This window comes from Streptacidiphilus carbonis (assembly GCF_000787775.1).
Taxonomy (GTDB): domain Bacteria; phylum Actinomycetota; class Actinomycetes; order Streptomycetales; family Streptomycetaceae; genus Streptacidiphilus; species Streptacidiphilus carbonis.
The window spans coordinates 1-57,671 of sequence record NZ_BBPM01000010.1; the positions used below are offsets into that span (position 1 = coordinate 1).

A 57,671-nucleotide genomic window follows, 5' to 3' on the forward strand; every position below is an offset into this window, starting at 1 on the left:
ACCGGACCAGCAGCAGCCGCGCCACCGGAAATCACCCCCGCCGACGGCTCGCCGGCGACCAGCGCCGACAGACCCGCCGCCATCTCGTCCCGAGACTCGCCGAGCACCACCGCCCGGTGCTCGAATGCCGAGCGGGTGGTGGCCAGCGACCAGCCCACATCCACCGGGTCCAAGGGCTTTCCGGCTGAGGTGAACGCGCGCAGCCGCCCGGCCTGGGCGGTCAGTCCGGCGGCGCTGCGGGCCGAGAGCAACCAGGCCGTAGTCGGACCGGTCAGTATGCTCGCCGCGTCGCCCGGGGCGGTTGCCGCGGTCGGCTCGTCGACGTCCGTCTCAGCGGCGGGGGCTTCCTCAAGGATGACGTGCGCGTTGGTGCCGCTGACCCCGAAGGCCGACACCGCTGCCCGCCGGGGCCGTCCGTCGGCCGGCCATGGCACCGCCTCGGTCAGCAGCCGCACCTGCCCGGCCGACCAGTCGATGTGCTCCGACGGCTCATCGGCGTGCAGAGTCGGCGGCATGAGGCCGTTCTGGAGCGCGAGGACCATCTTCATCACCCCAGCCGCCCCTGCGGCAGCCTGGGTGTGACCGATGTTGGACTTCACCGACCCCAGCCACACCGGCCGGTCCTCGGGCCGATCCTGACCGTACGTCGCCAGCAGCGCCTGCGCCTCGATCGGGTCACCCAGCACCGTCCCGGTCCCGTGGGCCTCCACCACATCCACATCGGCCGCCGACAGCCGCGCGCTCGCCAGCGCCGCCCGGATCACCCGCTGCTGCGACGGACCGTTCGGCGCCGTCAACCCGTTCGACGCACCGTCCTGATTCACCGCACTGCCACGCACCACAGCCAGCACCGCATGACCGTGCCGACGCGCCTCCGACAGCCGTTCCAGTACCAGGACCGCGGCCCCCTCCGCCCAGCCGGTTCCGTCCGCGGCCGCCGAGAACGCCTTGCAGCGGCCGTCCTCGGCCAGGCCTTCCTGGCGTGAGGTCTCCGAGAACGCCGCCGGGACGGCCATCACCGTCACCCCGCCGGCCAGGGCCAGCGTGCACTCCCCCGAGCGCAGCGCTTGCGCGGCCAGATGCAGGGCCACCAGCGACGACGAGCACGCCGTGTCCACCGTCACCGCCGGGCCCTCCAGGCCCAGCGAGTACGAGACCCGGCCCGAGATGACGCTCGGCGCCGCCCCGGTCAGCTGGTAGATCCCGGATCCGGTGGCCGCGCTCACCGGGTACCCGGAGAAGGACGCTCCGGTGAACACTCCCGTCGACGATCCCTGCAGCGACTTGGGGTCGATACCGGTGCGTTCCAGCGCTTCCCAGGAGGTCTCCAGCATCAGCCGTTGCTGCGGGTCCATCGCCAGGGCCTCGCGCGGGCTGATCCCGAAGAAGTCGGAGTCGAAGTCGGCCGCGCCGTGGACGAAGCCGCCCCGGCACATGGACGAGTCCGGGTCGAGTTCCATCCCGCTCTCCCAGCCCCGGTCGGCCGGGAACCCGGAGATCGCGTCCGTGCCCGCGGCGAGCAGCTCCCACAGGCTCTCCGGGCTGTCGACGCCGCCCGGGAGCCGGCAGCTCATGCCGACGATCGCAAGGGGCTCCAGTTCGCCGGTCTCGAATTTGCGCAGCCGGTCCCGGGTTTCGTACAACTCGGCCGACACCCTCTTCAGGTAGGCCAGAAGTTTTTCATTCTCCACCATCAGAGCCCTCCCTCAATTCCAGTGCCGACAGCTTCGGTGAGTTCGGTGAGCATCGGATCTACAACACCCCGAGCTCGTTCTCGATGAAATCGATGACCTCGTCGGCGGTTGCGGCCTCGAGTTTTCCTGCCGCCTCGTTATCCTGCGGGGTGTCGTCGGCCCTGATCCACTTCGAAAGGACAGTCTGCAAGCGGACTGTGACGTCCGCGCGAATATCACTGTCCGCCGGGATGGCAGAAAGGATGGATTCCAGTGCGTCGAGGTCGGTGAACACCGGAGGTGCGGATTCCTCGTCCCGGTAGATCCCGGCCCTGAGATGAGCGGCCAGCACCGCAGACGTCGGGTAGTCGAAGATGACGGTGGCGGGGAGTCGTTGGCCGGTGGCCCCGTTCAACCGGTTCCGCAGCTCGACCGCGGTCAGGGAGTCGAACCCGAGGTCCTTGAAGGCCCGGTCGGCGCCGACCGACTCCAACGAGGCATAGCCCAGTACGGCCGCAGCCTCGGTCCGGACCAGGTTCACCAGGATCCGGTCCTGCTCGGCCCTCGGCCGGCCCGCCAACTGCTCGGCCAGGGCGGTGGTTCCCGTACCCGGGTCGGAACCGTCCGGCTCCGTGGAGTTCGCACGGGCCTCGCGGACGTCGGGCAGGTCGGCGATGAGCGGGCTGGGCCGCCGCAGGGTGAACAGCTCGGCGAATCGGGCCCAGTCGACGTCAGCGACCGTCACCACCCCGCCGCCGCCGTCCACGATCGAGGCCAGAGCGCCAATGGCCCGGTCGGCGTCGAGGAACCGCAGTCCTCGGGACTGCAGCGCAGCGGCCGCGCCGTCGCTGTCGGCCATGCCGCCGCCGGCCCACGGCCCCCAGGCCACCGAGGTCCCGGCCAGGCCCCTGGCCCGCCGGTCCTCGATCAGTGCGTCCAGGAAGGCGTTTCCGGCCGCATAGCCCGGCTGATGGCCGCTGCCCCAGGTCGAGGAGATCGACGAGAACACCACGAACGCGGTGAGATCCAGATCCGCCGTCAGTTCGTCCAGCCAGACCGCCCCACCGACCTTGGCCGCCATCACCGCAGCCACCCCGGCCAAGTCCGCCTCCTCGACCGGGACGGCCTCCGGCATCCCGGCGGCATGGATCACCCCGCGGAGCTCGGGCCCGCTGGCCGCGATCCAGTCGAGCAACCGCGCGACATCGTCGCGGGCACCGATGTCACCGGCCAGTACCTCCACCGCAGTTCCACCTGCGGCCACTTCTGCCGCCAATGCCGCCACTCCCGCCGCGTTCGCGCCCGAACGGCTGGTCAGCACAATTCGATCGGCGCCGCGGCCGGCTGCCCAGCGCGCCGCGTGGCCGCCGAGCGCGCCACTGCCCCCGGTGACCAGAACCGTTCCGTCAGGTGTCCATCGTTCGCCGCGGTGCCGGACGGGCACGGCCCGGACCAGCCGACGGCCCAGGATCCCGGCTCCCCGGATCGCCACCTGGTCCTCGCCGCCCGGTCCGGTGTCGGCCAGGACCGAGCACATGCGCTCGGCCGTACGCGCGTCCAGGACCTCCGGCAGGTCGATCAGACCGCCCCACCGGTCGGGGTGCTCCAGGCCGATCACCCGTCCCAGTCCCCAGATCTGAGCCTGCATCAGTGCGGTGGGTGCCTCACCGGCGCCGGCCGCGACCGCGCCCCGGGTCAGCACCCACAGCGGCCCCGCGATGTCCAGATCGCCCAGCGCCTGGACCAGCCCGAGGGTTCGGGCCAGGCCGGCGGCCACCAGGGACGACGGCTCCGAGGCCAGGGCCGGCAGCGAGACCACCCCAGCGACGGCCGGCACGCCGTCGACAGCCTGGCCGACCCGGGCCGCGATCGAGTCCCGATCCAGCTCGTCGGCGGCCAGTTCCACCAGGACCGTCTCGGCGCCGTGGGCGTTCAGCGCCCGCAGATACTCATCGGCCTGCCCGGCCTCGCGGTCGGCGAGCACCAGCCAGACCCCGGACATGACGGCCGGTGCCGGATCGGCCACCGGCGTCCAGGACACCGCGTATCGCCAGCCGGCCGAGACCCACTGCTCCCGCTCCCTGCGCCGCCAGGAGGTCAGCATCGGCATGACGTCATCAAGCCGTTCCCGGTCCGCCACGGACATGGTCTCAGCCAGAGCCCGGACGTCGCCGCCCTCCACGGCCGCCCAGAAGCGCTGCTCCTCGGCACTCTCCGAACCACGATCGGCGGTCCCCAGCGAGCCGTCCGGCTGATCTCCGCGCACCCAGAACCGTTCCTGCTCGAATGCATAGGTCGGCAGTTCGACCCGCTGCCCGGCCGGGAGGACGGCGGCCCAGTCGACGTCGACGCCCTGCGCATGAGCGCGGCCCAGGGCGGCCAGCACGGTGTTCCGCGCAGGTGCGTCCGCACGCTGGAGGGGGATGAACACCGGTTCGTCGCCACCGTCGAGAGCGGCCGGACCCATCGCCGACAACGTCCCGTCCGGGCCTATCTCGATGAGAACCGAAACGCCCTGACCTGCAAGCGTGTTGACGGCATCGGCGAACCGGACCGCCTGGCGCGCCTGCTGCACCCAGTAGTCCGCGTCCGGCTCGGTGACCACTTCACCGGTGAGCGCGCCCACCCAGGTCACCGCTGGCGCCGCATGCTCGAACTCGGCTGCTACCGAACGGAGTTCGTCAAGCATCGGATCCATTTGGCCCGAGTGGAACGCATGGCTGACCCGCAGTCGGCGCACCCGCCGTCCCTGCTCCCGCCAGCTCTCCAGCATCGCTTCGACGGCGGTCTCGTCGCCCGATACCACCACCGACGACGGTCCGTTCACCGCCGCCACCGACACCCGGGACGCCTGGTCCAGGGTTGCGAGCAGCTCTGCCTCTTCGGCCTCGATCGCCGCCATCGCCCCGCCCTCGGGAAGGGCCTCCATCAACCGGCCCCGCACAGCGACCAGTCGGCAGGCGTCGGCCAGGGTCAGCACGCCGGCCGCGTGGGCGGCGGCGATCTCCCCGACCGAGTGGCCGGCGACCGCGTCGGGCACGATCCCGGCCGCCGCCAGCATCGCCACCAGGCCCACCTCGACGGCGAACAGCCCGGTCTGAGCGAACACCGTCCGATCGGCCCGTGCATCGCTCTCGTCACCACCGAGGACGACATCCCTGATCGGCAGGCCCAACTCGGCCTCCAGCAACCCGCAGGCCTCGTCGAACGCGGCGGCGAACACCGGGGATGCCGCATACAGGCCACGGCCCATCCCGGCCCGCTGTGCTCCCTGCCCCGCGAACAGGAAGCCCAGTCGCGGCCGCCCGGCCGATGCCGTGCCGCTGACGATTCCGGCCGCCGACTCGCCGGAAGTCACCGCCGTCAGGCCCGACATCAGCTCGCCCCGGTCGGCTCCGGAGATGACAGCGCGGTGCTCGAACGCCGACCGGCCCGTCGCCAGCGACCAGCCCACGTCAACCGGGTCCAGCTCCTGATGCAGGCTCAGGTGGCTTTCCAGCCGCCGGGCCTGCGCGGCCAGCGCGGCTGCGGTGCGCCCGGACAGCAGCCACACCGGCTCCGCGTCGGCCAGCACCGCCGGCCCCACCGGCAGACCCGCGGCATCGCGATCCGCGGCCGCTTCGGGGGCCTCCTCAAGGATGGTGTGGACATTGGTTCCGCTCATCCCGAACGCCGACACCCCGGCCCGGCGCGCACGCCCGTTCACCGGCCACGGCCGGGCCTCGGCCAGCAACCGCACCTCACCCGACGCCCAGTCGATGTGCGGCGAGGGCTCCTCGACGTGCAGGGTCCGCGGCAGTTCCTGGTGCTGCAGGGCGAGCACCATCTTGATGACGGCCGCCATTCCGGCCGCGGCCTGGGTGTGGCCGATGTTGGACTTCACCGACCCCAGCCACAACGGCCGGTCCTGTACCCGGTCCTGACCGTAGGTCGCCAGCAGCGCCTGCGCCTCGATCGGGTCACCCAGCACCGTCCCGGTCCCGTGCGCCTCCACCGCATCGACGTCGGACGCCGAGAGCCCCGCGCTGACCAGCGCCGCCCGGATCACCCGCTGCTGCGAGGGCCCGTTGGGCGCAGTCAGTCCGTTCGACGCACCGTCCTGATTCACCGCGCTGCCACGCACAACGGCCAGCACCGGGTGGCCGTTTCGCTCCGCGTCGGAGAGCCGTTCCAGCACCAGGACGCCGGCTCCCTCGGCCATTCCCATGCCGTCCGCGCCTGCCCCGAAGGCCTTGCAACGGCCGTCCTTCGCCAGTCCCAGCTGAGAGTTGAAGCCGGTGAACATCACCGGTGTCGCCGCCACGAACGCGCCACCGGCCAGCGCCAGGGTGCATTCCCCCGAGCGCAGCGCCTGGCCGGCCAGGTGCAGCGCGACCAGGGACGACGAGCAGGCCGTGTCCACCGACACCGCCGGGCCCTCCAGGCCCAGCACGTACGACATCCGCCCGGAGAGCACACTGCTCGACGTGCCGGTCAGCAGGTGCCCCTTGTCCCCGCCCGCATCCTGCTGCCGGTCGAGTCCGTATCCGGACCAGGAGGCCCCGACGAACACTCCGGTCGCCGACCCGCGCAACAGTCCCGGGTCGATTCCGGCCCGCTCCAGTGCTTCCCACGAGGTCTGCAGCAGCAGCCGCTGCTGGGGGTCCATGGTGAGCGCCTCACGCGGGCTGATGCCGAAGAACCCGGGATCGAAGTCGCCCGCGTCGTAGACGAATCCGCCGCGCGGAACCTGTCCCGGCTCGCCCGCGGCCGCGTCATGGATGGCCGACATGTCCCAGCCGCGGTCGGTCGGCAGCTCGGAGACGACGTCGGCGCCGGCGGCCAGCAACTGCCAGTAGTCCTGGGGACTGCGGACTCCGCCGGGAAAGCGGCAGCCGATGCCGACGATCGCGATCGGCTCGTCGGTGGCAGTCGCGGTGACGACCACGGCGTCGTCCCGGTCGCCCAGCAGCTCCGAGCGCAGGAAACCGGCCAGAACGGCCGAGGTCGGGTAGTCGAAGACCAGGGTGGCCGGCAGGGCCATCCCGGTGGCGGTGTTCAGCCGGTTGCGCAAATCCACGGCGGTGAGCGAGTCGAAACCGAGATCCTTGAACGCCCGACCGGCCGCCAGCGCCTCCGGGGACGAGTGTCCGAGGACTACGGCCGCCTCGGTCCGCACCAGGTCGGTGAGCACCCGGGTCTGCTCGGCCCGGTTCAGGCCGTTCAGACGGGCCGTCAGTGCGGAACCCGCAGTCCGCTCCTGACCCGCGCCGGACAGCACCGGATCGGCCGGCGCCTGCCGGGCCTCGGCCAGGTCGCCGAGCAACGGGCTGGGCCGGTGCACGGTGAAGACGGGCGCGAACCTGGCCCAGTCGATGTCCGCGACCGTGATCGGACCCTCGCCCTGGTCAAGTGCCTGCGCCAGCGCGCCGATCGCGAGATCCGGGTCCAACTCACGCAGGCCCATGCGCTGCAGATGCGCCCCGGACTCGCCCTCGGCCATTCCGCCGCCGCCCCACAGACCCCAGGCCACCGACGTGCCGGGCAGTCCGCGCCCGCGCCGGTCCTCGACCAGCGCGTCCAGGAAGGCATTGGCGGCCGCGTAGCCGCCGAGGTGGGCGCTGCCCCAGGTGGCCGCCCCGGAGGAGAAGGTGACGAACGCGTCCAGGTCCGCCGTCAGCGCGTCCAGGTGGGCCGCGCCGCCGGCCTTGGCCGCCATCGAGGCGTCCAGACCGGCAACGTCCAGCTCCGCCAGCGGACCGCCGCCGCCCACACCGGCCGCGTGGAACACCGAGCTCAGCCCGGGTCCGCTCGCACCGATCCACTCGACCAGGGCCGCCACCTCCGCCCGGGCGCCGACATCACCGGCCAGCACTGCCACCGATGTACCCGCCATCGCCAATTCCGCCGCCAGCGCGCCGATCCCGGCCGCGGCCGGACCCGAGCGGCTGGACAGCACCACCCGCACCGCACCCCGGGCCGCAGCCCAGCGGGCCAGCCGTCCACCGATCGCCCCGGTGCCACCGGTCACCAGTACGGTCCCGCGCGGCGCCCACGGGCCCCGGTTCCGCGACTGCCGCTTCGCCTTCGGCTGCGGAGCCCGCACCAGACGCCGGGCCAGTACGCCCGTGCCCCGGATCGCCACCTGGTCCTCACCGCCCGCCGCCGCTGCCAGCACGGCGCACAGCCGGTCCGCCGCCGCGCCGTCCAGCACCACTGGCACGTCGATCAGGCCGCCCCAGCGGTCCGGATGCTCCAGCGCGGCGACCCGCCCCAGCCCCCACACCTGGGCCTGCGCCAGGCCGGCCGACACCTGGTCAGGTCCGACCGCACCGGACGTCAGCACCCACAGCGGAGCAGCGAGTTCCAGCTCCCCGAGCGCCTGGACCAGCCCGACCGTGGCGGCCAGGCCGGTCGGGACCACCGGGGTGTCCGCCAACGGCGTGCCGTCCAGCGCCAGCAGCGACAGCACGCCGGACAGGGTCCGAGTTCCGGCAGCCTCCCGCAGCCGGTCCGTGAGAGCCTCCCGATCCGCCGACGAGGCCTCGACGAGCAGCACGTCCGCTCCACGTCCCGCCAGGGCCCGGACGCAGCCGTCGGCCGAATCGGCGCCCGCCGCTCCGGTGACGACCAGCCAGCTCCCGGCCAGCACAGCCGGGCCGGGGTCGGCGACCGGCACCCAGGAGACCCGGTAGCGCCAGTCCGCCGTCAGCGACCGGCTCCGCTCCCGGCGGCGCCAGGACGCCAGGGCGGGCAGCACCTGCTCCAGACCCTGGCCCTCCAGCGCCAGTGTCTCGGCCAGGCCCGCCACATCGCCCTCGTCGACGGCCGCCCAGAACCGGTCCTCCGCCGGGTCGCCGACCCGCTTCCCGGCAGGGGCCGCGAGCATGCCCTCGACCCAGTACCGCTCCCGCGCGAACGCATACGTCGGCAGATCCACCGGCTGACCCGGCGTGAGCACGGTCGGCCAGTCCACCGCCACACCCTGGACGTGTACCTCGGCGAAGGACTGCAGCACCCGCACGGGACCGCCGTCGTCACGCCGCAGGGTCCCGACCACCACCGGCGTACTCTCGGCGGAGTCCGCCGATTGCGGCCGCCGGTCGAGCGTGGCGCTGATCGCCGCAGTCAGCACCGGGTGCGGTGACACCTCGACGAACACTCTGTGCCCGTCGTCGTGCAGCGCCTCCACAGCCCGGGAGAAGTCCACCGATCCGCGCAGGCTGGCGTACCAGTAGTCCGGCCCGGCGTCCGTCCCGGGCAGTACCTCGCCGGTCAGGGACGACATCATCGGAACTGAGCCCGGCTGCGGGGCGATCCCGTCCAGAACGGTCAGGATCTCCTCCCGCAACTGCTCCACCTGCGGTCCGTGCGAGGCGTAGTCGACCGGCAGCGGCCGGGTCCGCACCCCGGCGCGTTCGCACGCGTCGGCGATCCGGGCCAGTGCGGCGACGTCCCCGGAGACGACGGTCGCCTCGGGACCGTTGACCGCTGCCACCGACACCAGGCCGTCCCAGGCCCCGATCCGTTCGGTGATGACCTGGACCGGCTCGCCGATCGACAGCATCCCGCCCCGGCCCGAGAGCGCGGTCAGCGCCTGACTGCGCAGCGCCACCACCTTGGCGCCGTCCTCCAGGGACAGGATCCCGGCCACGACCGCCGCCGCGATCTCGCCCTGCGAATGTCCCACCACCGCGCCCGGGTTCACCCCGGCGGCCCGCCAGACCGCTGCCAGCGACACCATCACCGCCCACAGCGCGGGCTGCACCACGTCGACCCGCTCCAGGCTCGGCGCCCCCTCGGCACCCGACAGCACCTCGTCCAACGACCACTCCACATACGGCGCCAGCGCCTGCGAGCACTCGGCCAGCCGGGCCGCGAACACCGGCGACGACGACGCCAGCTCGCGTCCCATCGCGACCCACTGCGAACCCTGGCCGGGGAACACGAACACCACCGGGCCCACTGCACCGGCCACTCCGCTCACCACACCGGCAGAGGACTCCCCCGCCGCCAACGCGCCCAGCTGGGCCGCCAGTTCGTCCTGATCCGCACCGAAAACGACCGCCCGGTGCTCGAAGGTGGACCGTGTGGTCGCCAGCGCCCAGCCCATGTCGAGCGGATCCGGCGCCACAGCGGTGTCCAGATGCGCGGCCAACCGGCCCGCCTGGGCCCGCAGTGCCTCCCGGGTCCGCCCCGAGACCAGCCAGGCCGGAGTGCCCGGCAGCACGGGCAGTGCACGGTCCGGGGACGTGTCCTCCAGCGGGACCGGCTCGGCTTCGGGGACCTCTTCGAGGATGAGGTGGGCATTGGTGCCGCTCATCCCGAACGAGGACACCCCGGCGCGCCGCGCACGGTCTCCGGCCACCCAGGGGACCGCCTCGGTCAGCAATCGGACCTGTCCGGTCGACCAGTCGATGTGCTCGGACGGCTCATCGGCGTGCAGCGTGGGCGGCAGCAGACCGTTCTGCAGTGCCAGGACCATCTTCATGACCCCGGCCACGCCGGCCGCCGACTGGGTGTGCCCGATGTTGGACTTCACCGACCCCAGCCACAACGGCCGTTCCTCCGAACGGTCCTGACCGTACGTCGCCAGCAGCGCCTGCGCCTCGATCGGGTCACCCAGCACCGTCCCGGTCCCGTGCGCCTCCACCACGTCGACATCCGACGCCGACAACTGCGCGCTCGCCAGCGCCGCCCGGATCACCCGCTGCTGCGACGGACCGTTCGGCGCCGTCAACCCGTTCGACGCACCGTCCTGATTCACTGCACTGCCACGCACCACAGCCAGCACCCGATGCCCATTGCGACGGGCGTCCGACAGCCGTTCCAGGAGCAGCATCCCGGCGCCCTCGGCCCAGCCGGTCCCGTCCGCGCCGGCCCCGAACGCCTTGCACCGGCCGTCCGAGGCCAGGCCCTGCTGGCGGGAGAACTCGGAGAACCCGGTCGGCACCGCCATCACCGTCACGCCGCCGGCCAGGGCCAACGAGCACTCGCCCGATCGCAGCGCCTGTGCGGCCAGATGCAGGGCCACCAGCGACGACGAACACGCCGTGTCCACCGTCACCGCCGGGCCCTCCAGGCCCAGCGAGTACGAGATTCGGCCCGAAATGACGCTCGCGGCCATCCCGGTCAGCTGATAGCCCTCCAACCCGCTGTCGTCGGCGCCGACGCCGTAGCCGGAGAATCCCGCTCCGGCGAACACCCCGGTGTCGCTGCCCCGGAGCGAGCGCGGTTCCAGACCGGCCCGTTCCAGCGCCTCCCAGGAGGTCTCCAGCAGGATGCGCTGCTGCGGGTCCATCGCCAGGGCCTCGCGCGGATTGATCCCGAAGAACCCGGGATCGAACTCGCCCGCGTCATGGATGAAACCGCCGGCGCGCGTGTGCGAGGTACCGGCCCGCCCCGGATCCGAGTCGAACAGGCTGTCAAGATCCCAGCCACGGTCGACCGGGAAGCCGGAAACCGCGTCCCTACGGGTGGCCAGCAGGTCCCAGAACTGCTCGGGGCTGCGCACCCCGCCGGGGAAGCGGCAGGCCATGGCGACTATGGCGATCGGGTCGCCGTCCACCGCGGCCGGACCTCGGAAGCGGTCGAACGCATCGACGTCGCCGAGCAGTTCACCGCGCAGGTGATCCGCCAGGGCCCGTGGTGTCGGGTAGTCGAACACCAGCGTCGCCGGCAGGCTCAGACCGCTGCCGACGGTAAGCCGGTTACGCAGTTCCACCGCGGTCAGCGAGTCGAACCCGATGTCGCCGAACGCCCGGTCGGCGTCGACCGCGGTGGCGGACTGGTGGCCGAGCACCGCCGCCGCCTCGGTCCGGACCAGATCGATCAGCGTCTGCTCCTGGGCCGCCCGGCCCAGGCCGGCCAGCTGTCGGGCGAGATCCGTGCCACCCGGGCTCGCACCGGGGGCGTCGACGGACGCAGCGGACAGAAGGGCGCGGATCTCCGGCAGGTCGCGGACCAAGGGGAGCCGGTGCAGAGCGCCCATCCTGGACACCGCCTGGGCCCAGTCGAGGTCCATGACGGTCAGCACGCCGTTGGAGCCGTCGTCGGCCAGTGCTTGGCCGAGCACCCGCAGCGCCAGGTCCGGCTCCATGGCGCGCAGCAGGCCCCGGTCGAGCCGCTGCCGGGCCGCCTCGCCGGCCTGCGCCATCCCCCCGCCGGCCCAGGGACCCCAGGCCAGCGATGTGCCGGCCAGCCCCCGGCCGCGCCGGTTCTGCGCCAGGGCGTCCAGGAACGCGTTGGCCGCCGCGTAGTTGCCCTGCCCGCCGCCGCCGAAGGTGCCGGCCGAGGACGAGAACAGCACGAAAGCGTCCAGCTCCAGACCCGCCGTCAGCTCGTCCAGGGCAGCCGCCCCGCCCGCCTTCGCCGCCAGCACCGTGGCCAGTCGCGAGGCGTCCAGCCGGTCCAGCACTCCGTCGTCCACGACTCCGGCGGTGTGCACCACCGTCCGCAGTGGGGGGCCGTCAGCCGCGCTCGCGGCCAGCAGTCGGGCGACATCGGCCCGCTCGGCGACATTCGCCGCCAGCACAAGGGTCTCGGTTCCGGCCTCGGCCAAGTCGGCCGCCAGCCGCGCGACGCCCTGCGCACCGGCACCGGAACGGCTGGACAGGACGACGCGCTCGGCTCCCCGCCCGGCCAGCCAGCGGGCCACCCGGGCGCCGATCGCACCGGTACCCCCGGTGACCAACGCCGTCCCCCGCGACACCCAGCGGGAGCCGCCGCCGGCCGGGGCAGGGGCGGCCCGGAGCAGCCGACGTCCCAGCACACCGGCGTCCCGGATCGCCACCTGGTCCTCGCCGCAGCCGGCCAGCACCGCCGCCAGCCGCGCGCCGACCCGTTCGTCCCAGACCGGAGACAGATCGATCAGCCCGCCCCAGCGGTCCGGATGCTCCAGCGCGGCCACCTGCCCCAGCCCCCAGATCTGGGCTTGGACCGGGGCTGCCAACACCTCGGCCGGCGCCGCGGCCACAGCCCCCCGGGTCAGGAGCCACAGCGGCGCCGTCAGCCCGGCGTCACCCAGTGCCTGAACCAGCGTCAGCGTGCCCGCGACCCCGGCCGGTACGGGTTCGTGCCCCGGCAGCACCTCCTCCCGCAGCGCCAGCAACGAAACAGCTCCGCTGACACCCTCGGCCGAGTCCGCCAGCGCCTCGCCGATCCTGGCGGCGACCGACCCGCGTTCCATGGCCCCGGCGCCCAGCTCGACGAGCACCGTCCGAGCGCCTCGGGACGTCAGCGCCTGGGCACACTGCTGGGCGAGTTCGTCGTCCACCGACTCGCTGACGACCAGCCAGGTCCCCGACAGCCGGGCCGAGGGCAGGCCGTTCACCGGTGCCCAGGACGTCCGGTAGCGCCAGTGGGCGGTCGCGGATTCGTCCCGCTCCTGACGCCGCCACGAGGTCAGGGCGGGAAGCACCGCACCGAGCCCGGCCGCGTCGTCCAGATCCAGCGCGTTGGTCAGAACAGCCAGATCGCCCTCCTCGACCGCGGCCCAGAACCGGGCCTCGGCCGCCGAGCCGCCGCCGACGCCGCCAGAGACCGGGCTCGCGACCTGGCGCATCGACTGGCGCATCGACTGGGGGCCGCCGGGCCAGAAGTACTGGTGCTGGAAGGCATACGTCGGCAGCTCGACCCGCTGCCCGGCCGGCAGTACGGCGGCCCAGTCGACGTCGACGCCCCGGACATGGGCCCGGGCCAGCGCGCCCAGCAGGGACTCCGGAGCCGCTGTCCCGCCCCGCAGCAGCGGAAGGAAGGCGGCGCCGGCCCGCTCAGCGGCGGAGAGGACGGCCAGTCCCATTCCCGACAGCGTCGCGTCCGGGCCGATCTCGATGAACACCGTTATGCCCTGGTCGGCCAGAGTGGTCACGGCGTCGGCGAACCGCACCGGCCGCCGTGCCTGCTGAACCCAGTAGTCCGCCTCCGGGACCGCGATCACGCCACCGGTCAGCGCCCCTACCCAGGTCAGGGTGGGCGCCATCTGCTCCAGTCCGGCCGCCACCCGGCCCAGTTCGTCCAGCACCGGATCGATCAGGGCCGAATGGAACGCGTGGCTCACCCGCAGCCGGCGCACCCTCCGCCCCTGTTCCCGCCAGCCTGCAACGACTTCGTCGACGGCGGCCTCGTCACCCGAGATCACCACCGAGGACGGGCCGTTCACCGCTGCCACCGAGACGCCGGGTCGGTGCTCCAGCACCGCCAGCATCTCGGCCTCGGTCGCCGCGACCGCCGCCATCGCACCGCCCTCGGGGAGGGCCTGCATCACCCGGGCCCGCGTCCCGACCAAACGGCAGGCGTCCTCAAGGGTCAGCACACCGGCCGCGTACGCCGCTGCGATCTCCCCGACCGAATGGCCTGCCACCGCCTCCGGGACCACCCCGGCCGCCGCCAGCACCGCGACCAGCGCCACCTCCACCGCGAACAACCCGGCCTGCGCATACCCGGTCTGATCCGCGCGGGCATCGCCGTCTTCGCCGTTGCCCAGGACCACGTCCCGGACCGGCAGCCCGACCTCCGGCTCCAGCAGAGCGCACACCCGGTCGAAGGCCGCCGCAAAGACCTCCGACGCGGCATACAACTCGCGTCCCATTCCAGCCCGTTGGGCGCCCTGACCGGCGAAGACGAAGCCGATCCGCGGCGCCCCGGCCGGGGCCACCCCACTGACGACGCTGTTGCTGGGCGTACCGGCCGCAAGTGCGGTCAAGCCCGTCAGCAGTCCGTCGCGATCGGCCCCGGTGACAACGGCCCGGTGCTCGAACACCGACCGGCCCGTCGCCAGCGACCAGCCCACGTCCACCGGTGCCGACTCCGGGCGGGCACTCACCACGGCCGCCAGCCGCTCCGCCTGGGCGGCCAGTCCGTCGGCGGTCCTGGCGGACACCAGCCACGCGGGAGCGGTCGTCAGCACCGCAGGCCCGGTCTCGCCCCCGATCGGCGCCTCGTGCTCGGGGAGTTCGGGTGCCTCCTCGACGATGACATGGGCGTTGGTGCCGCTGATCCCGAACGCCGAGACCCCGGCCCGGCGCGGACGCCCGTCCCCCGCCGGCCACGGCACCGGTTCGCTCAGCAGCCGCAAGCCTGAGCCTGACCAGTCCACGTGGGGGGACGGTTCGAGCGCGTGCAGGGTCCTTGGCAACTGCTGGTGCTGCAGGGCCAGCACCATCTTCATCACCCCGGCCACCCCGGCCGCGGCCTGGGTGTGGCCGATGTTGGACTTCACCGAACCCAGCCACAACGGCCGTTCGGCGTCCCGGTCCTGCCCGTAGGCGGCCGCCAGGGCCTGGGCCTCGATCGGGTCGCCCAGCACCGTGCCGGTCCCGTGCGCCTCCACCGCGTCCACATCGGCGGGCCGCAGTCCGCCGTCGGCCAGGGCCGCCCGGATCACCCGCTGCTGCGAGGGGCCGTTGGGGGCTGTCAGTCCGTTGGAGGCGCCGTCCTGGTTGACTGCGGTGCCCCGGACCACGGCCAGGACGGGGTGACCGTTGGCCCGGGCGTCGGAGAGCCGTTCCAGCACGATCATGCCTGCGCCCTCGGCCATGCCCATACCGTCGGCATCGGCCGAGAACGACTTGCAGCGCCCGTTCCCGGCCAGGCCGCGCTGCTTGGAGAACCCGACCAGTTCGGCCGGGGTCGCCATCACCGTCACCCCGCCCGCCAGCGCCAGTCGGCACTCGCCCGAATGCAGCGCCTGGGCGGCCAGATGCAGCGCTACCAACGAGGACGAGCAGGCGGTGTCGACGGTCAGGGACGGTCCCTCAAGTCCGAGGGTGTAGGAGATCCGGCCGGAGATGACGCTGCCGGCGTTGCCGGTCACCATGTGGCCCTCGAGTCCGGCCGTGCCCTCCGGAGCCAGCTGCAGCCCGGTCGCGTAGCCGGAGCCGTAACCGCCGGCGAAGACCCCGGTGGCGGAGCCGCGCAGCGAGCGCGGGTCGATTCCGGCCCGTTCCAGCGCCTCCCACGAGGTCTCCAGCAGCAGCCTCTGTTGCGGGTCCATCGCCAGCGCCTCACGCGGGCTGATCCCGAAGAAGCCGGGGTCGAACTCGCCGGCCTCGTGCAGGAATCCACCGGCCTGCACATACGCCGTCCCGGGGTGATCGGGATCGGGGTCGAACAGATTGTCCAGGTCCCAGCCCCGGTTGAGCGGGATGCCGGAGATCCCGTCGCCGCCGGACGCCAGCAGATCCCAGAGGCTCTCGGGGCCGGTGACGCCGCCGGGGTAGCGTCCGGCCATCCCGACGATGGCGATCGGCTCGTGGTCCACCGACGGCGCGGCCGCTGCGGCCGGGACCGCCGACAGCTCGCCCAGCAGTTCGGTGCGCAGATGCCCGGCCAGCACCAGCGGGGTCGGGTAGTCGAACAGCAGCGTGGCCGGGAGTCGCATTCCGGTGGCCATGCTGAGCTGGTTGCGCAGTTCCACGGCCGTGAGCGAATCGAAGCCCAGGTCGCTGAAGGCCCGGGCTGCATCGACCGCAGCAGGCGAGGCGTAGTTGAGGACGGCGGCGGCCTCGGCCCGGATCAGGTCGGTCAGCAGCCGGTCCTGCTCGGCCCGCGAGAGTCCGGAGAGCCGTTGTGCCAACTCGGCCTCGGCCTGGTCGACTTCACCCACCGGCCCGGCGTCGGCCGCTCGGGTGCGGGCCAGTCGACGGATCTGCGGCAGGTCGCGGACGAAGGGGATGGTGTGCAGTTCGGCCATGCCGGGGACGCCGGCCATCTGCGACCAGTCCACGTCCATCACGGTCAGCGCGGTGTCGTCGCCGTCGATCGCCTCGGCCAGGGCCTGGACCGCGAGTTGAGGATCCATCAGGACCTCCCAGCGGTTCCGGCTCAGCCGGGCGACAGTGGCCTCGCTGGCCTGGGCGACGCCGCCGCCGGCCCACGGGCCCCACGCCACCGACAGCGCCGTGCGGCCGCGCCCGCGACGGTTCTGGGCCAGGGCATCCAGAAAGGCGTTGGCGGCCGCGTAGTTGCCCTGCCCGCCGCCGCCGAAGGTCGCGGCGGCCGAGGAGAACAGCACGAAGGTGTCCAGGTCATGATCCGCCGTCAGTTCGTCCAGCAGGAGGGCGCTGGTGGCCTTCGCGGCCAGCACCGAGGCCAGCCGGGCCGGGTCCAGCCGGTCCAGGACGCCGTTGTCGACGACGCCGGCGGTATGCATCACGCTCGACAGCGGCGATCCGGAGGCCGCGATCCAGCGCAGCAGCCCGGTGACGTCCTCACGGCGGCTGACATCTCCCGCCACCACGCTCACGGTCGTTCCGGCGGCGGCCACCTCGGCGGCCAGCGCGACCGCCCCGGCCGCGCGGACGCCGGAGCGGCTGGTGAGCACGGCCCGGTCGGTGCCACGTCCGGCCAGCCAGCGGGCCACACGGCTGCCGATCGCCCCGGTGCCGCCGGTGATCAGCACGGTGCCGCCGGGACGCCAGCGCGCACCTCCGTCCCGAGGCAGCGCGGCAGGGACCAATCGACGTCCGAGAATTCCGCCGGAGCGGACGGCGGTCTGGTCCTCGCCCAGGTCTCCGGCCAGCACCGCGCACAGCCGGCCCGCCGCCCTCTGGTCCAAGACCTCGGGCAGATCGACCAGGCCGCCCCAGCGGTCCCGGTGCTCCAGGCCTGCGACCCGGCCCAGAGCCCAGACCTGGGCCTGCACCGGCGCGGTCAACCCGTCCGCAGGGGCGGCCGCGACGGCGCCCCGGCTCAGCACCCAGAGCGGGGCGCCGATCCCCGCGTCACCCAGCGCCTGGACCAACGCCAGTGTCCCGGCGACGCCGACGGCGACGTCGGGGAACTGCGGGTGCGGGGCCTCGTCCAGGGCCAGCAGCGAGACCACCCCGACGACAGACGGGTCGGACAGGTCGCGCAGGGCCGCAGCGACGCACTGCCGGTCGGTCCCGTCCAAGGTGACCGGGACGACCTGGGCCCCGTGCCCGGCGAGGATCTCCCGGAACCGCTCGTTGAGCTCCTGGTCGGGACCGCTGACGAGGAGCCAGGCCCCGGAAAGCCGCCCAGGCGCCGGGTCGGCGATCGGCGCCCAGGAGACCCGGTAGCGCCAGGACTCGGTGGCGAAGCGTTCACGCTCGCGCCTGCGCCAGGAGGTCAGCGCGGGCAGCACCTCGTCCAGCGGCTGCTGTTCGACGGCCAGCAGGCCGGAGAGGCCGTCCAGATCGGAGTTTTCGACGGCGGCCCAGAACCTGGCCTCGGTCTCGCTCTGCGCCTCGCCCGGCAGCGGGGTGGAGCCGGGGGCGGCCGGGGACAACCAGTACTGCTGGCGGGCGAAGGCGTAGGTGGGCAGTTCCACGACCGGCGCGGCCGGCAGCACCGCCGTCCAGGCGACGGACAGGCCGCGCACATGCGCCAGGGCCAGGGCAGTCAGGAAGCGCCGTGCTCCGGCGTCCTCACGGTCCAGCGTCCCGGTGACCAGCGGAGCATCGGCGATTCCGGCGTCGTCGAGGGTCTCCTCGATCGCCGCGGTGAGGACCGGATGCGGGGAGACCTCCAGGAAGCTGCGGTACCCGGCCCCGGCCAGGGCCAGCACGGCGTCCTGGAACCGGACCCGCTCCCGGACGTTGGCGTACCAGTACTCGGCGCCCAGTTCCGGGCCGTCCAGGCGTTCGCCGGTCACGGTCGAGAACAGCGGGATCCGGCCCTGCTGCGGGCGGATGTCGCCCAGCTCCCGGACCAGTCCCTCCCGCAGCTCCTCCACCCGGACCGAGTGGGCCACGAAATCCATCTGCGGGATTCGCCACCGCAGCACCCGACGGGCCGACAGCAGCCGCTCGAACTCATCCAGCGCGTCCAGGTCCCCGGAGACCACGGTCGTGGCCGGGCCATTCACGGCGGCCACCGACAGCCGGTCCGACCACTCCTCGTTCGACGCCAGCAGGTCCTCGACCAGGCCGGCCGGCATCACCACCGAGAGCATCCCGGCCGACGCGGCCAGCGAAGAGAGCGCCCGGCTGCGGACCGCGACCACCCGAGCAGCGTTCTCCAACGTCAGGATCCCGGCCACGCAAGCGGCCGCGATCTCGCCCTGTGAATGCCCGACCACCGCATCCGGACGGACCCCGGCCGCCTCCCACATCGCCGCCAGCGACACCATCACCGCCCACAGCACCGGCTGCACCACATCGGCCCGCTCCAGGCCGGGCGCGCCCGGCCGACCGAGCAGGACGTCCTCCAAGGCCCAGTCCACATGCGGTTCGAGCGCCTGCGCGCACTCCGCCAGCCGAGCCGCGAACACCGGGGACACCGTCAGCATCTCCCGGCCCATCCCGACCCACTGAGTGCCCTGACCGGGAAAGACGAACACCTTCTTCCCGAACCGCGACGCCACACCCGAGACCGCACCCGGGTTCCGTTCGCCCGCGATCAGCGCCTCCAGACCCGCAGCCAGCCCACCCCGGTCCGCCCCCAGCACCGCGGCCCGGTACTCGAACGCCGACCGGGTGGTCGCCAGCGACCAGGCGACCTCCGTCGTGTCCAGCTCCGGCCGGCTCCCGGCAAAGTCGGCCAACCTCCCTGCCTGAGCTGCCAGTCCGGCCTCCGAGCGGCTCGACACCAGCCAGACCGAGGGGCCGTCGGAGAGCAGGGCCGGCGCAATCTCCACCGGCTCGGCGGCCTCGTCCGGCGCCGCGTCGTCAGCGCCCGGCTCGGCCGCCACCTCGGCGGCCACTTCAGCAGCCGGATCCTCGGAGAGAATGACGTGCACATTGGTCCCGCTCATACCGAACCCGGACACCCCGGCCCGCCGCAGCCGCTCCCCCGGTTCCCAGGGCGCGGCCTCGGTCAGCAGCCGGACCTGGCCGCTGGACCAGTCGATGTGCGGCGAGGGCCGATCGGCGTGCAGGGTGCGCGGCAGCAGCCCGTGCTGCAGGGCCAGCACCATCTTGATCACCCCGGCCATCCCGGCCGCCTGCTGGGGGTGGCCGAGGTTGGCCTTGATCGAGCCCAGCAGCAGCGGTCGGCCCTCGGGCCGCTCCTGTCCGTAGGTGGCCAGCAGGGCCTGGGCCTCGATCGGGTCGCCCAGCGCCGTTCCGGTGCCATGGGCCTCGACGGCGTCGATGTCGGCCGGCGACAGCCGGGCGTCGGCCAGCGCGGCCCGGATCACCCGCTGCTGGGCAGGCCCGTTGGGGGCCGTCAGACCGTTGGAGGCGCCGTCCTGGTTCATCGCGCTGCCACGCACCACAGCCAGCACCCGGTGCCCGTTCCGCCGGGCGTCGGAGAGGCGCTCCACCACGACGATCCCGGAGCCCTCGGCCACACCCATGCCGTCCGCCCCGTCACCGAACGCCTTGCAGCGGCCGTCCGGGGCCAGCCCCAGCTGGGCGCTGAAGTCGGTGAACATCACCGGGGTCGACGCCACGAAGACGCCTCCGACCAGGGCCAGCGAGCACTCCTGAGCCCGCAGCGCCCGGGCCGCGAGGTGCAGCGAGACCAGCGCCGACGAGCAGGCCGTGTCGACGGTGACCGCCGGGCCCTCCAGCCCGAGGGTGTAGGCGATCCGGCCGGACAGCACGCTGCTCGCGGTCCCGGTGACCAGATGGCCCTCCAACTCGGTCTGCGAACCCAGACCCCAGCCGTATCCCGACGACGACGCCCCGGCGAAGACGCCGGTGGACGAACCGCGCAGCGACAGCGGATCGATGCCGGCCCGCTCCAGCGCCTCCCAGGCGACCTCCAGCAGCATCCGCTGCTGCGGGTCCATCGCCACCGCCTCGCGCGGGCTGATCCCGAAGAACCCGGGGTCGAACTCCCCCGCGCCGTCGACGAATCCGCCGGCGCGCACCTGCGAGGTGCCCGCGGAGCCGGGCCCGGTTCCGAGCAGCTCCTCCAGGTCCCAGCCACGGTCCTGCGGGAATCCGGAGATCGCGTCGACACCGCCGGCCAGCAGTTCCCACAGGTCCTGCGGGCTGCGGACGCCGCCGGGGAAGCGGCAGCCCATGCCGACGATCGCGATCGGCTCGTCGGCGGCGGCCTCGATCTCACTGAGCCGTTGACGGGTCTCGTGAAGGTTGGCCGTCACCCGCCGGAGGAAATAGCGGAGCTTGTCGTCGTCGCTCACCTGCGGAACCTCGATTTCCCGGAGCTGTCAGCGGTTTCGGCCATGTCAGTGAATCCCCAGCTCTTTTCCGATGAAGTCGAAGACTTCCTGGTCGGAGGAGGAATCGAGATCCTCGGCGACGGATGCCGCCCGGCTGCCGGCGGCGATCTCCTTCCAGCGGGCCACGACGGCGTCCAGCCGGGCGGTGATCCTGGCCGCGTCGCCGTCCTCGCCGGCGGCGGCCGAGAGCAGGCCGTCGAGCCTGTCGAGTTCGGCCAGCACCGGCCCGGACGGCGACACCGCCTCCGGGACCAGCACGGTCCGCAGATGGCCGGCCACCGCGCTGGGCGTGGTGTAGTCGAACAGCAGGGTCGCCGACAGCCGCAGACCGGTGACGGCGCCGAGCCGGTCGCGCAGTTCGACGGCGGTCAGCGAGTCGGCGCCCAGCTCGCTGAAGGCCCGGTCGGCCGCGACGTCGTCGGCCGAGGGATAGCTCAGTACCCCGGCCGCCTCGGTCCGGACCAGCTCCACCAGCCGTTGGTCCTGCTCCGCCCGGTCCAGTAGCAGCAGTTCCTCTGCCAGGGCGCTGCCGGTGGTGGTCCCGCCCGGGTCGACCGCCCCCGTTTCCCCGCCGGTGAGTGCCTGCGCGACCTCGGGCAGGCTCTCGATCAGCGGGCTGGGTCGGCGCAGGGTGAAGGGCGGGGCGAACGCGGCCCAGTCCACGCCGGCCACCGTGAGCAGGGCCTCCCCGGCGTCGAGCGCCTGGCCCAGGGCCCGGATCCCGAGTTCGGGGTCCAGGAGCCGCAGTCCGCGCCGGACCATCTGGGCCTTGCCCTCACGGTCGCTCATGCCGCCGCCGTCCCACGGTCCCCAGGCCACCGACGTCGCGGCCAGTCCACGTGAGCGACGGTTCTCGGCCAGGGCGTCGAGGAACGCGTTGACCGCGGCGTAGCCCGGCTGCAGGCCGCTGCCCCAGGTCGCGGAGATCGAGGAGAAGAGCACGAAGGCCTCCAGGTCCAGGCCCTGGGTCAGCTCGTCCAGGTGCATCGTCCCCGCGGTCTTGACCGCCGCCATCTCGGCCAGTTCGGCCACGGTGGTGTCCTGCAGGGCGGTGGCCTGTCCGGCTCCGGCGGCGTGCATGACCGCCGTCAGCGGCGGCGGGCCGCCGGCGGCGATCCGGTCGAGCAGACCGGCCACGTCGGCGCGGCAGCCGACGTCGGCGGACACGATGCCGACCTCGGTTCCGGCAGTGGCCAGCTCAACGGCCAGTCCGACGGCACCAGGTGCAACCGCACCCGACCGGCTGGTCAGCAGCACCCGCGGGGCGCCGAGACCGGCCAGCCAACGGGCGGTGTGCCCGCCGATCGACCCGGTGCCCCCGGTGATCAGCACGGTTCCGGTCGGTGTCCAGGTCCCGTCCGGCTCCGGTTGCGGGGCCCGGACCAGGCGTCGGCCACGCATTCCCGCGCCGCGCAGGGCCACCTGGTCCTCACCGCAACCCGCCAGCACCGCGCACAGCCGGTCGGCGGCCCGGTCGTCCAGAACAGTCGGCAGGTCGACCAGTCCGCCCCAGCGTTCAGGGTGTTCCAGCCCCACCACCCTGCCCAGCCCCCAGGCCTGCGCCTGCAGCGGCCGGGTGAGCGGCTCGCCCGGATCGGCCGCCACGGCCCCGGAGGTGAGCACCCACAGCGGTGCCTGGACCTGTGCGTCGCCCAGCGCCTGAATCAGGGTGAGGGTGGCGGCCAGTCCCTCGGTCACCATCGGCCGGTCCGGCAGTGACGTCTCGTCAAGGACCAGCAGCGAGAGGACTCCGCCCAGCCCTGAGGTGTCGACGCGGCCGAGTTCGGCAGCCAGCGCCTCCCGGGTCGTCCCGTCCGCGGTGATCCTGGTGACGACGGCCTCGGCGCCGTGACCGGTGAGTGCCTGGACGCAGCGCTCGGCGGACTCGCCGCCGTCCGGGCCGGTGACGACCAGCCAGGTCCCGGACAGCGCGACCGGCTCGGGGTCCGGGACCGGCGCCCAGGAGACCCGGTAGCGCCAGCCGTCGGTGGCCGACCGGTCCCGTTCGCGCCGGCGCCAGGAAGCGAGCGCCGGGAGCAGACCGTCCAGTTGCCGCCCGTCGACGGCGAGCGTGTCGGACAGGGCCGACCGGTCGCCGGACTCGACCGCGGCCCAGAACCGGGCCTCGGCCGCACCGCCGACGTCCTCGCCGCCCGATCCGGTGGCAGGACCGAGCCGGAGCTTGTGCGGACCCAGCGGCCAGAACCGCTGCTCAGCGAAGGCATAGGTGGGCAGCTCCACCCGGTTCCCGGCCGGCAGTACCGCGCTCCAGTCGACACCGATGCCCCGCACATGGGCACGGGCCAGCGCGGTCAGCACGGAGTCGGCGGCAGCGGTCCGGGCCCGGAGCAGCGGCACGAACACTGGCTCTGCGGCGTCCGGCAGGGCGTTCGGCCCCATCGCCGAGAGCGTCCCGTCCGGGCCGATCTCGATGAAGACGGTCACGCGCTGATCGGCCAGCGCGGCCACGGCGTCGGCGAACCGGACCGGCTGTCGGGCCTGGGCCGGCCAGTAGTCGGGCCCCGGAGTGGCCAGGATGGTGCCGTCACAGGCTCCGGCCCAGGTCACGGTCGGCACACGGTGCTCCAGCTCTGCTGCCACGGCGGCGAGTCCGGTCAGCACCGGATCCATCCGGGCCGAGTGGAACGCATGGCTGACCCGCAGGCGGCGCACCCGCCGGCCACGCTCCCGCCAGGTCTCCAGCACCTGGTCGACGGCCTCGGAGTCACCCGACACCACCACTGCCGACGGCCCGTTCACCGCCGCGATCCCGACCCCGGCCACGCCGTCCAGGCTCTCGGAAACCTCGGCCTCGCCCGCCTCGACGGCGCCCATCGCGCCACCGGCGGGCAGTTCCTGCATCAGCCGGGCGCGGGCCGCGACCAGCCGGCTCGCGTCCGCCAGGGTGAGCACGCCCGCCGCGTGGGCGGCCGCGATCTCGCCCACCGAATGGCCGGCCACCGCGTCCGGCACGACCCCGGCCGCGGCCAGCAGGGCGACCAGGCCCACCTCCACCGCGAACAGCCCGGTCTGCGCGTAGACGGTCCGATCCGCCCGCTCGTCCTCCATGTCCTGGTCCGCGAGCACGACCTGACGGATCGGCAGCTGCAGTTCGGCCTCCAGCAGCTCGCAGACCTCGTCGAAGGCGGCGGCGAACACCGGTGACGCCGCATACAGCTCGCGCCCCATCCCGGCCCGCTGGGCTCCCTGGCCCGCGAACAGGAATCCGACCCTGGGACGGGCCGCCGGTACCGCGCCGCTCACCACCGAGGACGCCGACCCACCGGCCGCCAGCGCGGCCAGGCCCGTGCTCAGCGTCCAGCGGTCAGCCCCCAGAACCACGGCCCGGTGCTCGAACGCCGACCGGGACGTCGCCAGCGACCAGCCGATGTCGCCGAGGTCGGCCGGATCCGCCTCCGCGCGCGCCGAGACGAACTCGGCCAGCCGCCCGGCCTGCGCCTGCAACCCGGCCGCCGTACGCCCGGACACCAGCCAGGCCCGGGGAGCGCCGTCCAGCACAGCGGGCCGGCTCGGCCCGACCGCTGGGTACGGCTCAACGGGAACACCGGGCGCCTCCTCGATGATGGTGTGCGCATTGGTGCCACTGATCCCGAAGGCCGAGACCCCGGCCCGGCGCGGTCGCCCGTTCGTCGGCCAGTCCACCGTCTCGCTCAGCAGCCGCACCGCTCCAGCCGACCAGTCCACCTGCGGTGACGGCGCGTCGGAGTGCAGGCTGCGCGGGAGCTTGCGGTGCCGCAGGGCCAGCACCATCTTCATCACTCCCGCCACCCCGGCCGCGGCCTGGGTGTGGCCGATGTTCGACTTCACCGACCCGAGCCACAGCGGCCGCCCGTCCGGGCGGTCCTGCCCGTACGTGGCCAGCAGCGCCTGGGCCTCGATCGGGTCGCCGAGGGGCGTTCCGGTGCCGTGCGCCTCGACTGCGTCGACCTCGGCCGGCGACAGCCGGGCGTTGGCGAGCGCGGCCCGGATCACCCGTTGCTGCGAGGGTCCGTTGGGCGCCGTCAGACCGTTGGAGGCACCGTCCTGGTTGGTCGCGCTGCCACGGATCAGGGCCAGCACCTCATGGCCGTGGCGCCGGGCGTCGGAGAGCCGTTCGAGGACGAGCATGCCCACGCCCTCGGCCATGCCCATGCCGTCCGCGTCCGCACCGAAGGCCTTGGACCGCCCGTCCGGGGCCAGCCCGCGCTGCCGGGAGAACACCACCAGATCCCAGGGCGTGGCCATGATGGTGACGCCGCCGGCCAGTGCCAGCGTGCACTCGCCCGAGCGCAGCGCCTGGGCGGCCAGATGCAGCGCGACCAGGGACGACGAGCAGGCGGTGTCCATGGTGACGGCGGGTCCTTCCAGACCCAGGGTGTAGGCCACCCGGCCGGAGATCACGCTGGTCGCGTTCCCGGCCATCAGATGGCCCTCCAGCCCGGCGGCGCCGTCCGCGCCGGTCTGCTGCCCGACGGCGGCGTAGCCGGAGCTGTAGCCGCCGGTGAACACCCCGGTCTGCGATCCGCGCAGGGACGCCGGCTGGATGCCCGCGCGTTCCAGGGCCTCCCACGAGGTCTGCAGCAGCAGTCGCTGCTGCGGGTCCATCGCCAGGGCCTCGCGCGGGCTGATCCCGAAGAAGCCGGGGTCGAACTGTCCGGCCTCGTGCACAAAACCGCCGGCCCGCACATAGGTCGTTCCGCTGTGGCCCGGGTCGGAGTGGTAGAGCCGGTCGAGGTCCCAGCCGCGATCGGCCGGGAACCCGGAGATCGCGTCGGTGCCGGAGATCAGCAGCTCCCACAGCTGGTCCGGGGTCCGGACTCCCCCGGGGAACCGGCAGCCCATGCCGACGATGGCGATGGGATCGCCGTCGGCCGCAACCGTCGCCGGCGCCACCCGGACCTCGCCCGCGGACCCGTCGCCCAGCAGTTCCGCGCGCAGGTGCTCGGCCAGCGCGGTCGGCGTCGGGTGGTCGAACAGGAGGCTGGCCGGCAGCCGCAGCCCGACGGCGATGCTGAGCCGGTTGCGCAGCTCGACCGCGGTCAGCGAGTCGAACCCGAGGTCGCTGAAGGCCCGCCCTGCCTCGACGGCCTCGGGCGAGGGATACGCCAGCACCTCGGCGGCGACGGTCTGGACCAGGACGGTCAGCCGCTGCTCCTGCCCGGCCCGGGGCAGGACGGCCAGCTGCCCGACCAGTTCGTCCTTGGCGCCCCGCGCGCCGTCCGACGCGGCCACACCGTCGGCGGCCGCCATCCGCTGTACCTCGGGCAGGTCCCGCAGCAGCGGCGCCCGCTGCATCTCGTGCTCGCCGCCGACCGACCCGATCCGGCTCCAGTCGATGTCCATGACGGTCAGCGCGCTGTCGGCGCCGCCGAGGGCGTCGGCGAGGGCCTGGACCGCGAGCTGAGGCTCCATCAGGACCTCCCAGCGGTTGCGGCTCAGCCGCTGCCGGGTCGCCTCGCTGGCCTGGGCGACGCCGCCACCGGCCCACGGACCCCAGGCCACCGACAGTGCCGGCAGGCCCCGAGCGCCGCGGTTCTCGGCCAGGGCGTCGAGGAAGGCGTTCGCGGCCGCGTAGTTGCCCTGGCCGCCGGCCCCGAAGGTCGCCGACGCCGACGAGAACAGCACGAAGGCGTCCAGGTCCAGCGCGGCCGTCAGCTCGTCCAGCAGCGCGGCACTGCCGGCCTTCGCCGCCAGCACCGGGTCCAGCCGGGCCGGGTCCAGCCGGTCGAGCACGCCGTTGTCGACGACTCCGGCGGTGTGCATCACCGCGGTCAGCGCCGGGCCCGTTGCCGGGATTCGGTCCAGCAGCCCGATCAGGTCGGCCCGGTCCGCGGTGTCGCCGGCCAGGACCTCGACAGCGGTGCCCCGGAGCGCGAGTTCGGCCGCCAGCGCGGCGCTCCCGGCCGCGCCCGGACCCGACCGGCTGACCAGGACCACCCGCGCGGCGTCGCGGTCGGCCAGCCAGCGGGCCACATGCCGGCCGATCGCACCGGTACCGCCGGTGATCAGGACGCTGCCGCGGGTGGACCACGGCCGACCGTCCCGGCTCGGCCTCGGAGCCCGGACCAGCCGACGGCCGCGGATGCCCCCGGGCCTGATCGCGACCTGGTCCTCGTCGCAACCGGCCAGAACGGCGGCGAGCCGGGCCGCGGCCGGTCGGTCCAGGTCGGTCGGGAGATCGACCAGCCCGCCCCAGCGGTCGGGGTGTTCCAGCGCCGTGACCCGGCTCAGACCCCACACCTGCGCCTGCACCGGGCTGGTCAGCGCCTCGTCCGGGGCGGTGGCGACAGCCCCGGACGTCGCCACCCACAGCGGCGCCGTGCTCCCGGCGTCCCCGAGCGCCTGTACCAGGACCAACGTCCCGGCCAGGCCGACCGGCACGGACGGCCTTCCGGGCAGCGGCGTCTCGTCCAACGCCAGCAGCGACAGCACACCCGCCACCGGGACCTCGCCAGTGGCCGATCGAATCCGATCGGCCAGCGTCTGCCGTTCCCAACCGTCGGCCGCGATCTCCCGGACCTGAGCTCCGTGTCCGGTCAGGGCCCGGGTGACCGCCTCGGCCCGGGGCGCATCGGACGCTCCGGTGACCACGAGCCAGGTTCCGGACAGCCGGGCCGGCGCGGGCTCGGTGACCGGGGCCCAGGAGACCCGGTAGCGCCAGTCCTCGATCACCGAGGCGTCGCTCCGCCGCGCCGGGGTCGGGCGCGGGTGGGCAGGGTGCAGCCAGTACTGCTGACGCTGGAAGGCATAGGTGGGCAGCTCCACCACCCGCCCTGCCGGCAGCACCCTGGCCCAGTCGATATCGACTCCGTGCACATGCAGCCGCGCCAGGGCGGTCAGGAACCGGGCTGCCCCGGCGTCCTCCCGATCCACCGTCCCGGTGATGACGGGAACGCCTGCGACCGCGGCCTCGTCGAGGGTCTCGGCGATCGCCGAGGTCAGCACCGGGTGCGGGGACACCTCGACGAACGTCCGGCAGCCGGCCGCGGCCAGTGCCGTGGTGGCGTCCTGGAAGCGCACCCGTTCGCGGACGTTGGCGTACCAGTACCCGGCGTCCAGTTCCGCTCCGTCGACCTGACGACCGGTCACCGTCGAGAACAGCGCCACCCGGCCCGGCTGCGGGCGGATGCTGGCCAGCTCCCGGACCAGCCCCTCCCGCAACTCCTCCACCCGGACCGAGTGGGCCACGAAGTCGGTCTGCGGAATCCGCCAGCGCAGCACCCGACGGGCCGACAGTTCGCGCTCGAAGGCGTCCAGAGCGTCCAGGTCGCCGGAGACCACCGTGGTCGCGGGGCCGTTCACGGCGGCCACCGAGAGCCGCTCCGTCCAGCCTTCCTCCGCCGCCAGCAGATCCTCGACCGAGGCGACCGGCATCACCACCGAGAGCATCCCGGCCGACGCCGCCAGCGCGGACAGGGCCCGGCTACGGACGGCGACCACCATGGCCGCGTCCTCCAGCGACAGGATCCCGGCCACGCACGCCGCCGCGATCTCGCCCTGAGAATGCCCGACCACCGCATCCGGACGGACCCCGGCCGCCTCCCACAGCGCCGCCAGCGACACCATCACCGCCCACAGCACCGGCTGCACCACATCGGCCCGCTCCAGACCCGGCGCACTCGCCCGGCCCAGCAGGACATCCTCCAAAACCCAGTCCACATGCGGACCAAGGGCCCGCGCACACTCCGCCAGCTGCGCCGCGAACACCGGCGACGACGCCAGCATCTCCCGGCCCATACCGACCCACTGAGTGCCCTGACCGGGGAACACGAACGCGGTCTTCCCGGACCGGGACACGACACCGGAGACCGCACCCGGACTCCGCTCACCCGCGATCAACGCGCCCAGACCGACGGCCGGCCCACTCCGGTCCGCACCCAGCACCACAGCCCGGTACTCGAACGCCGACCGGGTGGTGGCCAGCGACCAGGCGACCTCCATCGGATCCAGCTGCGGGCGGTCCGCAGCGAAAGCAGCCAACTTCCGCGCCTGGGCCGTCAGCCCCGCTTCCGAGCGGCTCGACATCAGCCACACCGGTGGCACGTCGGACAGTACCGGCAGCACCGGCCCGGCCGCGTCGACAACACTCGCCGGCTCGCCGGCCGGGGCCTCCTCCAGGATGACGTGGGCGTTGGTCCCGCTGATCCCGAACGCGGAGACGCCGGCCCGGCGCGGCCGTTCGCCCGGCGACCACTCACGCGCCTCGGTCAGCAGCCGGACATCGCCCGCGGACCAGTCGACGTGCGGGGACCGCTCCTGTGCGTGCAGCGTGCGCGGGAGCATCCCGTGCTGCAGGGCCAGCACCATCTTGATCAGTCCGGCCGCCCCGGCCGCCTGCTGGGCGTGACCGATGTTGGACTTCACCGAGCCCAGCCACAGCGGCAGGCCCTCCGGCCGGTCCTGTCCGTAGCTGGCCAGCAGGGCCTGGGCCTCGATCGGGTCGCCCAGCGGCGTTCCGGTCCCGTGCGCCTCGACCGCGTCGACCTCGGCGGCACTCACCCGGGCACTGGCCAGGGCGGCCCGGATCACCCGCTGCTGCGAGGGTCCGTTCGGCGCGGTCAGGCCGTTGGAGGCGCCGTCCTGGTTCACCGCGCTGCCCGCGACCAGCGCGAGCACCCGGTGCCCCTTGCGGCGCGCGTCGGACAGCCGTTCCAGGACGAGCATGCCCGCGCCCTCGGCGACGCCCATGCCGTCGGCACCGGCGGCGAACGCCTTGCAGCGGCCGTCCGGGGCCAGCCCCAGCTGTCGGCTGAAGTCGGTGAACATGACCGGACTGGCCGTCACGAATGCGGCCCCGGCCAGGGCCAGCGTGCACTCGCCCGAGCGCAGCGCCTGGGCGGCCAGATGCAGCGCGACCAGTCCGGAGGAGCAGGCCGTGTCGACCGTGAGCGCCGGCCCTTCCAGGCCGAGGGTGTAGGAGACCCGGCCGGACAGCACGCTGGTCGCGGTCCCCGTCACCAGGCCGCCGTCGAGCGCGCCCTCGGGCTGGTCGGCGCCGTAGCGGGAGAAGGTGCCGCCGGCGAAGACGCCGGTACGGCTGCCGCGCAGGGAGGCGGGGTCGATGGAGGCCCGTTCCAGCGCCTCCCACGACGTCTCCAGCAGCAACCGCTGCTGCGGGTCCATGGTCAGCGCCTCGCGCGGGCTGATCCCGAAGAAGCCCGGGTCGAACTCGTCGGCCGCGTGCAGGAATCCGCCGGACCGGATGTGGGAGGTTCCCTCGCGGTCGGGATCGAGGTCGAACAGCTCGTCGGTGTTCCAGCCGCGGTTGTGCGGGAACTCGCCGATCACGTCCGCCCCGGCGGCCAGGAGCTCCCACAGCCCTTCGGGTGTGTCGACGCCTCCGGGGAAACGGCAGCCGATGCCGACGATGGCGATCGGCTCGCCGGGGGCCGCCGGCCCGAGGAGGTCGGCGGTGCCTTCGGCGTTCGCGGCGCTCCCGGTCAGCCGGGAACGGAGGAATCCCGCAGTCGCCATGGGAGTCGGGTAGTCGAACACCAACGTGGCAGGCAGCCGTAGGCCGGTCGCAGCGGCGAGCCGGTCCCGGAGTTCGACGGCGGTCAGCGAGTCGAAGCCGAGGTCGCTGAACGCGCGGTCGGCCTGGACGTCGTCGATCGACGCATGGCCGAGGACGGCCGCGATCCGGGCCCGGGTCAGGTCGAGCAGGATGCGGATCTGCTCCGCCTCGGGCAGGCCGACCAGTTGCCGTCCGAGCGACGTCCCGGAGACCGGGGCGGCGGATCCGGCGTCGGCTTCGGCCAGCGAGCGCGACACCTCGGGCAGCGCCGCGATCAGCGGGCTGGGCCGCCGCAGGGTGAAGGTCGCCGCGAACCGGGCCCAGTCCACGTCGGCGACGGTCACCGAAGTGTCTGCAAGGTCGAGGGCCTGCCCCAGCGCGCGGATCGCCTCGGCCGGGTCCATCAGTCCCAGCCCGCGGCGCTGCATCTGTCGTCCGTCGTCCCCGTCCCGGTTGGCCCACGGTCCCCAGGCGATCGATGTCGCGGGCAGGCCCCGGCCGTGTCGGCTCTCCGCCACGGCGTCCAGGAAGGCGTTGGCCGCCGCCGATCCGGCCTGCCGGCCGCTGCCCCAGGTCGCGGAGATCGAGGAGAACACGACGAAGGTGTCCAGGTCCACGGTCCCGGTGAGTTCGTCCAGCCAGCGAGCCCCGACGGCCTTCTCGCCCAGGACCTCGGCCAGGTCGGCGACGGCCGTGTCGGCCACCGCGGTGGTCTGTTCCGCACCGGCGGTATGGAAGACCGCTGTGAGGGGCGGCCCGGTTCGGCCGAGCCGGTCGAGCAGTCCGGCCGTCGTGTCCCGCCCGGCGATGTCGGCGGCCAGAACGCTGACCGCAGTACCGGCGCCGGCCAGCCCCGCTGCCAGCTCCGCCGCCCCGGGTGCGCTGGGTCCCGACCTGCCTGCCAGAACCAGGTGCCGCAGGCCGCGTTCCGCCAGCCAGCTTGCCGTCGTGCCGCCGATCGTGTCTGCGTCTCCGGTGACGAGTGCAGTGCCCCGGGTCGTCCAGGGTTCGACGCCGTCACGGGCGGGCGAGGCCCGGACCAGCCGGCGGCCGAGGATCCCGGCACCACGGATGGCGACCTGATCCTCGCCGCATCCGGCCAGCACGGCGGCCAGCCGCTCAGCGGCCGGCTCGTCCAGAACGGCAGGCAGGTCGACCAGCCCGCCCCAGCGCTCGGGGTGCTCCAGGGCGACGACCCGGCCCAGGCCCCAGACTTGGGACTGCACCGGGCCGGCCGCCACCTCGTCGGGCCGGGTCGCCATCGCCTCGCGGGTGAGCACCCACAGCGGGGCCTGGACCCCGGCGTCGCCCAGCGCCTGAACCAGCGTCAGCGTTCCGGCCAGCCCGGCCGGGACCGCCGGGAAGTCCTGCCGCGGGGTCTCGTTCAACGCCAGCAGCGACAACACACCCGCCACCGCCGGGGACCCGTCGGCCCCGCCCCCGGTGAGCGACTCGACGATCCGGGCGGCCAGGCCCTCCCGGCCAAGCCCTTCGGACGCCACCTCCACCAGGACCGGCTGGGCACCCCGGGAGCTCAGCAGCGACAGGTGTTCGGCGCTCAGGCCGTCGACCGCCGGATCACCGACCACCAGCCAGGTCCCCGACAGTCGGGCCGCCCCCGGCACGCTGACCGGTTCCCAGACGGTCCGGTACCGCCAGCTCGCTGTCCGTGCCTCGCCGCGTTCGCGCTGGCGCCAGGACCACAGCGCGGGCAGCACCTCACTGAACGGACGGCTCCCGTCCACGGTCGGCAGACCGCCCAGAGTGGCCAGGTCGCCCTGCTCGACGGCCGCCCAGAACCGGCGCTCCGCCTCGCTGCTCGCACCGTCACCGGTCGCGCCGCCGGACGGCCCCGACCGGGCCCAGAACTGCTGGTGGGCAAAGGCGTACGTCGGCAGTTCCACCCGCCGTCCGGCCGGGAGTACGGCAGCCCAGTCCACCGCGACGCCACGCACGTGCGCCCGCGCGAAGGCGGTCAGCACCGATTCCGGGACGGGGGTGTTCGGGCGCAGCAGCGGGATGAACTCGGCTCCGGGGGCCGACTCCTGCGCTCCACCGCCGTCGGTTTCGGGGCCGGCCAGCACGGCCGGGCCCAGCGCGGACAGGGTCATGTCCGGGCCGATCTCGATGAACACCGTGACGCCCTGGTCCGCCAGCGCGGTGACGGCGTCGGCGAACCGCACCGGTCGGCGGGCCTGCTCGGTCCAGTAGCCCGGATCCGCGCTGGTGACCAGTTCGCCGGTCAGCGCCCCGGCCCAGGTCACCGTCGGCGCGCTGTGTTCCAGCCCGGAGGCCACCGCGGCGAGTTCGTCCAGCACCGGGTCCATCCTGGCCGAGTGGAACGCATGGCTGACCCGCAGCCGGCGCACCCGCCGACCCCGTTCCCGCCAGGTCCCGACCAGTTCCTCGACCGCCTCGGCGTCACCGGAGACCACCACCGAGGAAGGACCGTTCACGGCGGCCAACTCCACGCCGTCCACGCCCCCCAGAGCCGCGAGCATCTCTGCCTCGGTGGCCTGGACGGCGGCCATCGCCCCACCCTCGGGCAGCGCCTGCATCAACCGTCCCCGTGCCGCCACCAACCGGCAGGCGTCGGCCAGGCTGAGCACTCCGGCGGCGTGGGCCGCCGCGATCTCGCCCACCGAGTGACCGGCCACCGCGTCCGGCACGATCCCGGCCGCCGCCAGCACGGCCACCAGCCCGGCCTCCACCGCGAACAGCCCGGCCTGGGCGAAGACGGTCCGGTCCGCGCGCTCGTCCTCGCCCTCGCCGAGCACGACCTCCCGGACCCGCAGCCCGAGCTCGGCCTCCAGCAGGGCACACGCCTGGTCGAACACCGAGGCGAAGACCGGAGACGCCGCGTACAGGTCCCGCCCCATCCCGGCCCGCTGCGCCCCCTGTCCGGCGAACAGGAAACCCACCCGGCTGCTGCCGCCGGGCGGGACCGCGCCCGACACCACCTCTGGGGCCGGATCGTCGGCGGCCACCGCGGCCAGGCCGGACGTCAGTTCGCCGAGGTCCGCGCCGAGAATCACGGCGCGGTGCTCGAACATCGACCGGGTGGTCGCCAGCGACCAGCCGAGATCGGTGGCGCGGGACTCCTCATCGGGTTCGGGCCGGTTCGCGACGAACGCGGCCAGCCTCCCGGCCTGGGCCGACAGCCCGGCGGCGGACCTGCCCGAGACCAGCCAGGCGGCCGGAGCCCCCGTCAGCACCGACAGGGCCGCGGCCGGGGCGTCCTCGGGCACCGCAGTGTGCTCGCCGACGTCCTCGGTCGGGCTCTCCTCCCCGGCCACCCGCCCGATCCCGGCCGGGTTCTCCTCCAGGATCACGTGCGCGTTGGTGCCGCTCATCCCGAACGACGACACCCCGGCCCGGCGCGGCCGGTCGCCGGCGGGCCAGTCCACCGCCTCGGTCAGCAGCCGCACCCCGCCCGTCCAGTCCACGTGCGGTGACGGCTCGTCAGCGTGCAGGGTGCGCGGCAGGACGCCGTGCCGCAGGGCCAGCACCATCTTGATGAGCCCGGCCACCCCGGCCGCCGCCTGGGTGTGGCCGATGTTGGACTTCACCGATCCCGTCCACAGCGGGCGTTCGAGGTCCCGGTTCCGGCCGTAGGTGGCCAGCAGCGCCTGTGCCTCGATCGGGTCGCCCAGCACCGTGCCGGTCCCGTGCGCCTCCACCGCGTCGATGTCGTCCGGGGACAGTCCCGCTCCGGCCAGCGCCGCCTGGATCACCCGCTGTTGGGAGGGCCCGTTGGGGGCGGTCAGGCCGTTCGAGGCGCCGTCCTGGTTCACCGCGCTGCCGCGGACCACCGCGAGGATCTCGTGTCCGTGCCGGCGGGCGTCCGAGAGCCGCTCCAGCACGACCATGCCCGCGCCCTCGGCCAGCCCCATGCCGTCGGCGCCGGCCGAGAACGGCTTGCACCGCCCGTCGGGTGCGAGCCCCAACTGCCGGCTGCCCCAGACGAACCAGGTGGGGCTCGCCAGTACGGTCACCGCCCCGGCCAGAGCCAGCCCGCAATCGCCGGAACGCAGCGCCTGGACCGCGAGGTGCAGGGCGACGAGGGAGGACGAGCACGCCGTGTCCACCGAGACGGCCGGGCCTTCGAGGCCGAGGCTGAAGGCCACCCGGCCGGAGATGACGCTGTTGGCGGTGCCGGTCAGAAGGTGGCTCTCCAGGCTGCCGTCACCGTCCTGGAGAGCGCTGCCGTAGCCGGAGAGACTGGCGCCGGCGAACACACCGGTGGACGAGCCCCGCAGGGACCCGGGGTCGATGCCGGCCCGTTCCAGGGCCTCCCACGACGTCTCCAGCAGCAACCGCTGCTGCGGGTCCATGGCCAGGGCCTCGCGCGGGCTGATGCCGAAGAACCCGGGGTCGAACTCCCCCGCGCCGTGGACGAAACCGCCCGACCGCACGTTCGAGGTCCCGGGATGGGCCGGGTCGGGGTCGTAGAGGCCGTCCAGGTCCCAGCCGCGGGTGCCCGGGAGCCCGGAGACGGCGTCCGTGCCCGCCGTGAGCAGCTCCCACAGCTGTTCCGGGGCCTGCACTCCGCCGGGGAACCGGCAGCCCATGCCGATGATCGCGACCGGTTCCCGGCTCTGCTCCTCCAGCTCCCGCAGCCGACGGCGCGTCTGCCGGAGATTGACGGTCGCCAGTTTCAGGTAATCGCGGAGCTTTTCCTCGTTAGACATTCAGTCGCCATTCCCTGATCGCCGTCGGCGTGGCTCGACGCCGCTGAATCAATATCCAAAGAAGGTTTTTCTTCGCGAGAAACCAGAGATACGGCCGACCTGCGAACATCATTCGGCAGGATGCTAACCGGGGCGACAGAATCCGTGCAACCTTCGCCGGCGGACGCCCCGAACAGCGGCAGCCGTGTTCAACCGAGGAATTGCATCAGTTGAACAGCGGCCGCAGCGGAAAACCCCGGTCAGTGCGTATCCGGGGGCGGCGGCGTTCAACTGTGCATTTTCCGCAGTTGAACGCCGCCGCCACGGTCACTCGGCGATCTCGGTCCGGGCCACCCAGCGGTAGACCACGAAGTGGCCGGACTGCTCGTCGGTGCGCTCGAAGTGCTCGTAGCCTCCGTAGTACGGGAGTTTGATCTTCTCCAGCCCGGCCTCGACCAGCTGTTCGCGCCGGTCGGTCGGTATGTCGGCCGGACCGCCCTCCAACAGAGCGTCCAGCTGCCCGGAATACCTGTCCAGGGACGAGGTCTCGTCTTTCATGCCAGCCCACTTCCTTCATCGCGCAGGAAAGGAACATCGGTCACCGTCCGGACAACAGGATGGCGTATCGGGGCGTTCTTGAACACGTCCGCCCGCTGTACACAGTCAGCGGTGCCGGAGCTATGCTGCGTTCGGCGACATCATTGACTTCGCTGGCACCGGAATTCCACATCCGCACGGCGCGGGAGTCGTCCACCGCCATCTTCGGTACCTGGCATCCCAGCCTTGGAGGACTCCGTGAAAACCTCAGCCCCGTCGTACACCCGACGTATCGGGCCGGATGAGTGGACGTACATCGGAATGGGTATCCCGAATGTCTGTCAGCACGTCTTCGAGGGCGAAGGTGAGCTGACCGCCGAGGCTCTCGCCGCAGCCGTGGAGAAGGCGGGTGACGCCTGTCCCGGCACGCGCCTGCGCCGGAAGAGGCGGAGCTGGATCGACAGCGGCGTCGCTCCGGCCGTGCGCGTGGTGAACCTTGAGCCGGGAGAGGACCTCTTCTCCCACCCCGCCCTGCAGACGACGCTCAACGACGGCGGAGCGACCTGCGAGGTCCTGTTCGTCCCGGACGAGGCCGCAGGGACCGACGCCGACGGCGCCGCCACACCGGGGCGGCCGCTGCAGCTGGTCTTTCGCGGCTTCCACGGGATCACCGACGCGCGCGGCATGCTGCTGTGGGCAGCCAACGTCTTCCAGGCCCTGCGCGGCGAGGAGCCGCAGGGTGCGCCCTCCACCGTCAACACCAGCGAGTTTCTGAAGCAGCTGATGCCCGAGGGCCTGCCGCCCATCCAGGGCGGCATGGGCAAGGCGGAGTGGACCACGCCGATGGCGCCGATTCCACGGGGGCGGCGCGGCCACATCTGGCGGCGGCGGACGGTCAGCGGCAACCAGGCCGCGGTCACGGCCAAGGTGATCGCCGCCATTGCCGCCGCGACTCCGGACAGTCCCGCGAGCCGGTTCTTCGTCCCCGTCGACCTGCGCCGCCACCAGCCCGATCTGCGCACCACGGGCTGGCTGTCACTGGCCGTCAACCTCGATGTCAAGCCGGGCACCGGCTGGGAGCAGGTGCATCAGGAACTGCTGACCGGGCTGGCCGAGCGCCGGGAGTTCACCCTGCGCACCGCCCCCTGGCTGCTGAGGATGCCCCTACCGCTGATCCGTGTGTTCGGCGACGGCATGGAGGACACCGCGCGCCGCAAGGAGCTCTACATGGGCACCGCGTTCGTCACCAGCATGGGATCGGTCGATCTGGCGGACTACAGCGCCGACTCCTTCCGGGCCTCGACGGTGTACATCCTCGGCGGGTCGGGCCCGTCGGCGCCCCCCGGCATCGACGTCATCGAGAGCTTCGGCCGCACCGAGATCGTGCTCACCTGGCGGAACGTGCCCGGAGCGGTCGAGCGGATGGACGCCCTGCTCGACGTGATCGTCGAAGCGCTGTCCCCGCGGTCCGATCGCGAGCCGGCCGCCAACCGCACCGAACGGGAGCCGGCGCCTTCACGGTCGCTGGTCCAGCTCTTCCGCGACCAGGTCGAGCGCTCACCCGAGGCGATCGCCCTGACCGGCCCGGAGGGCGACCTGACCTACCGTGAGCTGAGTCTCCATTCGAACGCGGTCGCAGCCGAACTGCGTGCCCGGGGCGTCGGCCGCGGTGACGTCGTGGGCGTGCTCTCGGAGCGGACGCCGGCCGCCATCGCCGGGATCTGGGGGATTCTTCGCGCCGGGGCCGCCTATCTGCCGCTCGACGTCCAGCATCCGGACGCGCGACTGGCGGGCCTGCTCGCCGACTCGGGCGCCCGGTACTGCCTGGCGCAGGCACCGCACCAGGACCGGGACCACCTCCCCGACGGCTGCGAGCCGATCAGCCTGGACGATCTGCTCAAGCCCACCGGAACCGACCCCGGCCCGGAACAGGACGCCGACCTGCGTCCGGACGACCTCGCCTACGTCCTCTACACCTCGGGTTCCACCGGGCAGCCCAAGGGCGTCCAGATCGAGCACGGCAGCCTGCTCAACTACCTGCGCTGGGGAGCCGAGGAGTTCGGGGTCGACGCCACCACCCGGCTCCCGCTGCTGACGTCACTGTCCTTCGACGTGTCGGGGACGTCGATCTTCCTTCCCCTGATCGCCGGCGGGACCGTCGTCCTGGTTCCGGAGCAGCCCAACCACCTCACCCTGCGCCGGCTGCTGGAGGAGTCCGGCGCGACCATGCTCAACCTCACGCCGTCGCACCTGGAGCTGATCGGCCGTCTGGACATCGCGGCGACAGGGTTCCGCAGCATCGTGGTCGTCGGTGAGCAGCTACGGGTCGAGGTCGCCGCGCGGGCGCAGGAGATGTTCGGTCCGGGCTGCCGGATCATCAACGAGTACGGCCCGACCGAGGCCACGATCGGCTGCACCGCCCACACCTTCGATCCGGTGCGGGACGCCCACCGCGCGGCCGTTCCGATCGGCGTCCCCGCCCACAACACCCAGGTCCATCTGCTCGACGCCAACCGGCGGTTCGTGCCGACCGGCGAGGTGGGCGAGATGTACCTGGGCGGCGTCCAGCTGGCCCGCGGCTACCTGGGCCGGCCGGACCTGGACGCCGAACGCTTCCCCCGGCTGGCCGACGGTGCCCGCGTGTACCGGACCGGGGATCTGGCCCGCCGGCTTCCCGACGGGGGCCTGGAGTTCCTGGGCCGGATCGACGACCAGGTCAAGGTGCGCGGTCACCGGGTCGAGCCGGCCGAGGTGGCCGACACCCTGGAGAAGCATCCGGGCGTGGACCGCGCCGTGGTCGTGGCCAGGAGCCGTCCCGACGGCTCCGGTAAGGCCCTCTACGGCTACGTCCTGCTGAACTCCGAGGTAAGCCCGGAGGAGTTGCAGTCCCATGCCACCCGGCTGCTGCCCGCCTACATGGTTCCGGCGGCGACGTTCGTGGTGGACCGGATCCCCTACAGCGTCGCCGGCAAGGTGGACGTGCGCGCCCTCCCCGACCCCTTCGCCGACCGGGCGGACACCACGTCGACTGCTGCCGCCGCAGATCCGGCTCGGGACGGCATCGAGACCCGAGTCGCCCTGATCTGGTCGGGAGCCCTGGGGATCGACCCGAACCGGATCGACGCACACACCGATTTCCACCAGCTCGGCGGCGACTCGCTGTCGCTGCTGACGATGCTGGCCGGCGTCTGCCGCGAGGTCCTGCCACCGCAGCTGGAGACCGAGTTCATGTCCCAACTGGGCCGGGTCATCGCGGAGCCGACCCTGGACACCGTGTCCGCAGTCGCCAGGGAGGTACTGGTACCGCACCAGGTCACCTGATCGCGGAACCGCCGCCGATAGCCGCGCGTGGGGAAAAGTCCCGAGGAGGACGTCACCCGCGACGACACACCCGGCTGTTGGCACGCGGCCCCGGTCCGACTGAGGCTCAAGCGGTACGCGGGCGATCGGGTTCCGACCCCGTGCGCACCATCGCGGCGACGAAAACCTGATCCGCCGCCAGGCACGGCAATGAGCGGCTGCTCCCCCGCGACCGCGACGAGGACCGCTTCCCACCAGCCCCCGCAGGTAACGACCGCTCCGCTGCGGGAGGCGTCGCCGAGCCAGAGCACGTCACCAGGGGACGCCCTTCGTAGGAGGGTGGGACGGGGCCGATCGGCCGGGTTCCGGGCGCCGACCGGCGGGTTGGCCGGCTGCCGACGGGCAGTCAGAGTTGGGGCGTCGCGTTGCTTCGACGCCGCTTGGAAGCACGCCCCGGACGCGACGCCGCGGGCCTCGGGGCTCCCGGCTTCTCACGGAGTCGGGAGCCCCGAGGCACCGGCAGCACAGGGGTGGTCAGGAAGCCCTCGGCGCGGGCGCCGGCGATGCCGATCCGGGGTATCTCGCTGCTCTTCTCGAACAGCAGGTAGATCCCATCCGGCGGCGAGCCGGAGGTACCCCGCCGGACGGCCGCGGTGCCTCCGCCGGTCGGCGGGAGGGACGGCGGCCTGCGGCGACCGGCGCACCGGGCGCTCGCTAGGCTGGCGGCATGGCCCTGCGCAACGCGATCATGTCGACCCTCCTGGACGGCGAGGCGTCCGGTTACGACCTGACGAAGGCGTTCGACGCGTCGGCGGCGAACTTCTGGATGGCCACACCGCAGCAGCTCTACCGGGAGCTGGACCGGATGAAGGCCGAGGGGCTGGTCAGCGCCCGAGTTGTCGAGCAGGAACGGCGGCCGAACAAGCGGCTGTTCTCGCTCACCGAGGCGGGCCGCGCCGCGCTGCGGTCGTTCACGGCCTCGCCACCGCGACCGTCCGCGATCCGGGACGAGCTGCTCGTCCAGGTGCAGGCCGTGGACGCGGGCGACCCGGACGCCGTGCGCGCGGCGCTGCTCGAACGGCTGGTATGGGCGCAGGCCAAGGTGGCCCGCTACGAGCGCCTGCGGGCGCGGCTGCTGGACGGGCGTTTCGAGGACGAGTACCTCGCCACGGCCGAACGGATCGGGCCGTATCTGACCCTGATGCGCGGACTGTCGTTCGAGCGCGGGAACCAGCGCTGGTGCGAGCAGGCACTCGCCGTTCTGGACCGGCGGGCCCCTGCTCCGGCTCCTGCTCCGGCCCCCGCGCGGGATTCGGCGCAGGAGCCGGCCTGAGGGTCTCCGGGCCCGCGCCGCTCAGTGCACCGGGCGAGGAGCCCCGACGGGCCGCAGTTCCGGGCGCTTCGCGACCCTTCCGTCGCCCGAGGAGCGGCCGCGCAGGCGGCGCATCAGCCACGGTCCGAGGAAGGTGCCGATCCAGGCGGCCTCCCGGGTGGCTCGCCCGCGGAGCCCCGCTGCCGGGAGCGGAGGCAGCGGCTCGGCCCACCCGCTGTCGCTGCCGGGCAGCGCGAGCGCTTCGGCCGCCGCGGCGGCGATCCCGGCGTGGCCGAGCGGGCTGGCGTGCAGCCGGTCCGCGCTCCACATGCGCGGATCGGTCGTCACCTCGTGCGGGAAGAAGTCGACGACCGCGACGCCGCGGTGGCCGGCCGTGGCCCGGATGCGCGCGTTGAGGTCCAGGAGCCGGGGTCGCAGCCCGCGGGCCAGTGGCGCGATCCGGCCGATGTCGGGGAACGTGAAGGTGAGCACCCGTGCCTCGGTGGCGCTGAAGGCGGCGAACATCGCGTCCAGCTCCGCCACCACCTCGCCCGCGTCGAAGCCCGGCCGCATCAGGTCATTCATCCCGGCGACCACGGTGACCAGGTCCGGCCGCAGCGCGAGGGCAGGGGCGAGCTGTTCGGCCCGCACCTGGCCGGCGAGTCGGCCGCGCACGGCGAGGTTGGCGTAGAGCAGGCCGGGTTCGTGCCCGGCGATCGTCTCGGCCAATCGGTCCGCCCAGCCGCGCCATCCGGCGACCTCGTCACCGTCACCCAGGCCCTCGGTCTGGCTGTCGCCGACCGCGACGTAGCGGCGGAAGCCCGCGGTCGCGATCATGCCGTGGACGCGCCCAGCGCCTCGGCGGTGATCCGCTCGAACTGCACGCCCATCGCGGCGGCGAGCGCCTGCGCGCCGGAGAGGGGACGGACCATCACCGTCAACTCGTCGATCAGGCCGTCCTCGTCGACGTGAAGGAAGTCGCAGCCGTGCACCTCGCGGCCGTCGACGGTGGCCTTGAAGACGAACGCGTGGTCGCGGCCGCCGCCGTCGTTGATCTCGCGGACGTAGTGGAAGCCCTCGAAGACCCGTGCGGCACCGCGCAGGATCGCGGCGGTCATGGCCTTGCCCGGGTAGGGCTTGAAGACGACGGGGCTGGTGAAGACGACGTCCTCGGCCAGAAGGGCCTCGATGGCATCGTGGTCGCCGGCCTCAACGGCTGCGCGGAAGGGGTGCACGGCGGTCTCCATAGTCAACAAATTGAATAGTTTGCCTGCGCGTGAGCCTAGTCGCGCGATCCGGGCGATGTCGAGATGCACCGAACCTCGGCCGTCGCGAGGGCGCCAGGGCGTTCCGGGTGCGACCCCGGTGGCGGTCGCAGCGGTGTACAGGCCGTCGCCGAAGCGTGAGATGCCCTGGCCGGCGAAGAGGAGCAGGAAGTCGCGGTCCTTCAGCAGTGACATGCGGCCACTGTCGGGGTCCGCCCGGGGTCTGATCCACTTATTCGGCGGATGGCTAATCAGTGCCCTCGCCGTCGCCGTGCAGGAAGCTCTCCAGGCTGGGGGTCAGGCCGGCCACCTGCCCCGGCGCGAGCCGGTACAGCACGTAATAGCCCTCACGACGGCGCTCCAGCAGGCCCGCGTACGCCAGCACCCGCAGGTGCTTGGACAGGGCTGCCTCGCTCACGCCGACGAGCGGGGCCAACTCCTGTGTGCTGCGAGGGCGTTCGGCGAGCAGCCGCAGAGCGCGCAGCCGGGTGTCGTCGGCGAGCGCGCGAAGCGTGCCGACGAGCCTGGTCGGCGGAATCCTCGGGCGGGCCTCCCGGACGATCGACGAGAGGGGGAAGACGAGTCCGAGGGGCCACGGACCGTCGCAGTTGACGCGCACGTGCGGCCACACGTAGGCGCTGGGGGCGAGGACGAGCGTGTCGTCCGGGCCAATGGCGACCTCGTGGTCGTGCGGCCGCTCCAGCCAGAAGCGTTCGGCGCGCGGATCGCTGCGCACCTCCGGCCACAGGCCGCGGAGCATCCCGTACAGGCCGCGCTGCTCGATCTGGTGTCCGGCCTCGCAGACGCCGGCGGCGAGTTCGGGTTCGAGCCGTGCCCATTCCTCCTCGAACGCCTCTCGCCAGTAGCGCTGAAGCATGCTCAGGAATCGTTCGAGCAGCGCGCGGGGGTCCTCAAGGAGCATCGCGGCCATCGTCTCGTCGCTCTCCCGGGCGACCCGCTCCCGCAACAGGCGGCGCACCTGCGGCTCGTCCAGCAAGCGCGGATCCCTGCCCTCGCCGCCGCCCGGCCAGGGCGTGAGCAGGGGGACGGCGAACTCCAGGCGGACCCGGTCGGCCGCGGGAAGAGGAACTCCGGGAAGTACGAGCGCACTGCGTAGGAGAAGGCCTCGATCTCCCGCTTCAGCGCCGGGGACAGCTTGCGCATCGCCCGCACCCAGCCGTGCTGCACGGGGTGGTGCTTGGGCTCCACCAGCACGTGGAGACTGAGTACGGCTTCCATCACCGGCGAGTAGGCAAACCCCACCCGCTCCGCACCGCCGGCAGGGACCCGGAACACGATCGTCATACCCGCCATTCTTGCCACACGCCGTCCACGACCAGAAAGTCCACCGCGGGGGGCCTTCGAGAGTCGTTGTCGCCGGCAGTGACATCCCTCTGCGGCAAGCTGTGGGACCAGGCGGCCATGAGCTCTGGTCTCAGTCGGGCCAGATGGGCAGGCGTTGTCTGCCTGGCTCGGAGTCGCGCCTGACCGGCGCCGACACGGCCCTGGACGGCGCCGTCCTGTGCGGACAAGGGGCTCACCCGCTGAGCGCGCGTCGTACGGTCTGTAGGCCGGGCCCGCTGCCGGGCCTGATGCCAAAGCCGACCTCGAAGCGCACCCGGTTTCAGGGCAGGCGCTGCTCCGCCCAGATGACTTTTCCGCGGTCGGTGTAGCGAGTGCCCCAACGCTCCGACAGATGTGCCACCAGGAACAGGCCGCGACCGCCCTCGTCGGTGGTCGCCGCGTAGCGCACATGGGGTGAGGTGCTGCTCGCGTCGGCGACCTCGCAGACCAGGAACCGGTCGCGGAGCAGCCGGACCGTGATCGGGCCGATCGCGTGGCGGATGGCGTTGGTGATCAGCTCGCTGAGGATCAGCTCTGTCGTGAAGGTGAGGTCCCCAAGGTTCCAGCGGTCCAGTTGCCGCGCCGCTGCCGCGCGGATCCCGGTGACTGCGGCGGCCTCGGCGGGGACGTCGAAACAGGCCACGTGGTCGGCGGGAAGCCCCCGGGCCCGGGCGACCAGCAGGGCGACGTCATCGGGCGGTTCGCCGGCCGCGTCGGCGGCCAGCAGGGTGCCGATGACGGCGTCGCACAGGCGGTCGGGGGACTGGTCCCCCTCGTGCTGGACCACCTCACACAGGCGGTCCAGCCCGGCGTCGATGTCGCGGTCGCGCCGCTCGATCAGACCGTCTGTGTAGAGCAGGATCCGGGCGCCGTCCGGCAGGGGTAGCTCGACGGTTTCGAACGGCATGCCGCCGAGGCCGAGCGGGGGGCCTGCCGGAACGTCGGCGAAGGCCGCCCGGCCGTCCGGTTGGACCAGCAGAGGTGGGACGTGTCCGGCACGGGCCACCTCGAGTTGTCGGGCCACCGGGTCGTAGACGGCGTAGATGCATGTCGCCCCGATGATGTCGTTGTGGCCGCCGGCGGCTCCGCGTTCCTCGTCGAGGCGGCTGACCAAGTCGTCCAGGTGGGCCAGCAACTCGCCCGGCGGGAGATTGAGGTGCGAGACGTTGTGGACGGCGGTGCGTAGCCGCCCCATGGTCGCGGCGGCGGTGAGGCCGTGGCCCACCACGTCGCCGACGACCAGAGCGGTCCGGGCACCCGAAAGAGGGATGACGTCGAACCAGTCACCGCCCGCGCCGGCCAGGGCCGGCAGATATCGATAAGCAGCGTCGAGTGTGTCGAGCTTCGGCAAATCCCTCGGCAGGAGACTGCGCTGCAGTGCCGCGGCGAGGATCTGGTTGCCGGTTACGGCTGAGACGATCTGCTCCTGGCTTGTGTAGCGCGTCTCGAAGACCCCGGCCATGCGTCCCAGACGCAGCACCGCGACGCGGTCGGCGACCTCCAGGACGTCGTCGATGTTGTGCGTGACCAGGACGATCCCCAGCCCGCTGCTGCGCAGCCGGCGCACCAGGTCGAGCAGGAGGGTGCTTTGCCGGGGTTCCAGCCCGGCGGTCGGCTCGTCGAGCAGGAGGAGCGCGGGCTCGTCGATCAGGGCCCCCGCGATGGCGACCGACTGGCGTTCCGCGGCGGTCAGCGTCGCCAGCGGTGACCGCAGGTTGGCGATGCGTACCTCGAGGCTGTCCAGAAGCCGTCGGGCCCTGCGCTCCATGCCGACCTCGTCGAGCAGCCCGAAGTGGCGCAACTCGCGGCCGAGGAACAGGTTGGAGGTCACGTCGAGGTTGAGGCACTGCTGGGAGTCCTGGTGCACAGCGGCGACGCCCAGCCGTCGGACCGTGCGCGGCCTGCGCAGGTCCACTGGCCTGCCGCCCCATGTCGCGGCGCCGGCGTCCGGCGCCTCGAGTCCGGCCAGCGCCCGGATCAGTGTGGACTTGCCCGCGCCGCTCTCACCCACCACAGCGACCACCTCGCCCGCTCTTACGTCGAGGTCGACGTCTACAAGGGCCTGCACGGCGCCGAAGCGTTTGCAGACACCTCGCACGGAGAGAAGCGGTGATTCAGCCATGCGGTGCGATGTCCTCTCCTGGGTGCGAATCCCCCCAGTCTCCCGCAAAGCGCCCGGCTTGGCCGAGACCCGCGCGCAGGGCCGCTTCACCAGTTCGTCACGTCCGCTGGCGCTCGTCGACGTGGTCAGACACGGCGACGTCCTGAACCACCCGATCCTCAATGAACCCGGAACTCACCGAGCGGTCGAAGGCAAGACCGGCGCCACCGACCGCTGCGACGTCGCTGCTGATCGTGGGCACTACGAACGGGACCTCCTCATCGACAGCCGACCGCGCCTGCGGCGGGGCCTGCACCCCGGGTGAGTGAGCCCGTCGCACTCGGCGCCCCACCAGGGCTTGCGGGGCCCAGCGCTGCTCAGGGGATGAGCACGGTCTTCCCGACAGTGGCCCGGGCAGTGATCGCCGCATGCGCGTCGGATGCCTCGGCCAACGGGAAGCGCTGGCCAACGAGCGGGTGGAGTCGTCCCTCCGCCGCCAAGGCCAACGCCTCGCGGGTCTGACGCATCTGCACCTCTGGGCTGCGGTCGCTGGTTGGCGGGCCGAAGTAAGACGCCACGGTGATGCCGCGCTCGGCGACCACGGCTGGGTCCAGCTGGGTGATGCTCCCGCTGGAGAAACCGAAGATGACGAACCGTCCGCCCGGAGCCAGCAGCTCGAAGGCGTTCCGGCCGGTCTCCCCGCCCAGGGCGTCCAGGACCACGGTCACGCCCTCCCGGGCCGCCAGCCGGACCTGTTCGGGCCAGTCCGGCTCGGTGTAGTCGATCGCCGCGTCCGCACCGAACTCCCGAACCAGCTTCAGCTTCTCCTTGTCACTGGCCAGGCCGATCAGCCGTTCGGCGCCGGCCGCGCGGGCGAGCTGCAGCACCAGCGTGCCCACCGCCCCAGCGGCCGACTCCACCAGCACGGTATCCCCCTCTCCGATCCCGGCGGTCTCCACCAGCGCGACCGCCGTCCGGCCCGTGCCCAGCAGAGACACCGCCTCGGCGCTGCCCAATGTCTCGGGCAGCAGATGGATGCCCTCGACCGTGAGCACCGCCTGCTCGGCATATCCGCCACCGGTAGCGGTCTGGCCAGCCACTCGCCGCCCGATCAGCGCCCGGTCCACGCCCTCCCCGACCGCGCCGACCACCCCGGCCACCTCCCGCCCGGGCGTCCACGGCAACGCCTTCGGCGCGACCGGCGATACCCCTTGCAGTCTCCCGGTCACGATCTGCGTCTCCACAAACTGAATCCCGGCGGCTTCAACCTCCACCACGACCTCACCAGGACCAGCTACCGGATCGGGCACCTCCTCCAGCCGAAGCTCCTCCGGGCTGCCGAGCTGTCGCAACACGATCGCGCGCATAACGGGTGTCCTTCCCAACGTTGACCACACCGGCTCCGACGCTAGGCGGTAACCCCGCCCACTGCCTCGGGCCGCAGTCCTACCGCCACTCCGTCTTTGGCCCCACGACGCTCGGCATCCCTACGCTTGGTGTCAGCAGGACGGCAGCTTGACGTTCTTGATTCCACAGAATGGGGGGAAGTCCCGCGGCAGGCCACGCCACTTGCAGCCCTGGTCCACGAGATACCGCAGGCATCGACAATCTCCCGGTGGCAGTAGCGCTCCGGATGCCCGCCGCCCGTTCGCCTCGGGCCAGCGGCCGCGGTCAGCACCCCGTGCTCGGCGAGTCAGCAGCGGAAGGTGTTAGAAAGCCCTGGTGACCGATCATCCCCAGCAGCCATCCGCCGTACGCGTGTTCATCGCGCTCGCTCCGCCCGACGACGCGAAGGACGAGTTGGCGGGTGCTCTGCGGCCCGCCTACGAGCAGTACCCCCGCCTACGGTGGAACCGGATCGAGGACTGGCACATCACTCTGGCGTTCCTCGGCGAGATCCCGGTGACGGCTGTACCGGTCCTGCAGCCGGCGCTCGCCCGGCTGGCTGCGTCTCGCCGACCCCTGCGCCTGGGCCTGAACGGCGGCGGCCACTTCGACGAACGCCTGCTGTGGAGCGGCATCGAGGGCGAGCTCGAAGGACTCCACTTGCTCGCCGATGACGTCCGTAACCTGGTGCGGACGGCCGGTGTCACCTTCCAGGAGCGCCCGCTGCGCCCCCACCTGACGTTGGCCCGGGCACGCCGGGGTGAGCAGGCCGACATCCGGTCGGCGGCTGCGGGCCTCTCCCACTTCGCCGGCCGCCTGTGGCAGGCCGAGCGCCTCCACCTGGTGGGGAGCAACATCGGCCGTGGCCCGGGAGCCATCCACTACCGCGACATCGAGGCATGGCCGTTCGGCGGCGAGACCTGACCGGCGTTCCGGCGTGCGGCGCGAAACTGTGAACAGGTTCTGGCTGGTCAACAGCACGGCCGGCGGTTCGGGCAGCGCTGGCAGGTGCCTTACGGCCTCGATGGCACCCTCCCCCCGTGCTGCCCATGTCTGATCCTTCTCGGCGTAGACCTCATCTCATGCCAACTCGGGTCGCACGCAGGACATACACAAACTTCAGGGCAGGCCCAGGACCCGGCCGAACGGTGACCGGGTCCTCCTTGCTGCCCGACGGCGGGACCTCGGATCAGGAGGCCAGTCGGTTGATTGCGGCGGCGGTGATGCCCTGCATGTAGCCGGGGTCGTCGGTGGGCTGGCCGACGAGTTCGACGATGCCGACCCTGGTGCCGCTGCGGATCACCGCGACACCGCCGGAGACGACGCCGTCGCCGCTGTAGGACGGGTACCAGTGGCCCTCGCCGCCGGTGACGGTGAGCGCGTGGCCCGCGCCGTAGTGCCAGTGGCCGGCCGGCTCGTGCTGGCAGCCGCGCAGCAGCGCGTTCAGCTGGTTCTCGTACGAGATCGCCGACTTGGCGGTGGAGCCGTCCGCCGCGGCCTCGGTGAGCAGGCTTGCACTGGTGTCGAAGGTCCAGGTCACGTCGGCGTAGCCGGAGGCCTTCCCCTTGGTCAGCACGAGCATCGTCTCCTCGCCGGAGCAGGCCGAGAGGGCCTGCTTCCCGGCCAGGTCCACCGTCGCGCCGACCGGGCTCAGGCCCTGCTGGAAGAAGTCCTCGCTCTGGACGAGCGCGGCGGAGCCGAGGCCCGGCGCGGCGAGGGCGCGGGTGTCCGCGCTGGCGGTGGCGGACTGCGTGCCGATGCTTACCGTGATCAGGGCAGCGGCGACGCAGGCCGCCGAGCCTGCGATACGGCTGCGACGCGAGAACTTGTTCCTGGTTGCCCGGTTGTCGAACATCTCATCCCCCTGGAGGCCGGGACGCGCCTTGCGTCCTGGTACATCTGGGGAGATGCCGGCGGTGGCGGAAAAGTTGGATGGATTCCCGGGAAGGTTCACGCGGACCTGGAGCTGTGTTCAGAGCTGTGTCACGGCCGCGCGGACGATCCGCGTCATCGCCGTTGTGCCCAGGCAGGCGTCGACCTCCAGGACACCGTAGTGGGAGCCGTTCCGCATGACGGCGATGCCTCCGCACGGCTCCTTGCCCCGCGGCGCGCCCCCGGTGGTGTTCAGGTCGCCGTCGTAGGTACCCATCCAGCTCGCGGTGATGATGCCCGGGGCGACATCGACCGTGTTCGTCGGTCCGTACACCCAGTGGCCGACCGGTTCGGTCTGGCACGGCACTTCCTCCAGCACCAGGCGCTCGGTGAAGTTCGCGGCCAGTGCCTGGCTGCCGGCGTCGGCGGCGACCTCGCGTGCGACCTGGTCCTCGCTCCGCACCGCCAGGGTGGGGTCGGAGGTGTCGGTGTCCGTGGTCGTCACCAACCCACGGAAGTACGCGCTCTGCACTCCCAGGGTCTCTGCGAGGGTCTTTTGCCCCGCGCAGGCCGCGTTGGCGTAGCCGCCGTCCCCTACCCGGTCCCTGACATAGATGTGCCGGACGATCCCCACCTCGGTGAACTCGGCCGCAGTCAACAGGTTCCGGGCCGCCATGGGCCCGTCGGCGGCCTTCGGCGGTGAAGCGGCGGAACCCGGCGCGGACGACACTGCGGCCGGCGCCGCCGGGGCCGGAGAGCGGGCAGGCAGGACGTACCGGCCGGTCAACAGGCCGAGTCCAATGGCCGCCGCGAGAATCGCGACGATCATCCGGTTTCGCACAGCAGCACCTCCTGGCTCCTGTATGGGCTGACGTCCGGTGGGATCGGAAAGTTGGGACAGCCTTGAGGACTGCCTCAGCAGCCGCCGGCTTCAGAAGCCGCCGTCGAGGCGGTCGCGCATAAAGCGGCGGGCCTGGTGGATGCGGTCCTTGACGGTGCCCAGCGGTGCGTCGAGCATCTCGGCCACCTGGGCATAGGTCAGGTCGCCGAGATCACGCAGCACGAAGGACTCGACCAGGGCCGGGTGCTGCCTCTCCAGTGCGACCAACGCCTCCATCAGGTCCAGACGGGTCCCCGCGATGACGCTCGTCGTCCGCGGGTCCCGATTCTCGGGAAGGACCGCGTGGCTGTCCTCCGCGCGCCGGCTCATCGAGCGGTACGTGGACCTGGCGGCGTTCGAGGCGATCACGGTCACCCATCCGAGGAACGGGCCCCGTCCGCTGTACTCCGGCAGATGCGTGCTGATGGACAGCAGGGCATCCTGCGCGGCCTCCTCGGCGTCGGCGTGATGCGGCAGGAACCTGGAGCAACGGCGCACGACCGTGGGCCGAAGCCTGGTGAGCAGGTGCTCCAGCGATGCCCGGTCACCCGCCTGGGCAGCAGCCACAAGCTGTGTCAGTTCGCTGTCCTCCAGCACCTCGCTGCCCCCCGTTGGTCCGACCTGCGTCCACCTGACCGCACGGGAGTTCCCCAGCCCCCCACGCCTCGGGCAGAATGCTGCCATATGCAGAAGCTTGGCCGTTACCTCCTTGAGGACAGACTGGGAGCCGGTTCGTTCGCCACCGTCTGGAAGGCCTACGACCCCGAGCTGGACACCGACGTCGCCATCAAGGTCCTGGCCGACAACTGGGCGTCCAACGCCGACGTACGGGAACGGTTCCTGGCCGAGGCCAGGCTGCTCCGCAGGATCTCCAGCCCACGTGTGGTGCGCGTCCACGACGTCGGTGTCCAGAACGACCGGCCCTACTTCGTCATGGACTACGTGCGGGGCGGAACCCTGGCCGAGAAGATCGGCCGCTGCAGGCCCGCCGAGGCGCTCCAGCTGGCGGCCGAGGCCGGATACGCCGTCCAGGTGCTGCACAGCACGGGTGTCGTCCACCGCGACATCAAGCCGTCGAACATCCTGCTCGACGCCGACCGCACGCCGACGGCCGTACTCGTCGCGGATCTCGGCAGCGCCAAGCAGCTCGCGGACGCATCAGGCCTGACCGTGACCACGGGCACTCCCGCCTACATGGCGCCCGAGCAGGCCTTCCAGACCGGTGGGTTCGACGGTCGCGCCGATGTGTACGCCCTCGGTGTGATGACCTTCGAACTGCTGACCGGACACAAACCGTTCGGACCGGGAGGACGCGCCACCCTGATGGCCGACCAGGCGTCGACGTCCTCGTTGCCGACGATCCCCGGCGAGCTGGCGGTTCCCGACGGCATCGACGCCCTGCTCCGTGCTGCGATGTCCGTCGATCCCGGGGACCGACCGCAGACCGCGGAGGCATTCGCGGACGCGCTGCTGTCACCGGGGGCAGGGGACTGGGCGCCGGCCAGGTCCTCGGGACCGACTCGCTCGGCGGTCTGGCTTGCCGCAGGCGTGGTGTTCCTGGTGACCACGGCGCTGACCTGGCTGGTCCGCTGAGCTCGCCGAGCCCGTCGAGTAGTGTGCCGAATCCGCCGGACCTCCGTCACCGGCCGAGTGCGGCCAGGCCGCTCTGGTGACGTCCGCGATCAGGGCGTCGTCGGAGGACGTGCCCGCGGAACCGCGGTCGGAGAGGATCGAGACGACGATCGGGGCGCCCGCAACCGCGATGTCGTTGCGGGTGCCGTCATACGGCCGGTCCCGCCCGGGCCCGCGCGGAGATCACCACCGCGTCCCCGCGCTCCTCGACCGAACCAATCTCCACATTGGCAAGCCGCGGCAACAGCTTCAACATGTCATCCCACACCGGCAGCATCGCGCCAGCGCGGCGCGAAGTCACGGCCCCAGCAGATCCGATCACCGGCTACGAAAATCTCGCGTGAGCCAGGAACTGCACCCAACCCGGAATTTCTGGCAGGCCAAGCGGCGAGGGTCGTCGGCACCGAGCCCGCAGCGCCAGATGACAGTAGGCCTTGTCGAAAGGGCTCCGACGTCATCGTCCAGGACGGCGGCCCGGGCGTGTTCGCGCACGACTCCGCGATCACCAGCAGCGCCTACCGCGAGGATGGATCGTCAAGATCTGTGGATGGGACGCGGCTTGCCGATCCGCCGGAGTGGAACAGCGCGTGGGAGGCAGCGGTTGAGTCTCCAGCAAGGGGAGACGCGAGAGTGGGGGCATGGACGGCGACACGCTCTACTCGATCGGCGATCTGGCTCGGCGGACCGGGCTGACGGTCAAGACCATACGGTTCTACTCCGACTCGGGGATCGTGCCGCCGACCGGCCGCAGCCCGGCCGGCTACCGGCTCTACGACATCGACGCCCTCGCGCGTCTGGACCTCGTGCGGACGCTGCGCGACCTGGGCCTGGACCTCGCCGCCATCCAGCAGATCCTGGACCGGGAGGTCTCGCTGCCCGAGGTCGCCGCAGCACATGCCGAAGCGCTGGAGGTGCAGATCCGCACCCTGCGACTGCGGCGCGCGGTGCTGCGAGCGGTAGCCAAGCGTGGCTCCACCCCTGAGGAGACGGACCTGATGCACAAGCTCGCCAAGTTCTCCGATGACGAACGCCGACGTCTTATCAGTAAGTTCATCGACGACACATTCGGTGATCTCGATGCCAACCCCGAACTGGTGGCCATGATGCGTTCGGCCATGCCCGACCTGCCCGACGACCCCACGCCGGAGCAGGTCGACGCCTGGGTCGAACTCGCCGAGCTCTGCCAGGACCCGGACTTCCGGGCGTCCCTGCGCCGCATGGCCGAGTACCAGGCGGCCGAACGCGCCCAAGGCGACACCACGGGCCTGCACCACGACCTCACCGAAGCCGTCCGCGACCATGTGAGTCAGGCACTGGCAGCCGGTGTCGACCCGGCCTCGCCCCGGGCATTTCCTGTGATCACGGTCCTCATGGCCCGCTACGCGCAGGTCTTTGGCCGCCCGGACGACGCCGACCTGCAGCGTTGGCTGCTGACGCGCCTGGAGACCGCGAACGATCCCCGCGCGGAGCGGTACTGGCAGCTCCTGGCCGTGATCAACGGTTGGCCGGTCTCCGAGAGCCTGGCCCCGGTGTTCGACTGGTTCGTCCGGGCTCTGCGTGCCCACGCGGAGCGATAGCCTCCCGGCGGCCGCGGGATCGGGCACGGTGCGGGTCCATGGGCAGCCAGATGGGCGGCCTGCGAGTGCCCGGCCAAGGTAAGCGGCCCACCTATCGCAGCTGTTTTGATTGTTCTGACACTCGATTCTGCTGTCAATTGCTGGATTGTCAGCTGAAACAGCTGTATGGTCGACGCTGTCATGCCACCCGAGGAGGCCATCACCATGGACGACGTCGACCTCGCCATCCTGCGGGAACTACAGCGGGACGGCCGGATCCCGTACGCCGAGCTCGGGCCCAAGGTGGGCCTGTCGCCGTCGGCGGCCCGTCAGCGACTGCAGCGACTGACCGACGCCAAGGTGGTGCAGGTTGTCGGGGTGACCGATCCGATGGCCATGGGCGGCCAGTCGATGGCGATGCTCGGCCTGCGGGTCGACGGTGACCCACGGGTCGTGGCGGACGTCCTCTCGCACCACGAGGAGGTCGTCTACTCCGTCCTGACCTCCGGCTCGTTCGACGTGTTCGCCGAGGTCGTCTGCCGACGTCCGGCCGAACTGCTCGACTTCATCAATGACGTCGTGCGGCCCGTCGAAGGCGTCACGGCCGTGGAGAACTTCCCGTACTTCGGGATCCACACCCATCGCTTCCTCTGGGACGTCGACTGAGCGCACCCGGCCCGGACCGCACCGCCCCCGCCCCCACCCCACCAGCAAGGACCACGGCATGATGCGCACGCCGTCCGGCAACGTCGACTTCTTCACCCAGGAGTCCCTCCCCGCACCGCGAGTGACGCCCGATCAGGCCCGACAGATCGCCGAAGGGCTCCTCGGGTCGGCCGTGCGCGTCGAACCGCTCGGCAGCCAGCAGGACGCCAACTTCCTGCTCCGGCAGGACGATGGAACCCCGGTCGCTGTCCTCAAAATCGCGAATCCGGCGTTCAATCCGACCGAGATCGACGCACAGGACAAGGCCGCGGACCTCATCGCCGTCACCCAGCCCATGCTGCGCACGGCGACAGTCCTTCGTGACCGTGACGGCGCCGGCCGCACAGCCACCGTCCAGACCGAGGACGGTGAGGTCACCGCCCGCCTGCTGCGCTACCTGCCCGGCGGCACGCTCTCCGGGTCGCGGTATCTCGCAGGACCGGCGGTGGCGGCGATGGGTGAGATCGCCGGCCGCGTCAGCGCGACGCTCCGCGATTTCCGTCATCCCGGCCTGGACCGCGTCCTGCAGTGGGACCTCCGCCACGCCGACCGCGTCGTCGACCTGCTGCTCCGGCACGTGCCGGAGCCGGCCCGGCGCGACGCGGTCCTGACGGCCACCACCGAGGCCTGGGCGCACCTGGTGCGGGTGAACGACCGGCTGCCCCGCCAGGCCGTGCACCTGGACCTCACCGACGACAACCTGGTCCGCGCGAGTCGGCACGCGCCCCGGCCGGACGGGATCATCGACTTCGGCGACCTCACCGAGAGCTGGGCGGTCTGCGAACTCGCGGTCTGCCTCTCCTCGATGCTGCACCACCGCGGCATCGAGCCGCATCATGTCCTGCCCGCGGTCCGTGCCTTCCACGCGATCCGCCCGCTGGCCGCCGAGGAGGTCGCGGCGCTGTGGCCGCTCGTGGTGCTCCGGGCGGCCACCCTGGTGGTCAGCGGCCGACACCAGGCCGCCGTGGACGGGGACAACGCCTACGTGCACACCGCGCTCGATCGCGAATGGCGGATCTTCGAAGCGGCCACCGCCGTCCCCGCTGCGGTGATGACCCGCCTCGTCGCCGACGCCCTGGGGCTCGCGCCGACGGCGGCCCCGGCCACCGAACCGGTACGTCCCCTGGTCACGGGTCTGGCGGCCGCCGACATCGCGGTGCTCGACCTGGCTCCCGAAGCCGACGGTCTGGACCACGGGAGCTGGCTGGAACCGGACGCCGAGGACCGGCTCGCGGCGGCGCTGCTCACCGACGGCGCCGCCGCCGTGGCCACCCGCTACGCCCAGGCGCGGCTCACCGCCGCCACAGTGCTGTCGAATACCTCGCCGGCCACCGTGGCCACCGGCGTGGACCTCCGGCTCGGCCGGCCGGCCACCCTGCAGGCGCCCTGCGACGGCGAGTTGGTCACGGCCGGGCCCGGACACACGACCCTCGGCTACGGTGCCCAGCTGCTGCGCCTCTCCTGGACCGGTGACCACGCACCCGTCCAGCCCGCAGGCACAATTCTGCGAGCAGGGGACCGACTGGTCACGCTGCCCGCGGGATCCCGTCTCCACCTCTTGCTGCGGCAGCCGGACGCCCCGGCCGTGCCGGCGCTGGTCCGGCCCGAGTACGCCGCCGGCTGGCTGCCGTTCACCGCGGACCCCAGCGCGCTGCTCGGCCTGGACATCGCCGACGCTCATGCGCGGCCGGACCTGCTGGCACGGCGCGCCGTGGCCTTCGCCGCCGTACAAGGGCACTACTACGACAACCCGCCGCGGATCGAACGCGGTTGGCGCCATCACCTGGTCTCCACCGAGGGCCGGCCGTACCTCGACATCGTCAACAACGTCACCCCGCTCGGCCACGCGCACCCCCGCGTCGAACGGGCGGTGTCAAGGCAGTTGCGCAGACTCAACACCAACTCCCGTTTCCACTACGCCTCGGTCGTGGAGTTCACCGAACGCCTCGCCGCCCTGCTGCCCGACCCGCTGGACACCGCCTTCCTCGTCAACTCCGGCTCCGAGGCGGTCGATCTGGCGATCCGGCTGGCCATCGGCGCAACCGGCCGACATGACGTCGTCGCCCTGCGTGAGGCCTACCACGGCTGGACGTACGCCTCCGACGCCGTCTCCACCTCCATCGCCGACAACCCGGCCGCCCTGACCAGCCGGCCCGCCTGGGTGCACACCGTGGACTCGCCCAACTCCTACCGGGGCCGCCACCGCGGCGATCAATCCGACCGCTACGCGCCCGAGGCCGTCCGAGCCATCGAGGATCTGGTCTCCTCGGGCCATCCGCCCGGTGCCTTCATCGCCGAGCCGTACTACGGCAACGCGGGCGGGGTCGCGCTGCCCGACGGCTACCTCGCCCAGGTGTACTCGGCGGTGCGCCGGCACGGCGGCCTGGCCATCGCGGACGAGATCCAGGTCGGCTACGGCCGTCTGGGCACCTGGTTCTGGGGATTCGAACAGCAGCAGGTGGTCCCCGACATCGTGTGCGTGGCCAAGGCGATGGGCAACGGCCACCCGCTCGGCGCGGTGATCACCTCCCAGGCGATCGCCGACCGCTACCGCGACCAGGGCTACTTCTTCTCCTCCACCGGCGGCAGCCCGGTATCCAGTGTCGCCGGGCTCACCGTCCTGGACGTGCTGCGCGAGGAGGACCTACAGGGAAACGCCGTCCGCACCGGCGCCCGGCTCAGGGCCGGGCTCCAAGCGCTCGCGGACCGGCATCACCTCGTCGGCGCCGTTCACGGGTCCGGGCTCTACCTCGGACTCGAACTGGTCCGCGACCGCGAGACCCTGGAGCCCGCCACCGAGGAGACCGCGGAGCTCTGCGAACGCATGCTCGACCTCGGCGTCGTCGTCCAGCCCACCGGTGACCACCTCAACATTCTCAAGATCAAGCCGCCCCTCTGCATCGACGAAGCCGCCGCCGACTTCTTCACAGCCTCCCTCGACCGCGCGCTCGCCGACCTGGCGGACCTCCACGGCAACGAGGACCACCGCTGACCTTCATCGAGACGCAGGGGTGGCCCGCGGTGGGACGCGGTGAACACGGCCGCACCGGCAGACCTGGCCGCCAGTCGCCGGCAGTAGCCGCCGCGGTGGGCGCAGCCTGCCTGCGCGGGGAGCGGGCCCCTGCCACCAGCAGGGGCCCGCGGAGTGGATCGGCCTGCTCAGCCGAGGCCTTGTAGACGCCAGATCTGGTTCTTCTTGGTGGTCAGTGCGCTTGCGGGGTCACAGGTCCACTGGTGGATCTTGGCTCCGGCCGTCTTCGACACATCGCTGACGTCGACGCACTTTCCGCCGTGGGTGGCGACGAGCTGGTAGTCCTTGCTGTTGCCGAGCGCGGTGACCGGGTTCAGGGTGAACTGATGATTGGTCTGGCCGTTGCAGGTGTACTGGATGACGGCGGCGCCGTCGGCGGTGGAGGCGCCGGAGACGTCCAGGCACTTGCCGCTGAGTTCGTTGACGACGGTGTAGGTGTCGGTGGTCGGTCGAGTGCGACCAGGTGCATGGGGACGGTTCCCGCTCCGCGCGCGGTCCGGTGGCCGCGCCGGTGCCCGCGCAGCGGCCCCGGCCCCGGCGGTACGGCGCCTCGGCGGGCCGGGCGCGGTGACCGGGGGGCAGCAGCACCGCAGGCGCGGGCTCACGCTGCTCCCGCCGTCCAACACCACAGCGTCCCGCGGGCCGGCCCGCGGCGCCGACCGACTGACCCGCACCTCGCGTTCGGGTCAGATCCCCAAGGCGGCACGGAAGGCGTCGGCGATCATCGCGTGGCCGGCCGGGTTCGGGTGGGTCCGGTCGTCGGCCCAGTCCTGTGCGGTGCTGGTGGCCAGGGCTCGGTCGAAGACCGCCTGGGTGGCCACGTGCATGGCGTCGAACTCCTCGGCGAGCACCGCCACTGCGGCACCGTAGCGGTCACCCACAGCGCGCCGGGGCTCGGTCCGGTCGGCTTCGATGAGGTACGGGTCGGCCTGCGACCAAGGCAATGTCCCTCACCAGATCTCAGCCGCGAGGTCGGCGGAGATCTGGCCGGTGCGGCTCGCTCAGGGAGGCCCCCGTCGTCAGCGGCCGGTGAACCCGCCCCAGACCGAGCCGGTGCCGCCCACCCCCCCGGCGTCCACCCGGTAGCTGTCGGCTGCGGCGCTGCGCGCACCCGTGATGTGGTTGAACTGGGCGGCGAACTCGTGCTGGCCGACCGGGACGGTCAGGCCCGGCTTGAGCACCCAGCGGAAGACCAGCGAACTTCCGGTCCGCTGGACGGTGACGGTGAAGTCGTCGCTGGGCAGCGTCCGCCACGTGCCGGTCTCCCGCACGTCGGCGGTCAGCGCGATGTGCACTTCCACCGTGAGCGAGGTGAGCGGCGAGGTCGTACTGAGGGTGACGTCGTTCTCCTCCCAGTACACCGAACTGTGGGCGCTCACCGAGCCGGCCGACCGGAGCGGCCCGTTCTGCGGCTGACTCGCGGCAGCGGATGCCGGAGCCGAAGGCAAGCTGCTCGGGGACGCCGACGGGAAGGCACTCCCGCTGCTGGGAGCGGCCGATCTCGGAGTCGGGGCCGCCGAACGTGTCGAGGGGGTCGGCGACGGCACGGCGGTGGCGCGGCCGACGATCCCCGGGGACCGGGACAGGGACGGTTGGACGATGGCGGCGACGGCGAAGCCGCCGGACGCCAGGCCGAGGGCCGCGGCCAGGCCGACGAGGACGGCTCGCGGCCCCGACCTGGCACGCGAGCGCGAGCGATGCCGGACGACGGGGGCGACGGCGCCGCTGCGGACGCGGGCGGCCATCCGGTCGTGGTCCGGCTGATAGGCCTGGGCGCTCTCCCGCAGTTGACGCTCGATCTCCCGACTCACCGGTTCCTCC

The 57,671-nt window shown here is 72.6% G+C and carries 23 protein-coding genes and 4 pseudogenes (1 of these 27 running past the window's edge); 8 read left to right on the top strand and 19 right to left on the bottom strand.

Annotated elements, in window-relative coordinates; translation table 11 throughout:
* From TR46_RS10080 to TR46_RS10095, 4 genes are all read right to left on the bottom strand, one after another.
* The coding region (locus TR46_RS10080; RefSeq protein ID WP_042397182.1) for a type I polyketide synthase at positions 1-1,694 on the bottom strand (1,694 nt) is incomplete at its 3' end.
* A 58-nt stretch (positions 1,695-1,752) separates the two neighbouring features.
* Complete coding sequence (locus TR46_RS10085) at positions 1,753-20,706, bottom strand: type I polyketide synthase (RefSeq protein WP_042397185.1); 18,954 nt, start codon at positions 20,704-20,706, stop codon at positions 1,753-1,755.
* 45 nt (positions 20,707-20,751) lie between these two features.
* The gene (locus TR46_RS10090; protein WP_042397188.1) at positions 20,752-34,950 is read right to left on the bottom strand and encodes a type I polyketide synthase; all 14,199 of its coding nucleotides are present in this window, start codon (positions 34,948-34,950) and stop codon (positions 20,752-20,754) included.
* Positions 34,951-35,256: 306 nt separating this feature from the next.
* The gene (locus TR46_RS10095; protein WP_042397189.1) at positions 35,257-35,487 is read right to left on the bottom strand and encodes a DUF5988 family protein; all 231 of its coding nucleotides are present in this window, start codon (positions 35,485-35,487) and stop codon (positions 35,257-35,259) included.
* A 300-nt stretch (positions 35,488-35,787) separates the two neighbouring features.
* Here TR46_RS10095 and TR46_RS10100 point away from each other — a divergent pair, with 300 nt between their 5' ends.
* Positions 35,788-38,787, top strand: a complete 3,000-nt coding sequence (locus TR46_RS10100) for a non-ribosomal peptide synthetase (protein WP_052432686.1) — start codon at positions 35,788-35,790, stop codon at positions 38,785-38,787.
* Between the two features lie 385 nt (positions 38,788-39,172).
* Here the strand turns inward: TR46_RS10100 and TR46_RS44110 are convergent.
* A pseudogene (locus tag TR46_RS44110) lies at positions 39,173-39,373 on the bottom strand (hypothetical protein); the annotation flags it as partial.
* Positions 39,374-39,493: 120 nt separating this feature from the next.
* Between TR46_RS44110 and TR46_RS10105 the strand changes: the two are divergent.
* A complete protein-coding gene (locus TR46_RS10105) occupies positions 39,494-40,099 on the top strand; it encodes a PadR family transcriptional regulator (RefSeq protein ID WP_042397195.1) in 606 nt (201 codons plus the stop codon).
* A gap of 21 nt (positions 40,100-40,120) precedes the next feature.
* Here TR46_RS10105 and TR46_RS10110 read toward each other — a convergent pair whose 3' ends face one another.
* The 5 genes and pseudogenes from TR46_RS10110 to TR46_RS44120 form a co-directional block, all read right to left on the bottom strand.
* Positions 40,121-40,915, bottom strand: a complete 795-nt coding sequence (locus TR46_RS10110) for an SGNH/GDSL hydrolase family protein (protein ID WP_042397198.1) — start codon at positions 40,913-40,915, stop codon at positions 40,121-40,123.
* Positions 40,912-41,313 carry a nuclear transport factor 2 family protein gene (locus TR46_RS10115; protein ID WP_042397482.1) on the bottom strand — a complete coding sequence of 134 codons (402 nt, stop codon included), beginning with the start codon at positions 41,311-41,313 and terminating at the stop codon, positions 40,912-40,914. Before TR46_RS10115 ends, TR46_RS10110 begins: the two co-directional genes overlap by 4 nt.
* A gap of 277 nt (positions 41,314-41,590) precedes the next feature.
* Positions 41,591-42,648, bottom strand: a pseudogene (locus tag TR46_RS10120) (ArsR/SmtB family transcription factor).
* A gap of 319 nt (positions 42,649-42,967) precedes the next feature.
* Positions 42,968-44,092: pseudogene (locus tag TR46_RS44115) on the bottom strand (ATP-binding SpoIIE family protein phosphatase); the annotation flags it as partial.
* Between the two features lie 213 nt (positions 44,093-44,305).
* Positions 44,306-44,809 (bottom strand): annotated as a pseudogene (locus tag TR46_RS44120) (ATP-binding cassette domain-containing protein); the annotation flags it as partial.
* Positions 44,810-44,867: 58 nt separating this feature from the next.
* Between TR46_RS44120 and TR46_RS40880 the strand changes: the two are divergent.
* Positions 44,868-45,113, top strand: a complete 246-nt coding sequence (locus TR46_RS40880; protein WP_152626394.1) for a hypothetical protein — start codon at positions 44,868-44,870, stop codon at positions 45,111-45,113.
* Between the two features lie 52 nt (positions 45,114-45,165).
* On the opposite strand, the gene TR46_RS10135 is transcribed toward TR46_RS40880, so the two are convergent.
* Positions 45,166-46,155, bottom strand: coding sequence for a zinc-binding dehydrogenase (locus TR46_RS10135; protein ID WP_042397203.1), 990 nt, complete (start codon positions 46,153-46,155; stop codon positions 45,166-45,168).
* A gap of 355 nt (positions 46,156-46,510) precedes the next feature.
* Here TR46_RS10135 and thpR point away from each other — a divergent pair, with 355 nt between their 5' ends.
* Positions 46,511-47,098, top strand: a complete 588-nt coding sequence (thpR, locus tag TR46_RS10140; protein WP_042397207.1) for an RNA 2',3'-cyclic phosphodiesterase — start codon at positions 46,511-46,513, stop codon at positions 47,096-47,098.
* A gap of 265 nt (positions 47,099-47,363) precedes the next feature.
* On the opposite strand, the gene TR46_RS10145 is transcribed toward thpR, so the two are convergent.
* The 3 genes from TR46_RS10145 to TR46_RS10155 form a co-directional block, all read right to left on the bottom strand.
* Positions 47,364-48,029: a hypothetical protein gene (locus TR46_RS10145; RefSeq protein WP_042397211.1), complete on the bottom strand. Its 666-nt coding sequence runs from the start codon at positions 48,027-48,029 to the stop codon at positions 47,364-47,366.
* Between the two features lie 117 nt (positions 48,030-48,146).
* Positions 48,147-48,887 carry a hypothetical protein gene (locus tag TR46_RS10150; RefSeq protein WP_152626395.1) on the bottom strand — a complete coding sequence of 247 codons (741 nt, stop codon included), beginning with the start codon at positions 48,885-48,887 and terminating at the stop codon, positions 48,147-48,149.
* Between the two features lie 90 nt (positions 48,888-48,977).
* Complete coding sequence (locus TR46_RS10155; RefSeq protein WP_063770565.1) at positions 48,978-49,523, bottom strand: RNA polymerase sigma factor; 546 nt, start codon at positions 49,521-49,523, stop codon at positions 48,978-48,980.
* A gap of 87 nt (positions 49,524-49,610) precedes the next feature.
* On the opposite strand from TR46_RS10155, the gene TR46_RS10160 reads away from it, so the two are divergent.
* Complete coding sequence (locus TR46_RS10160; protein WP_042397218.1) at positions 49,611-50,519, top strand: serine/threonine-protein kinase; 909 nt, start codon at positions 49,611-49,613, stop codon at positions 50,517-50,519.
* 187 nt (positions 50,520-50,706) lie between these two features.
* On the opposite strand, the gene TR46_RS42190 is transcribed toward TR46_RS10160, so the two are convergent.
* Positions 50,707-50,859, bottom strand: coding sequence for a hypothetical protein (locus TR46_RS42190; RefSeq protein WP_161790107.1), 153 nt, complete (start codon positions 50,857-50,859; stop codon positions 50,707-50,709).
* Positions 50,860-51,196: 337 nt separating this feature from the next.
* Here TR46_RS42190 and TR46_RS10165 point away from each other — a divergent pair, with 337 nt between their 5' ends.
* The 3 genes from TR46_RS10165 to TR46_RS10175 all read left to right on the top strand — a co-directional run bounded on the left by TR46_RS10165 (position 51,197) and on the right by TR46_RS10175 (position 55,811).
* A complete protein-coding gene (locus tag TR46_RS10165; RefSeq protein ID WP_042397223.1) occupies positions 51,197-52,135 on the top strand; it encodes a MerR family transcriptional regulator in 939 nt (312 codons plus the stop codon).
* 204 nt (positions 52,136-52,339) lie between these two features.
* The gene (locus TR46_RS10170; protein WP_042397488.1) at positions 52,340-52,780 is read left to right on the top strand and encodes an Lrp/AsnC family transcriptional regulator; all 441 of its coding nucleotides are present in this window, start codon (positions 52,340-52,342) and stop codon (positions 52,778-52,780) included.
* Between the two features lie 58 nt (positions 52,781-52,838).
* Positions 52,839-55,811 carry an aminotransferase gene (locus TR46_RS10175; protein ID WP_042397226.1) on the top strand — a complete coding sequence of 991 codons (2,973 nt, stop codon included), beginning with the start codon at positions 52,839-52,841 and terminating at the stop codon, positions 55,809-55,811.
* 167 nt (positions 55,812-55,978) lie between these two features.
* On the opposite strand, the gene TR46_RS10180 is transcribed toward TR46_RS10175, so the two are convergent.
* From TR46_RS10180 to TR46_RS10195, 4 genes are all read right to left on the bottom strand, one after another.
* Positions 55,979-56,455 (bottom strand): RICIN domain-containing protein, encoded by a 477-nt coding sequence (locus tag TR46_RS10180; RefSeq protein WP_042397230.1) that lies wholly within the window; start codon positions 56,453-56,455, stop codon positions 55,979-55,981.
* An 81-nt stretch (positions 56,456-56,536) separates the two neighbouring features.
* The gene (locus TR46_RS10185) at positions 56,537-56,794 is read right to left on the bottom strand and encodes an SGNH/GDSL hydrolase family protein (RefSeq protein WP_052432688.1); all 258 of its coding nucleotides are present in this window, start codon (positions 56,792-56,794) and stop codon (positions 56,537-56,539) included.
* A 75-nt stretch (positions 56,795-56,869) separates the two neighbouring features.
* The gene (locus tag TR46_RS10190) at positions 56,870-57,661 is read right to left on the bottom strand and encodes a hypothetical protein (RefSeq protein ID WP_042397233.1); all 792 of its coding nucleotides are present in this window, start codon (positions 57,659-57,661) and stop codon (positions 56,870-56,872) included.
* On the bottom strand, positions 57,658-57,671 hold the end of the coding sequence (locus tag TR46_RS10195) for a SigE family RNA polymerase sigma factor (protein ID WP_042397237.1). It continues 517 nt past the right edge of the window; only the last 14 of its 531 coding nucleotides appear in the window; its start codon lies beyond the right edge, outside the window; it ends in the stop codon at positions 57,658-57,660. The genes TR46_RS10190 and TR46_RS10195 overlap by 4 nt, the downstream gene beginning before the upstream one ends.

What these genes read in the sequence shown, in the direction of transcription:
- TR46_RS10090 (WP_042397188.1), bottom strand. Translation starts at nt 34,950, where the DNA reads ATGTCTAACGAGGAAAAGCTCCGCGATTACCTGAAACTGGCGACCGTC.
- TR46_RS10095 (WP_042397189.1), bottom strand. Translation starts at nt 35,487, where the DNA reads ATGAAAGACGAGACCTCGTCCCTGGACAGGTATTCCGGGCAGCTGGAC.
- TR46_RS10100 (WP_052432686.1), top strand. Translation starts at nt 35,788, where the DNA reads ATGGGTATCCCGAATGTCTGTCAGCACGTCTTCGAGGGCGAAGGTGAG.
- TR46_RS10105 (WP_042397195.1), top strand. Translation starts at nt 39,494, where the DNA reads ATGGCCCTGCGCAACGCGATCATGTCGACCCTCCTGGACGGCGAGGCG.
- TR46_RS10110 (WP_042397198.1), bottom strand. Translation starts at nt 40,915, where the DNA reads ATGATCGCGACCGCGGGCTTCCGCCGCTACGTCGCGGTCGGCGACAGC.
- TR46_RS10135 (WP_042397203.1), bottom strand. Translation starts at nt 46,155, where the DNA reads ATGCGCGCGATCGTGTTGCGACAGCTCGGCAGCCCGGAGGAGCTTCGG.
- TR46_RS10145 (WP_042397211.1), bottom strand. Translation starts at nt 48,029, where the DNA reads ATGTTCGACAACCGGGCAACCAGGAACAAGTTCTCGCGTCGCAGCCGT.
- TR46_RS10160 (WP_042397218.1), top strand. Translation starts at nt 49,611, where the DNA reads ATGCAGAAGCTTGGCCGTTACCTCCTTGAGGACAGACTGGGAGCCGGT.
- TR46_RS10165 (WP_042397223.1), top strand. Translation starts at nt 51,197, where the DNA reads ATGGACGGCGACACGCTCTACTCGATCGGCGATCTGGCTCGGCGGACC.
- TR46_RS10170 (WP_042397488.1), top strand. Translation starts at nt 52,340, where the DNA reads ATGGACGACGTCGACCTCGCCATCCTGCGGGAACTACAGCGGGACGGC.
- TR46_RS10175 (WP_042397226.1), top strand. Translation starts at nt 52,839, where the DNA reads ATGATGCGCACGCCGTCCGGCAACGTCGACTTCTTCACCCAGGAGTCC.